This window comes from Bradyrhizobium sp. 157, from assembly GCF_023073815.1.
In the GTDB taxonomy this organism is placed as follows: Bacteria; Pseudomonadota; Alphaproteobacteria; order Rhizobiales; family Xanthobacteraceae; genus Bradyrhizobium.
Map to the genome: position 1 here is coordinate 1 of NZ_JADPKF010000065.1, position 57,127 is coordinate 57,127.

A 57,127-nucleotide genomic window follows, 5' to 3' on the forward strand; every position below is an offset into this window, starting at 1 on the left:
TGCAGATAGTTGCGTTCAATCGTCCGGTCGTAGCTGTTATCGCGCATTGGATCGTCCTCCAGTGGAGCGATCCAATCAGCGAATTAGTGAACATGCACAGCAATGACGGAGAGTGCGGAAGCCCCTCACCCCTTCGCCGGCAGCCTGTGCGCAAAGCTCCAGGAATGGCCGAACGGGTCCATGATGCGAGCATAGCGGTCACCCCAGAACGAATCCCATGGCTCCAGCGTCACGGTGGCGCCGGCGTCACGGGCACGCTTCACCGCCGCATCGCAGTTCTCGACTTCGAGATGCATGGTGACTGAGGTGCCCTTGATCTGATCCGGCGGAAATACCGCGTCGACGCCATGGGAGCCGCGGTGCTCGGGAAAGTCGTCCATGACGAAGATACGCGCGCCGTTGATGCGAATTTCCGAATGCATCAACCGCTTGCCGTCCTCGGCCGGCATCCGCAGGGTTTCGGTGGCGCCGAGCGCCTTCTTGTAGAATTCAAGCGCGGCGTTGGCGTCGCGGACAACGAGATGAGGGGTGACGATCTGGACGGGCTCGGTCATTTCTGGGCTCCTGATTTTGGACACGTCACGAGGACGAATGAGGACGCCGAAAACCGACACGGGCAGCAAAAAGATCTCGTCCTGCTTTCGCCGGAACGACCGAAAGCTATTTCGCCGCCCCGCACATCACGTCGATCGCGCCGTTGACAATTGCCTCCAGTTCCTTACGCGGCACCTGAGCGCGGGCGCGGATGGCGATGGTGTGAATGGTGGCGGAGGCAAGTTGCGCCAGCACGGTCGCGTCGGCGCTCGCCGGTAGCTCGCCCTTCTCTTGGGCGAGCCGGAAACAGGCCGCAAAAGCCTTGTCGAGCTCGGCAAAGCCTTCCAGCACCATCGCGCGGATATCGGGGTCATGCACCGCCTCGGAAGCCGCGGTCATCACCGTGAAGCAGCCGCGCGGGCCGGATTCGCCGGACAGATAGATGTCGAGCGCCACCGCATAGATCCGTTCCAGGCGCTTTCGGATCGGCAGTTCGTTCCTGAAGATGTCCCCCATCGCGGCCCGCGCGTCGTCGCGATAGCGCCGGTAGCTCTTGATGAAGAGTTCGCGCTTGTCGCCGAACGCGCCATAGAGGCTCGGCCGGTTCATGCCGGTGGCGGCGGAGAGATCGTCGAGCGAGGTCGCCGCAAAGCCATCCTTGCGAAACAGATCGAGCGCCTTGCCGAGCGCCACGCCCGGCTCATAGGCGCGCGGGCGGCCCCGCCGCTTGGGCGGGATCGGGGTATCGATCTGGGGGATCGGAGGCTTCTTCCCTTTTTGTACCATTTCGCAAACAATTCCTTGACCGGATCCATATTATGCGGAACAGTATAAAAATCAATCCTGCCCGCTTTGAACGCCGGCCGATTGATCAACCGCCAAGGAGGCAAATCATGGACCTGTATTTCTCGCCGCTCGCCTGCTCGCTGGCGACCCGGATTGCGCTGTACGAAGCCGGCGCTGACGCCAACTATCTCGAGGTCGATCCCAAGACCAAAGTGGTGCAGAAGGACGGCTCGGATTTCCGCGCTGTCAATCCGCTCGGGCTGGTGCCGACGCTGCGTACCGACGACGGGACGGTGCTGACGGAGAACGCGGCGATCCTGCAATATGTCGCCGATCACTTTCCGGGCGCTGGCATCTCGGCCAACTCGGCTGAGGAGCGCAGCCGTCTGCATCAATGGCTGTGCTTCATCGGCACCGAACTGCACAAGGCGCTGTTCGTGCCGCTGCTAGACAAGACGGCGCCGCAGGACGCAAAGACTTATGCGCTGAACAAGAATCTGTCGCGTCTCGACTATCTCGAGAACTACCTGAAGGGCCGCGAATTCCTGCTCGATCACTTCAGCGTCGCGGATGCCTATCTCGTCACCATCATCAACTGGACGATGGCGACGCCGCCGATCGAACTGGCGAAGTGGCCTAACGTGAAGGCCTATCACGAGCGGCTGCGCGCACGCCGCAGCATTGCGAAAGCGGTCGCCGAGGAGTTCGAACTCTACAAGGCCGAACTGGCGCGGCATAAGGCGGCGGCGTAACGAAGACTCGTGTCCCGGACGCGGTGCAGCACCTCTTCGGTGATGCACCGCAGAGCCGGGATCCATTTCGCGGCGTGCAGTGGACCCCGGAATAGCCGCGCACCGCTTACGCGCTGCGCAGCATCCGGGGAACGCAAGTCGTCACTCCGCTGCCAACAAGCGCTTCGTCAGGTCCGTCAACGCCCGTCGAAAGATCGCGGCGTCGTCCCGCGCCCGTGCCAGCACCAGCGCGCCCTGAATGGTAAGTAGCGCGTCTTCGGCGCGCCGCTGCGCTTGGCTGTTCGTCAACCCGGATCGCCGCAACAGCGCGGCGAGCGCTGTCTGCCAGCGCGCGAAATAGCCATCGACCGCTTCGGCAAAACTGTCGCGCGCCGAGCCGAGTGCCACCATGCCGACCAGGCAGACGCGATCGCCCGAGTGGAAATATTGATCGACGCCCGCGATCATCGCAGCGATGGCGCGCGCGGGATCATCGGCGCTGCGCAAGGGCGCGAAGATATGGAGTTCGAACCAGCCGTCGATCTCGGCCAGCACCTCGGCGGCCATCTGCTCCTTGCCGCCGGGGAACAGATGATAGAGGCTGCCCTTGCCGAGCCCGGTGGCCTCCGTGATCAGCGTCAGCGAGGCGCCCTCGTAGCCATGGGCGCGAAACACCTCGCCGAGCGCGCGCAGTACCTCTCCCCGTTCGACGCCTCTTTTCAGCATCCGATCACAGTGGATTTTCGCTCAGTCCCGCGACATCCGCGGGTCGCGGCCCCGGAGCCGGCCAGTGGAAGCGCCGCTCGCTCTCGTCGATCGCGATATCGTTGATGCTGGCCTCGCGCCGCCGCATCAGGCCGTGTTCGTCGAACTCCCACTGCTCGTTGCCGTAGGAGCGATGCCACTGCCCGGAACCGTCGTGCCACTCATACTGAAAGCGCACCGCGATGCGGTTCTGATCGAACGCCCAGAGATCCTTGATCAGCCGATAGTCGTGCTCCTTCGCCCATTTGCGGGTGAGGAATTCGACGATCGCCTCCCGTCCTTCAAAGAATTCCGAGCGGTTACGCCAGCGGCTGTCCTCGGTATAGGCCAGCGACACCCGGACCGGATCGCGCGAATTCCAGGCGTCCTCGGCCATGCGCGCCTTTTGGGCGGCAGTTTCGCGGGTGAACGGCGGCAGCGGTGGACGCGACATGAGGTTTCTCCGGAATGATTGCCGGAGGAGATTGTACCGATCGGTACAGAGAGTCAATCCGAAGATTTACTCGGGGCCAGATCGGCCTTCATCAACAGCCGCAGCGATTTCGGGATCGGCTGCGCCTTGCCCTCGCTGATGAAGGCGACGCGCACCTCGGCCTTGACCAGCACGTCACCGCCGCGCCGCACCTCCTGCGCCAGCATGATCGAGGCGCCCTTCACCGCGACCGGCCATGTCACGACGTCGAGCACGTCGTCCATCCGCGCCGGCCGCAGGAAGTCGAGCTGCATCGAGCGCACCACGAAGGCAAAGCCGGGCGTCTCCTCCTGCGCCTCTTCGAACAGCGCGTGCTGCGAGGCGCCCATCAGCCGCAGATGGTTGGTGCGCCCGCGCTCCATGAAGCGCAGATAATTGGCGTGGTAGACGATGCCGGAGAAATCGGTGTCCTCGTAATAGACACGGACCTGCATGTGATGGCGGCCGTCGCGGATCTCGCCATCGAGATTGGGTAATGCCACTTGCGGTTCCTGATCGCGCTGGAAAGCCCTGCTTTTGCGCAAAATCGGCGCGGCGCGCAAGCGCTGCGAGGAACGCTATGCCACCGCCGGCCTCGTCGCCCCAACCGTTACCAGCACGATCTCCGGCGGCACCCCGAGACGGAACGGCATGATGCTGCAGCCGAGGCCGCCGGAAACGACGACATCGCAATTCATGCGGACGTGGCCGTAGGCGAGCTGCTGTCCGGACGGCGAGATCGGCGACCACCCCAGCATCCGGACCTGGCCGCCATGGGTGTGCCCGGAGAGCTGCAGCGCGACGCGCGAGGGCACGCGGCGCGCGACGTCGGGCTCATGCGCCATCAGAATTACGGGCGCATCGTCGGTGATCTTCGCCAGCGTCGCGCCGAGATCGTCGACGCCGATCCGCTTGAGCGGCCTGAAGCGGCGGGCCGGCACATAGGCGAGTTGGTCACCAAGACCCGCGAGCCAGAACGAATGACCATTCTTGCTGAGCTTCTTCGCATCATTTTCGTACACGGGGATGCCGGCGGCCTCCAGCGCACGGCCCGCGCTCGGCAGTCCCTGCCCTTCGCGTTGCACTTCCTTGTCTTCCCACCAGTCGTGATTGCCGAGCACCGCATGCACGCCGAGCGGCGCCTTCAATCCGGCCAACGCTCCCGCCCATTCGGCATCGGGAATGAAGCGCGTCACCTTGCGATGCCCGGCCACGTAGTCGCCGAGCATGACGACGATGTCAGGCTTGAGCGCATTCGTGCGTTCGACGATCTCACCGATATGATCGAGCGACATCCAGGGATCGCAGGCGTGGAGGTCGGCGATGGCGGCGATTCTGAGCTTGAGACCAGCCGGCCATTGCGGCGGTGAAAGGTTGTACCGCACGACGCGAAGCCGGACGACCGGCGCGCTGAACCCGTAAGCGGTGGTCGAGACGCCCAACGCCCCCAGGCCACCCATGGACTTCAAGAAATGACGGCGTGTTAACATGTGATCCAATCGTGATGCAGCGCTAACATGGTAGCGGATTGAGCCCGAATTGGGGTACGTTTGTGCAGAACGTCAGCAGTCCTCCAGCAGCTTGTCACCAGCAGGCGCGCCGACCATTTTTGCCCTTAGTGCACCGCTGGAAGGATCGGGTTCGAACGCTCAGTCGTCGCTATCGCCGTTGCCAAACAAGCCGAACTGCGCGGGATCGCGGGCGGGCTCGGCAAGCCCGAGGTGGCGGAAGGCGTGCGAGGTGAGCAGCCTCCCGCGCGGGGTGCGCTGCAAATAGCCGCACTGGATAAGATACGGCTCGATGATGTCCTCGATGGCGTCGCGCGGCTCCGATAACGCCGCCGCCATGGTCTCGACGCCGACCGGGCCGCCGCCATAATTCATCGCGATCGTGGTGAGATAGCGGCGGTCCATCGCGTCCAGGCCGGCGGCATCGACTTCCAGCGCGCTCAGCGCGTGGTCAGCGATGGCGCGATCGACCGAGCTGGCGTCGGCCGCGGAAGCAAAATCGCGTACGCGGCGCAACAGGCGCCCGGCGATGCGCGGCGTGCCACGGGCGCGGCGCGCGATTTCGTTGGCGCCGTCAGGCGTCATGCCGATATTGAGCACGCGGGCGCCGCGGCTGACGATCTTCTCCAGCTCTTCTTCGGTGTAGAAGTTAAGCCGGATCGGAATGCCGAAACGGTCGCGCAGCGGATTGGTCAACAGCCCTGCGCGCGTCGTGGCGCCCACGAGCGTAAATTTTGCAAGATCGATCTTGACCGAGCGCGCCGCCGGCCCCTCGCCGATGATGAGGTCGAGCTGAAAATCCTCCATCGCGGGGTAGAGCACTTCCTCGACCGCGGGGCTGAGGCGATGGATTTCGTCGATGAAGAGCACGTCGCGCTCTTCGAGATTGGTCAATAGCGCCGCGAGATCGCCGGCCTTGGCGATGACGGGACCGGAAGTGGCGCGAAAGCCGACGCCGAGTTCACGCGCCACGATCTGCGCCAGCGTGGTCTTGCCGAGGCCGGGAGGACCGACGAACAGCACGTGGTCCAGCGCCTCGCCGCGCTTGCGCGCGGCCTCGATGAAGATCGAGAGATTCTTGCGCGCCTGCGCCTGGCCGACGAACTCGGCCAGTAGTTGCGGGCGCAGCGCGGTGTCGCCGACATCGTCGGAACGGCGCTCGGGGGTAACGATGCGGGAGGGGGTGTTCACCCGTTGCCCCTCCGGTACTTGTTCGGCAAAAGCTCGCCGATGGTGACGACCTTCGGCTCGCGGCCATTGTCGGGAACGATGACCCGCGCCTTTGCATCGTAATCGTGGATCAGCTCGCGACAGATGCCGCAGGGCGATACCACGGCGATACTGCCGGGCTCGTCCGGCTTGGGATGGCGCACGGCGACGATGGTCTCAATGCCGCGATCGCCGGTTTCGGTGATGGCGCGCCCAATGGCGATCGCCTCCGCGCAGACGGCGATCCGGCCGATATAGGCATCGATATTCACGCCAGTGACGATGCGGCCGTCGCGGGTGCGCATCGCAGCGCCGACCTCCTGCCACTTGTTGCGATAACGCGGCCTGATCGCGTCAATCGCGGCGGCAATTAGTTCCTGGTCTTTCTCGCTCAACATGGCAGCAACGCGTTCCTTCGACAGTCAGTGGCGAACATAGTCTATTTCGCCAGTTCCTTCAGGCCCAGCCGGATCAATTGCGCGGTCTCGGCTTTCTCGCCGGCGCTGCGCGAGGCGGCGGCGATCGCGGCAGCCGCCTGCGGCTGGCCGTAACCAAGATTGACCAGCGCGGAAATCGCGTCGGTGACCGGGCGCGGCGCGCGGTCGCTGTCGATGGCGCCGGCTAGATGCACCACGGCAGGATCGACATTAGCGAACGCCGGCGCCTTGTCCTTCAATTCAGAGACGATGCGCTCGGCGACCTTTGGCCCGACACCGGGCGTGCGCGATACTGCGGCCTTGTCGCGCAGCGCGATGGCGTTGGCGAGTTCGGCGGGCGGCAGCGTGGAGAGCACCGCCAGCGCGACTTTGGCGCCGACGCCCTGCACGGTCTGCAGCAGACGAAACCACTCGCGCTCGGTGTCGGTGCGGAAGCCGAACAGCTTTATCTGGTCTTCACGGACATAGGTCTCGATCGACAACACCGCGGCCTCGCCGGGCGACGGCAGCGCCTGCAGCGTCCGCGACGAGCAATGCACCTGATAGCCGACGCCGCCAACGTCGAGGATCACGTAATCCTCACCGTAGGAATCGATCAGACCTTTGAGCTTGCCGATCATTGGGACGTCCCGGCTCCGACGCCAATGTCCCCTTCGACGTCTTCATAAGTCAGGGACGCACCAGCGGACGGGTTCCCTCCCCCCTTGCGGGGGAGGGTTAGGGAGAGGGGTGCCGCTCGTTCGATCGCCTGACGTAAAGCAAGGACACGGCTCGCGTCCTCATCCATTTTCTCTTTGATACGTTGTCCCCGCATTTCTTCGATCGGAGCCCGGGGCTTACCCCTCTCCCCGACCCTCCCCCGCAAGGGGGGAGGGAGCCCGACCAGCGTGCTCTCCTCACTTGGCATTACGCGGCGGCAGTTCATCATGCGCTCGCCACTTTCAGCCGCAGCGCCGCACCCTGACGATGGTGGGCATGGGTAATCGCAATCGCCAGCGCGTCGGCGGCGTCGGCGGATTTGGGCTCGGCCTTCGGCAGCAATATTTTCAGCATCACCGCGATCTGGTTCTTATCGGCGTGGCCGGCGCCGACCACGGTCTTCTTCACTTGATTGGGCGCGTATTCCGCAACCGATATGCCGAACATGGCGGGCGCCAGCATGGCAACGCCGCGGGCCTGGCCGAGCTTCAGCGTCGCGACGCCGTCCTTGTTCACAAAAGTCTGCTCCACCGCGGCTTCCGCCGGCCTGAAATCGCCGAGCACGGCGGCGAGCCCCTCATGGATCGCGAGCAGGCGGCTCGCTATGGGCAGATCGTCCGGCGGCTCCACCGAGCCGCAGCCGATGAACACGAGGCGGTTACCCTCGGTCTCGATCACGCCCCAGCCGGTACGGCGCAGGCCGGGGTCGATGCCGATAATCCGGACGGGATGGCGAATCGGTGGGGATGTCATGGCGTAGTGATAACGCCAGAGCCGGATGAACGAAACATAAAGAGAACGGAAATCCCCGCGAATGCGGTTGGTGCGTGCCCCGGACGCGGCGCACCGCGAAGTGGTGCGCCGCAGAGCCGGGGCCCATCGGTCGGTTAGGTATTTGCTGAGACATGAGTCCCGGCTCTGCAGAGCAGCGCTCACGCGCTGCACTGCGTCCGGGAAACGGAAGCCGCTACCCGCCCATCTTGGCGACCAGCGCGTCGGAGACCTCGAAATTGGCGTAGACGTTCTGCACGTCGTCGTGCTCGTTCAACAGGTCCATTAGCTTCAACAGCTTCTCGCCGGTCTCGTCGTCGACCGCGACCGTGTTTTGCGGCTTCCAGGTCAGCGCTGCCTTGCGGGCTTCGCCGAACTTGGCTTCCAGGGCTTTCGCAACCTCGCGGAAGGTTTCCTGCGAGGCGTAGATCTCGTGGCCGCTTTCGCTTGAGACCACGTCGTCGGCGCCGGCCTCGATCGCGGCTTCCAGCATCGCGTCGTCGGAGGCCTTGCTGGCGTCATATTCGATGATGCCGGTGCGGTCGAACATGAAGGCGACCGAGCCGGTTTCGCCGAGATTGCCACCTGATTTGGTGAAGTAGGAGCGGATGTCGGAGGCGGCGCGGTTGCGGTTGTCGGTCAGCGCCTCGACGATAATGGCGACGCCGCCGGGGCCGTAGCCCTCGTAGCGGATCTCGTCATAACTCTCGCTCTCGCCGCCGATCGCCTTCTTGATGGCGCGCTCGATATTGTCCTTCGGCATGTTCTCCTGGCGCGCCGCGATCACCGCCGCGCGCAGCCGGGGGTTCATGGCGGGGTCCGGGGTTCCCAACTTGGCGGCAACGGTGATTTCGCGCGCCAGCTTGCTGAACAGCTTGGACTTCTGGGCATCCTGCCGGCCCTTGCGGTGCATGATGTTCTTGAATTGGGAATGGCCGGCCATGCGAGGTCTCTTGGATTCGTCCCGGGGATGTAGGGGTGAAGCGCGGCCTTATAGGCCGGCAATCGGCTGAAATCAAAGATTTACGGCCGATTCGCCCACTAAAGTAGGGCGCGCCTACGGGAAAAACAGGCAGTTGTTAACCATGACTTCATGCTCGGATGAGAGGATTTCGCAACCGTCCTCAACTTTTGAGAGACTTCATGGCCTTCGGTTTGTTCAAAAAGCAGGTGGCGGAACCGGCTTTGCCTGCCGTCCAGCCCGAGGTTCAAACGGCGGCTCAAACGGCGGTTCAGCCGGCCGCCGCCGTGGCCGAGGCCGCTTCGGGCGATGGCGAGTCGGCCAAGGCCATTCTCGAACTTCTGGAACTCGAACTCGGCGCGATGATCCGCCAGCTCGAGCGCGCGGCCAATTCGGTCGCCGGCGGCGCCGAAGCGACCGCTGCGACGCTCTCCACCATTCGCCAGCGCACCGACGCCCTGACGAGCCGCACCAGCGCTGCACAGGCCACCGCGACGACATTTTCATACGCCGCCGACAAGTTCACCCAATCTGCCCAAGGGATCGGCTCCCAGGTGCGCGACGCCGGCAAGCTCGCCGACCAGGCCAGTGAGGCCGCCCGCGAAGCCAGCGTCAATGTCGACCGCCTGAGGGAATCGTCGGCCGCGATCGGTAACGTCGTCAACCTGATCGCGCAGATCGCGCGGCAGACCACGCTCTTGGCGCTCAATTCCACCATCGAGGCCGCACGCGCCGGCGAGGCCGGGCGCGGTTTTGCCGTCGTCGCCACGGAAGTGAAGGCGCTCGCGGTCCAGACCCAGAACGCGACAGAGGAAATCACCAAGAAGATCGAGGCGCTGCAGCGGGATGCTGCGGGCTCGGTCGACGCCGTGCATCGCATCACCCAGGCGATCGAGGCGATCCGCCCGGTGTTCGAGAACGTCAACGGCGCGGTCGCCGAGCAGAACGCAACCACCGGCGAGATGGCCGACAATGCGGCCTCCGCTTCGAGCTTCATCGCTTCCGTCGGCGCCAGCGCCGCCGAAATCGACAGCGCGACCAAGGAGGCCGAGGTCCATGGCGAAAGCGTCGCCAAGGCCGGACGGGCCGTCACCGCGTTTGCGCAGAAGCTCAAGGCGCGTTGCGCGGTGCTGTTGCGGCAAGGAGAAAAGGAAGGCGAGCGCACGGGGCGCCGCGAACAGCAAAAGCTGCCCTGCAGCCTCAAGATCGAAATCCAGACGCCGCGCGGCGTGATTTCGGCACCGGTCTATGAGATTTCGATCGACGGCATCCTGGTCAGCGGCCCAGACGCCGAAAGGCTCGCGCAGGGCCAGAGTTTTGAGGCGACGCTGCAGGACATCGGCGCCTGCCGCATTCGCATCGGCGAGCGCTCGAAGGCCGGCACGCAGGCCCGATTCGAGCGGACGAATGCCGCGCTGACCGAGAAGATCGAAGACAAGCTGTGGTCGATCCAGGACGACAACACCGAGGCGGTCACCCGGGCGATGGAAGCCGGCGCGGCGCTGAAGAAGATTTTCGAGAACGGAATCGATAGCGGCGCCATATCGATGGAAGAGATGTTCGATACCAATTATGTCGAGATAGCCGGCACCAACCCGGTGCAATATCGCACCAAGATCCTGGATTGGGCCGATCGAGCGTTGCCGGCGTTCCAGGAAGCGTTCCTCGCCAAGGATCCGCGGATGGCGTTCTGCGCCATGATCGACACCAACGGCTATTTGCCGGTCCATAACAAAATCTATTCGCACCCGCAGCGGCCGGGAGACGTCACCTGGAACACTGCCAACAGCCGCAACCGCCGCATCTTCAATGATCCGGCCGGACTTGCCGCAGGGCGCAACCAGCGCGCCTATCTGATCCAGAGCTATGCCCGCGACATGGGCAACGGCAAAATGGTGATGATGCGCGAGATCGACGTGCCGATCCGCGTCAAAGGCCGCCACTGGGGCGGCTTCCGCACGGCCTACCGGCTGTAACCACAGCCGCCCTGATCGGCGCACATCGCATCAAATTGCGCGCGTCTTTTCGCGTGATTGCGCGGATGGCTGCCCGAAAGTCGTGCCGTGGAGCGGGTGCGCCTATCCCGCTTTCGCCCTGAACCTTCCTTGTTCGAACTCGTTATAGGCAGGCTTGGAACCGCGGCTGACGGGCTCCCTCAGCGCGCCAAATCAAGCAGGCTGGATCATCCCCGCGCAGCATCCTCGCGCACCAGCCAAAGGCAGGCGGAGATCAGCAGGCGGAGGTCAAAATGGCCCGATCTGGCACAGCAAAGCGTGCGGCGCGGACGGTCACCGTGCCGGACAAAATTCCGATCAGGCTGACCGTCAACGGCAACCGTATGGAACTGACGGTCGCCCCGTGGACGACGTTACTCGACGCGCTACGCGATCATCTCGACCTGACGGGCACCAAGAAGGGCTGCGACCACGGACAATGCGGCGCGTGCACCGTTCTGGTCGACGGGCGGCGGATCAACTCCTGCCTGACGCTGGCGGTGATGCAACAAGGCGCCGAAATCATCACCATCGAGGGCCTTGCGCGCGACGGTGAGCTGCATCCGCTGCAGCAGGCCTTCATCGATCACGATGCATTTCAGTGCGGCTACTGCACGTCGGGCCAGATCTGCTCCGCCACCGGGCTGATCGCCGAGGGCAAGGCAAAAACGGCCGACGAGATTCGCGAACTCATGAGCGGCAATATCTGCCGTTGCGGCGCCTATCCGAACATCGTGGCGGCGATCCAGCAGGCGATGGAGCGATCATGACCCCCTTCCAATATGCGCGCGCCAACGACGTCGCCGATGCCATCAAGCAGATCGCGACGGACCCTTCGGCAAAATTCATCGCGGGCGGCACCAATCTGATCGACCTGATCAAATATGACGTCGAGGGGCCGAGCCGGCTGATCGATATTTCGCACCTGCCGCTCAGGAGCGTTGAGCCAACGTCCGCCGGCGGCGTTCTGATCGGCGCGATGGTGCCGAACACCGACCTCGCCTACCATCCGATGATCGAAGAGCGCTATCCACTGCTCTCGCGCGCGATACTATCAGGCGCGTCGCAGCAATTGCGCAACATGGCCTCGACCGGCGGCAACCTTTTGCAGCGGACGCGCTGCTTCTATTTCTACGACACAGCGACGCCGTGCAACAAACGCGAGCCAGGCAGCGGCTGCTCGGCGATCGATGGCGTCAACCGCATCAATGCAATCCTCGGCACGAGCGAAGCCTGCATCGCGACGCATCCGTCCGACATGTGCGTAGCGCTCGCAGCGCTTGAAGCTATCGTGCATGTCGTAGGCCCGGCCGGACCGCGCACCATCGCATTTGCGGATTTCCATCGCCTGCCCGGCAACACGCCGCAGCGCGATACCAATCTGGAGCCCGACGAGATCATCACGGCGATCGAACTGCCGCCGAAGGGCTTTAGCGCGAACTATTCCTATCTGAAGATCCGCGATCGCCTCTCCTATGCGTTCGCCCTGGTATCGGTGGCGGCGGCGCTCGAACTCGACGGCGACACGATCAAGGAGGCGCGCCTGGCGCTTGGCGGCGTTGCGCACAAACCGTGGCGCAATTCGGCGGCCGAAGCGGCTTTGCTCGGACAACGCGCCGACGCGGCTGCATTCACGAAGGCCGCGGATTGGCTGCTGCACGGCGCTAGGGGCTACGGGCACAACGATTTCAAGATTGGCTTGGCACGACGCGCCATCGTGCGGACACTCAGTCAGGCCGCGCGAGGCACGCCGCAATCGGTCTCCGACAAGAAAATACGGTGAACGCCATGGCAAGCTATATCGGAACCGCGACATCCCGCGTCGACGGCAAGGCCAAGGTTACCGGCGAAGCCAGATATGCCGGCGATTTCAACGTCCCCGGCCTGGTCCATGGCTATGTCATCGAGTCGACGATACCGAAGGGGCGGATCGTGCGCATCGACACCAGCGGGGCATTGGGCGTTGATGGCGTGATCGACGTGCTCACGCATCAGAACCGGCCTCCAATGGCCGACAAGGATGACGCCTACAAGGACGAAGTCGCGCCGGAGGAAGGCTCGCCCTATCGCCCGCTCTACGACGAAAAGGTTCATTTCACCGGACAACCGCTGGCGCTTGTGCTGGCGGAGGATTGGGAAGCGGCGCGCGTCGCCGCCTCGCAGGTCAGGATCGAATTCCAGAAGGAGCCGCACGTCACCGATCTGCACGCGGAGCGCGCCCGCGCCTTTGCGATCAACAGTCCGGAGAGGTCGCGCGGTGATGCCGGAAAGGCGTTTGCGTCCGCCGCTGTGCGCCATGCGGCAGAATATTTCATTCCGACCGAGCACCACAATCCAATGGAATTGTTTGCCTCGACCGCGATTTGGGAAGACGGTCGGCTCACCGTCTACGACAAGACGCAAGGCGTGCAGAACGTGCAAAAGTATCTTTGCGGCGTGTTCAAGATGAAGCCGGACGAAGTGCGCGTGATGTCGCCCTATATGGGCGGCGGCTTCGGCGCGGGCCTGCGCCCGCAATATCAGGTCGTACTGGCGGTGCTGGGAGCGCAGGCACTCAAACGCCCGGTTCGTGTCATGCTGACGAGAGCACAGATGTATGCACTCGGCTACCGGCCGGCGAGCATCGAACGGCTTGCACTTGGCGCCAACAGTGAGGGCACGCTGGAATCAATGCAACATGAAGCCATCGCCGTGACCTCGCGGTTCGAGGAATTCGCGCGCAACGACACCGGCTGGGGCAATCTGCTTTACAAGAGTCCGAATGCAGAATTCGAGCACAGACTGGTGAAGCTTGATCTGCCGACCTCCTGTGACATGCGGGCGCCGGGCGCTGCGACTGGTGTCTATGCGCTGGAGTGCGCGATGGACGAACTCGCCATCGCCCTCAAGACCGATCCGGTGCAACTGCGGCTGCAATGCTATTCCGATCGCCATCAGGGCGAGGACCTTCCCTATACCAGCAAGCAATTGCGTGAGTGCTACCGGCAGGGTGCCGAGGCGTTCGGCTGGAACAAGCGCAACGCGGAGCCGCGCTCGATGCGGGACGGCAACGAACTCGTCGGCTGGGGCATGGCGTCCGGCGTATGGGAAGCTTTGCAGATGCCCGCCACGGTCCGTATCGTGCTGACGGCGAACGGCCATGCGGAAGTGGCGACCGCAGCCTCCGATATCGGCACAGGCACCTACACGATCATGGCGCAGGTCGCGGCCGACACGCTCGGCCTGCCGATCGATAATATCACCGTCAAGCTCGGCGATTCCACGCTGCCGCAATGTCCGCTGGAAGGCGGATCGTGGATCGCGGCCTCAGTGTGCAACGCGATTGCCAATACCGCCCGCGCGGTTCGCGGCGACTTGGTGAAGCTTGCGGTCCGGACGAAGGATTCGCCGCTGGCAGGCGCCGGCGTGGACGACGTCGCGCTGATCGATGGCAAGATCGTCAGCAAGCGGGATGCGACCCGTGCGGTCTCGATTGCCAGTGCGATGCAGTCCGGCAAGGCCGAGCGCATCACGCGCGAGGAAACCAACAAGGTGGACGAAGACAAGTCTCACGCACGCAATGTCCATTCCGCGAGCTTCGCGGAGGTCAAGATCGACGAAGAACTGGGCGTTGTCCGCGTAACCCGCGTGGTCAATGCCGTCGCCGCCGGCCGCATCCTCAACCCGAAGACCGCCCACAGCCAGGTCATGGGTGGCGTGGTCTGGGGGATCGGCATGGCGCTGCACGAGGAAACGCTGTTCGACCATCGTTTCGGACGCGTCATGAACGCCAATATCGCCGAATACCATGTGCCCGTGAATGCCGACGTGCACGACATCAAGGTGATCTTCGTCGACGAGCCGGACCAGATCGTCAACCCGCTCGGCATCAAGGGCCTCGGCGAAATCGGTATCGTCGGCGTGGCGGCGGCGATCGCCAACGCGGTTTATCATGCGACGGGAAAGCGCGTGCGCGACCTGCCGATCACGCTCGACAAGGTGGTCCAGTTCAATTGAATCCCGCGCGGGCTCACGCCCAAAACGCCGGCACGGCCGGCTCAAGCCTGCCGCCGGCCCGCACCGGCGCAACACGCAGCGCGAGGCCGGTTAAATCATCGGTCTCGACCGCGACACCGCTGAGTGTCGCCACCCCTGCGGCCGGTTCGAAACGGGCCGACGGGATACCCGTCGTGAATCGCCGCAGCGGCTCTTCCTTCTGCATGCCGATGATAGAATCATAGTCGCCGGTCATGCCGGCGTCTGTCATGTAGGCGGTGCCGCCGGCGAGGATCTGATGATCGGCAGTCGGCACATGGGTGTGCGTGCCGACGACGAGGCTGGCGCGGCCGTCGCAGAAATAGCCGATGCCTTGTTTCTCGCTCGTCGCCTCGCCATGGAAATCGACCACGATCGCATCCGCCGCCTCGCGCAGCGGACAGGCTTCGAGCTCCTGATTAAGCACCGCGAAGGGATCGTCGAACGGCGTCATGAAGACGCGGCCGATCGCGTTGATAACGAGCGCGCGCTTGCCGTTCTTGGTATCGACCAGTGCCGCGCCCCGGCCCGGCGTACCCTTTGGGTAGTTCGCAGGCCGGATCAGTTTCGGCGCGCGCTCGATGAACACCAGCGCCTCGCGCTGATCCCAGGCGTGATTGCCGAGCGTGATGGCATCCGCTCCGGCGTCGAGCAGTTCCTGATAGATCACCTCGGTGATGCCGAACCCCCCGGCGGAATTCTCGCCATTGACGACGACGAGGTCGAGCGCCCAGTCCCTGATCATGCCGGGCAGATGTTCCGCGACTGCGGCGCGCCCTGCTCGGCCGACCACGTCACCAACGAAGAGAATACGCAAAGTTCAGCTCCGGAAATCGAACACTTTCTTTTCCGTTAGCACATAATCCAGCGCCACGTCGTGCGGCAGCGCGGGAACGGCTTTTATTTCCTGCACGGAAAAGGCGGTGCCGACAGCCGTAATGGTCTTTGCCTTGCGCAAGTGGGCGAGCGTGAAGTCGTAATGCCCAGCGCCATAGCCGATGCGGTGGCCGGCACGATCGAACGCCGCCAGCGGCACCAGCATGATATCGGGCACGAGTTCGGCCGCCGCCGGCGATGGTTCGAGAATGCCGAGCGGCCCCATCATCAGCCTATCATCAGGCGACCACGCGCGAAACGCGAGCGATTTGCCACGCGACAGCACCGCCGGCAGCGCGAGCCTTGCGCCCTGCTCGGCGAGCTTGCGCATCAAGGGCGCGGGATCGATCTCGCTGCGGATCGGCGAGTATCCGGAGACGACCATGCCGGGCAGAATCGCAAACGGCACGCCTTGCCTTGCCATGGCTAGCGCCGCGGCGGCGCGTTGTTCGTCGCTCAACGCATCGCGTTTCGCCAACGCGGCGGTGCGGAACTCGGCTTTCGACAGGGTTGCCGTCATGCAGGGGCTCGTTCCGTCATCATCCGCGCAGGCGGATGATCCAGTATCCAGAGACGCTGGTGCTCAACTGCAGGGCCGCGGCGTACTGGATACCCCGCATGCGCGGGGTATGACGAACGTGCGCGGGATGACAAACATGCACGCAACGAACAAAACAAAAGTGCGAGGCCGCGAACGCCGTTGAAGCACTCGATCCCGGAGTTCCCTACGAAAGTAGGTGGGCACCATATGTCCGGATCCACGGACCCGGCCAGGGACAGTTCCCTAAAGGATCGATAAGGCCCCGGGGATATATGGCTCCTGACGCACGACGCAGCCTCGCAGGATGCAATGTAAGCGTTACCGACCGAATCCGCCAGCGGTTAGCTTTCCTTTATCCCTCCCCAAGGCGTGAGAGCGGGCCAGTCAACCAACGGCGACTTTCGAGGTGGCTTGTTGCACTCGCGCTAAGATTGCGCTCCAATTAACCCTCCCCTGGAGGGAGGGTCGTTCGTACCGGGCGATACGCAGCATCGTCCGATGCGAACGGGGTGGGGTGATCTATCCGCGAGCGAGGACCGATATGGTTCAACAGCAATCCGCCGCGCAGCAGCGAAGAAACTGCGGGCGAATACCACGCCGCATGAGCGGCTCCTCTGGCGTGCTTTGAAAGAGCTGCCGATGGAAGGCACACATTTCCGGCGTCAGGCGCCGATCGGTTCTTACGTCGTGGACTTTTTCTGTCCGGCAAGGCGTCTCATCATTGAACTTGATGGCGGACATCACAACGAGGACACGACCGCCGAGCAAGACAACAAGAGGCAGGCTTGGCTGGAGCAGGAAGGTTATCGCGTTATCCGCTTCTGGAATTCGGACGTTACTAGTGATCTCAACGCGGTCATGGAGAAGATTTACGTGGAGGTGTATGGGTCGCGTGAGGCAGAGGCGTTTCAACTGAAGCACCGCCGACGGCGATAGTCTGTCACCCCGCCCCGCCGCTGCGCGGCGACCCAAGAGCGAGCTTCGCTCGTCTCGACCCCTCCAGGGGAGGGTAAGAAGCACGTCACCCGATCGCGACGCCGCTGCCGATGGTGCGGTTGATGACCTGCGTGGTTTTTTCGATGCGGTCGGCGGCGGCGTTGAGCGCATTGGCGACGGCGACCTGGGTAGCCTTGGCGCGGTCGGCGGCGGCGGTGCGAACGTTGCGCAGGGTTTCGAGTTCGCCCTCCAGCGCGCGGATGCGCGCGTTGGCATCCAGCAGTTCGTCGCATACGGTGAGCGCGGCCATCACGGTGAGGCGCGCGTCGCCGATCTCGCCGAACTTGCCGCGCAGCTCTCCGACCCGCGATTCGAGGCTCTCGGCGAGCTTGAGCAGCCGCACCTCCTGCCCTTCCTCGCAGGCCATGCGGTACTGCCGGCCATTGATGGTGACGTTGATGTGACTCATTCACTCTCCCCGGCGTCGGCATCGAGCACCGCACGGATGGTGCCGATTGCGGCATCCAGCTTTTCTGATACCTCGCGGTTGGTGCGCTCCAGCCGCCGCGTCTTCACCAGCGAGCCGTCGAGTTCGTCGGCAAGGCGCGAGCGATCGGCGCCGAGCGCCTGGATCCGGCTCGCCAACTCGTTCTCGTCGCGGTCGGCGTCGCGCCGCCGTTCGGCCGCGGCCTCGAGCGCATCGAGCGCCATCATCAAGCGCCGCGTGGCGGCGTCGATGTCGGCATAGACCGGCTCGGCATTGCCGGTCCCGTTGGTGTGACGATCGCTCATGAGAGGCAGCGCGCACCTTCGCGGTAGGCCCGCCGCACAGCAGCAAAATCCGCGGTTCGGCAAGCGGTTAGAGCACGAAATTTACGTGGCAAGCGAGCCAAGCGCAACGCCCGCGCGAAGCTATGCACTGCTAAGCAACTTTTAGCATGGCAAGCGCGTTTCCACGCCTTGGACTCCCGGGGATTGAGGTGCTATCCAGCCCGCACTTTCCCTCAAACACGCCCGTATTGCGGCCTTCGCCCGGTACATACCCCTAACCAAGCACCTCATTTCAGGCGGATTTCACATGACGCAGGTCGATCATACCCGTATGGCCAATGCGATTCGCGGGCTTGCCATGGATGCCGTCGAAAAGGCGAAATCCGGCCATCCCGGCTTGCCGATGGGCACCGCCGACATCGCGACCGTGCTGTTCACGCAGTTCCTCAAATTCGATGCGGCGGCTCCGACCTGGCCCGACCGCGACCGCTTTGTGCTCTCGGCCGGACACGGCTCGATGCTGCTCTATGCACTGCTGTACCTCACCGGCAACAAGGACATGACGCTCGATCAGATCCGGAATTTCCGTCAGCTCGGCTCCAAGACGCCGGGGCACCCGGAGAATTTCGAGACCAGCGGCGTCGAGACCACCACCGGCCCGCTCGGCCAGGGCATCGCCACCTCGGTCGGCATGGCGCTGGCGGAAAAGATGCTGGCTGCAGAGTTCGGTAAGAAGGTCGTCAGCCACCACACCTACGTGCTCGCTTCCGACGGCGACCTGATGGAAGGCGTGTCGCAGGAAGCGATCGCGATGGCCGGGCACTGGAAGCTGAACAAGCTGATCGTGCTGTATGACAGCAACGGCATCTCGATCGACGGCCCGACCTCGCTCGCCGATTCGGTCGACCAGGTGAAGCGCTTCAAGTCCGCGGGCTGGGCGGCGGAATTGATCGACGGCCATGACCCGAAAGCGATTGCCGCCGCGATCACCCGCGCGCAAAAATCCAACAAGCCGTCGCTGATCGCCTGCAAGACCACGATCGGTTACGGCGCGCCGACGCGGGCCGGCACGGCGAAGGTCCATGGTGAGGCGCTCGGCGCCGACGAGCTGAAGGGCGCCAAGGAAAAGCTCGGCATTTCGCTCGACGCCTTCTCGGTGCCTGATGATGTGCTGAAGGCATGGCGTGCCGCCGGCAGCCGCGGCGCTGCCGCGCGCGAGGAATGGGAAAGCGTTTTCGCCGAGCTCGGCCCCCGCAAGCGCGCCGAGTTCGAGCGGCGGATGCGGCACGAGCGGCCGGCCGCGCTGTCGAAGGCGCTGCGCGCGCACAAGAAGGCGCTGCTGGAATCGCCGCAGAATGTCGCGACGCGGAAATCCTCTGAATCTGCGATCGAGGCGATCGCCGCCGCGATGCCGATGGAATTTTTGGCGGGCTCCGCCGACCTCACCGGCTCCAACAACAACAAGGCGAAGTCGGCGGTGGCGTTCTCGGCCAAGACGCCGAAGGGCCGCTTCATCCATTACGGCATCCGCGAGCACGGCATGGCCGCGGCGATGAACGGCATCTTCCTGCATGGCGGCTTCGCGCCAAACGGCGCGACCTTCCTGGTGTTCACGGACTACGCCCGACCCGCGATGCGGATCGCCGCGCTGATGGGCGCAGGCGTCGTCTACGTGATGACCCATGATTCGATCGGGCTGGGTGAGGACGGGCCGACGCATCAGCCGGTCGAGCATCTCGCGGCGCTTCGCGCGATTCCCAACATGCGCGTGTTCCGGCCCTGCGATGCCGTCGAGGTCGCGGAGTGCTGGGAACTGGCGCTCAACCGGGTCGACGGCCCGACGGTGCTGGCGCTGACCCGCCAGAATCTGCCGCAACTCCGCACCAATGCGCCGAACGATAATCCTTGCGCGCATGGCGCTTATGAACTGGTCGCTGCGCAGGGCGACGCCAAGGTGTCGCTGTTCGCCTCCGGCTCCGAGGTCGAGATCGCGGTGGCCGCCCAGAAGCAACTGACGGAACGTGGCATCCGGTCGCGGGTGGTCTCGGTGCCCTCGCTCGAGCTCCTGCTGGCACAGCCAGCGGACCGAAAGGCAGCCATTATTGGCAATGCGCCGGTCAAGGTCGCCATCGAGGCGGCGGTACGCTGGGGTTGGGACGCCGTGATCGGCCAGGATGGTGAATTCATCGGCATGCACGGTTTCGGTGCAAGCGCCCCCGCCAAGGACCTTTTCAAGCACTTCGGAATTACCGCCGAGGCCGTCGTTAACGCTGCCGTGAAGCGCTTGGGCTGACGGTTGAGCTCTCGGGGAAAAAGGACTACCTAGACCCCATCTTGACCGTTCCCGCCCGGCCGAACCGGGCGTTCCGCCGTAAGCACCTCCGTGGAACGTCTCCGCGGGGCTGGCAGCGGCTATCAGAGGAGAAACCAGCATGGCAGTCCGCGTCGCGATCAACGGATTTGGCCGCATTGGCCGCAACGTGTTGCGGGCGATTGCGGAATCCGGCCGCAAGGATATCGAAGTGGTCGGCATCAACGATCTCGGCCCGGTCGAGACCAACGCCCACCTGCTGCGCTTCGATTCCGTGCATGGCCGTTTCCCCGGCACCGTGACTATCGACGGCGACTCGATCAGCCTCGGCAATGGTAAGATCAAGGTTTCCGCCGAGCGCGATCCGGCGAAGCTGCCGTGGAAGGCGCTCGGCGTCGACATTGCGCTGGAATGCACCGGCATCTTCACGGCCAAGGACAAGGCCTCCGCGCATCTGACCGCCGGCGCCAAGCGCGTGCTGGTCTCGGCGCCCGCCGACAATGCCGACGCCACCATCGTCTACGGCGTCAACCATGACACCCTGACCAAGGATCATTTGGTCGTCTCCAACGGCTCCTGCACCACCAACTGCCTGGCGCCACTCGCCAAGGTCTTGAACGACACCGTCGGCATCGAGACCGGCTTCATGACCACGATCCACGCCTACACCGGCGACCAGCCGACGCTCGACACCCTGCATAAGGATCTCTATCGCGGCCGTGCGGCGGCGATGTCGATGATTCCGACCTCGACCGGCGCGGCGAAGGCAATCGGCCTCGTGCTCCCCGAGCTGAAGGGCAAGCTTGACGGCGTCGCGATCCGCGTGCCGACGCCGAACGTTTCGGTGGTCGACCTGAAGATCGTCGCCAAGCGCGCCACCGACATCAAGGAAATCAACGCGGCGATGAAGCGCGCCTCCGAGCAGCAGCTCAAGGGCATCCTCGGCTACACCACCGCGCCGAATGTCTCGATCGACTTCAACCACGATCCCCACTCGTCGACGTTCCACGAGGACCAGACCAAGGTGCAGAACGGCACGCTGGTGCGCGTAATGTCCTGGTACGACAATGAATGGGGTTTCTCCAACCGCATGGCGGACACCGCCGTGGCGATGGGGAAGTTGCTGTAAGTTTGAGTCTCGTGTCCCGGACGCGACGCGGCACGAAGTGACGCGACGCAGAGCCGGGACCCATTCCAGCGTAGGTCCCTTCGGGATCATTCCAGCGTAGGTCCCGGTTCTGCACAGCGGCACTTCGCGCCGCAGTGCGCCCGGGACAAGAGAAGCGCCCATGCCAAAGACATTCCGAACCCTCGATGACGTCGACGTGAAGGGCAAGCGCGTGCTGCTGCGCGTCGACCTTAACGTGCCCATGGAGAACGGCCGCGTCACCGACGCGACAAGGCTCGAGCGTGTCGCACCGACCATTACCGAGATCGCGGACAAGGGCGGCAAGGTCATCCTGCTTGCCCATTTCGGCCGCCCAAAGGGGCGCGACGTCAAGGATTCGCTGAAGCCCGTCGCGGCGGCGCTCGGCCACGTCATCAAGAAGCCGGTTGCGTTTGCCGACGATTGCATCGGCGAGACCGCGGCCAAGGCCGTCGCTGCGATGAAGGATGGCGGTATCCTCTGCCTGGAAAACACCCGTTTCCATAAAGAGGAGGAGAAAAATGATCCGACGTTCGTAGCCGAACTGGCAAAGCTCGGAGACATCTGGGTCAACGACGCCTTTTCGGCTGCGCACCGTGCGCACGCTACGACCGAAGGTCTTGGCCACAAGCTGCCCGCCTATGCCGGCCGCACCATGCAGGCCGAACTCGACGCGCTTGGCAAGGCGCTGGAAGCGCCGACCAAGCCCGTGATCGCGATCATTGGCGGCGCAAAAGTCTCCACCAAGATCGATCTGCTCCAAAACCTGGTAACGAAAGTCGATGCGCTGGTGATCGGCGGCGGCATGGCCAACACCTTCCTGCACGCGCAGGGCGTCGGCGTCGGCAAGTCTCTGGCGGAAAAAGACCTCGCCGCGACCGCGCTGCGCATCCTGGAAAAGGCTAGCGCCGCGAACTGCGCCATCATTCTCCCGGTCGATGCCGTGGTCGCCTATCATTTCGCGGCCAACTCGCCCTCGCACGCTTATGGGCTCGATGCGATCCCGGCCGACGGCATGATCCTCGACGTCGGCCCGCAATCGATCGTGCGGATTCACGCCGCGATCGACGACGCCGCGACGCTGGTCTGGAACGGCCCGCTCGGCGCGTTCGAAATGACGCCGTTCGACCGCGGCACCGTCGTTGCGGCCAAGCACGCAGCGGCGCGCACCAAAGCGAAGAAGCTGATCTCGGTTGCCGGCGGCGGCGATACGGTCGCGGCGCTGAACCAGGCCGGCGTAGCCGACGATTTTTCCTACGTATCGACAGCCGGCGGCGCGTTTCTCGAATGGATGGAAGGCAAACCCCTGCCCGGTGTCGAAGTTCTCAAACTGCGTTAGACCAGGACTTAATGAAGCGCCGAAGGCGCGGCAAATACAGGAGAATTTGAATGGCTCGCATTACCTTGCGTCAACTGCTCGATCATGCGGCAGAGCACGATTACGGGGTGCCGGCGTTCAACATCAACAACATGGAGCAGGCGCTCGCCATCATGGAGGCCGCCTCCGCGGTCGACGCGCCCGTCATCATCCAGGCTTCGCGCGGCGCGCGCTCCTATGCCAACGACGTGATGCTCAAGCACATGATGGACGCCGTCACTGAAATCTATCCGCAGATCCCGGTCTGCGTGCATCTCGATCACGGTAACGAGCCCGCGACCTGCATGACCGCGATCCAGGCCGGCTTCACCTCCGTCATGATGGACGGATCGCTGAAAACCGACGGCAAGACCCCCGGCGACTGGGACTACAATGTCGGCGTGACCAAGACGGTCACCGACATGGCCCATCTCGGCGGCATCTCGGTGGAAGGCGAGCTCGGCGTGCTCGGCTCGCTAGAGACCGGCATGGGCGACAAGGAAGACGGTCACGGCGCCGAAGGCAAGCTCTCGCACGACCAGTTGCTCACCAACCCGGATGAAGCCGTGAAATTCGTCAAGGAGACCAAGGTCGACGCGCTGGCGATCGCGATGGGCACCTCGCACGGCGCCTACAAGTTCACCCGCAAGCCGGACGGCGACATCCTTGCCATGAACGTGATTGAGGAAATCCATCGCAAGCTGCCGAACACGCATCTGGTGATGCACGGCTCGTCCTCGGTGCCGCAGGACCTGCAGGAAATCATCAATGCCAATGGCGGCAAAATGAAGCCGACCTGGGGTGTGCCGGTTTCGGAAATTCAGCGCGGCATCAAGAATGGCGTGCGCAAGATCAATATCGATACCGACAACCGCATGGCGATGACCGGGCAAATCCGCAAAGTGCTGAAGGACAATCCGGAAGAGTTCGACCCGCGCAAATACCTCAAGCCCGCGATGGAAGCCATGGCCAAGCTGTGCAAGCAGCGGCTGCAGGAATTCAATACCGCAGGGCAGGCCAGCAAGATCAAGAAGGTGCTGACGACAGCCGAAATGGCCAAGCGGTACAGCAAGGGTGAGCTTGACCCCCGGGTTGCATGAGTCGGCGCCCGCCTCGCAAACACTCCCGGTGCGACGAACGTTTTCTAGGCAATTGCCCGAGAACCGCCTATTTTGGTGCGCAAGGGCATGATGTTTTCGGAGAACGTTCCCATGAATCTTGCTGACCTCAACAAGGTTGCCCTCGCCATGGTCACCCCAGGCAAGGGCATTCTCGCCGCCGACGAATCCTCGGGCACGATCAAGAAGCGTTTTGACGCCATCAAGGTCGAATCCACGGAGGAGAATCGCCGCGACTACCGTGAAATGCTGTTCCGCTCCACCGAGGCTATGAGCAAGTACGTCTCCGGCGTCATCCTCTACGACGAAACCATCTGGCAGAACGCCAAGGACGGCACGCCGCTGGTCAAGCTGATCGAGCAGTCCGGCGCCATCCCCGGCATCAAGGTCGATGAAGGAACGCAAGCGCTGCCGCAGTGTCCGGGCGAACTGGTGACCGTCGGCCTCGACAAGCTCGCCGAGCGGCTGAAAAAATATTACGAGCGCGGCGCGCGCTTCGCGAAGTGGCGTGCGGTGATCGATATCGGCAGCGGCATTCCGACGATGACTGCGATCAACGTCAATGCCCATGCGCTGGCGCGCTACGCCGCGCTGTGCCAGGCGGCGCAGATCGTGCCGATCGTCGAACCGGAAGTGCTGATGGACGGCGATCACGATATCGACCGCTGCTACGATGTGACCCAACGTGTGCTGAACATGACATTCCAGGAATTGCGCATCCAGCGTGTCGAGCTTGAGGGCATGGTGCTGAAGCCCAACATGGCCATTTCAGGCAAGAAGTGCCCGAAGCAGGCTTCCGTCGAGGAAGTTGCGGAGAAAACCGTCCGTCTCCTGAAGGCGTGCGTTCCGGCGGCCGTGCCGGGCATCGCCTTCCTTTCCGGCGGACAATCCGATGAGGAAGCGACCGCGCATCTGAATGCCATGAACCGGATCGGCAACTTGCCGTGGAAACTCACCTTCTCCTATGGCCGGGCGCTGCAGGCGGCGCCGCAGAAGGCATGGTCCGGTAAGGCCGAGAACATCGCCGCAGGCCAGCGCGCGTTCACGCACCGTGCGCGGATGAACGCGCTGGCGAGCAAGGGCGAGTGGGACACCGGCCTGGAAAAGAAGGTCGCCTAGACTTGTCCAATAAACCCGTTCCGCCGCGCCCGGCGCCGCGCCTCTATCTCGCGACGCCCGAGGTGGACGATCCATCGCAGCTCGCAAAGCAGCTTCCGGAGCTGCTGGCCGCGGCCGACGTTGCAGCGGTGCTGTTGCGGCTGAAGCAGACCGATCAGCGCACCATGATCTCGCGCGTGAAAGCACTTGCGCCCGCGATCCAGAACGGCGGCGCGGCGCTGCTGCTCGACGGCCATGTCGAACTGGTGGCGCGTGCCGGCGCCGACGGCGCGCATCTGACCGGCCTCGCCGCGCTGGAAGACGCCTTGCCGTCGCTGAAGCCGGACCGCATCGCCGGCATCGGCGGTCTTGCTACGCGGCACGACTCGATGGCCGCGGGCGAAGCGGGTGCTGACTACGTGCTGTTTGGCGAACCCGATGCCGAGGGCCAGCGGCCATCGACTGAAGCGATCGCCGAGCGCCTGCAATGGTGGGATGAACTGTTCGAGCCGCCCTGCGTCGGCTTTGCTACGTCGCGCGCGGAGGCTTCCGAATTTGCGGCTTCCGGCGCCGATTTCGTGCTGGTCGGCGATTTCATCTGGGCTGATCCGCGTGGCGCCAAGGCGGCGCTGATCGATGCCGCGCAGGCAATCGCACAAGCGTACGAAGCAGCGTTCGGAAAAGCCAAAACTGGTACCGATAGGTCTGGCACGGACAAGGCCGGGCACGGATAACGCCGGACAATGAAACTCCTGCGTCCCATATCGCTGCTTGCGGGTCTCTTGATGACGGTGGCCGGCGCCTCCGCGCAGATCTCGCTGACGCCGCCCGCCGCGCAACCGCCCGCCAGCCCGCCGCCGGCGAAAAAGGAAGCGCCGCCCAAGCCAAAAGCTCCGCCCGCAGCGAAGCAGCCTGCCGCGCCGCCGAAGCCGGCGGCAGCGCCCAAACCGGCGGCGACACCCACGCCCGCGCCCTCGCCGACAGCCGCCTTCGAGGATCCCAACGTCGATCTCGTCTACGGCGCCTATCAGCGCGGCATGTACAAGACGGCGTTCGACCTCGCGACGACGCGCGCGCAGTATAACGGCGATCCAAAGGCGATGACGATGCTGGGCGAGCTCTACGCCAACGGGCTCGGCATCAAGCGCGACTATGCGAAGGCCGCCGATTGGTACCAGCGTGCAGCTGATGCCGGCGACCGCGAGGGCATGTTCGCACTCGCCATGATGCGGCTGTCCGGTCGCGGCGGGCCGACCAATCGGGAACAGGCCGTCAAGCTCCTGGCCTCCGCGGCCAAGCTCGGCAACCCGAAGGCGGCCTACAATCTGGCGCTGCTCTATCTCGACGGCAACACGCTCCCGCAGGATGTCCGGCGCGCTGCCGAACTGCTGCGCGTCGCAGCCGACGCAGGCAATCCAGAAGCGCAATACGCGTTGGCTACCTTCTACAAGGAAGGCACCGGCGTGCCGAAGGACATCGACAAGGCGGTGCGGCTGTTGCAGGCGGCGTCGCTGGCCGACAATGTCGACGCCGAGGTCGAATATGCGATTGCGCTGTTCAACGGCACAGGCACGCCTAAGAACCAGCCGGCCGCGGTCGCGCTCTTGCGCAAGGCCGCCCGGCAAAACAGCCCGGTCGCGCAAAACCGGCTGGCCTGGCTGCTGATCTACGGTGCGGGCACACCCGTGGACAAAATCGAGGGCTTCAAGTGGCATCTCATCGCCAAGACCGCCGGCAAGGGCGACCCTAAGCTGGACGAAATGCTTGCGGAGCTCAGCCCCGAGGATCGCACCAAGGTGCAGGAGGCGGCGCGCAAATGGACCGGCACCGCCGACAAATCACGCCTTGACGGCGGCACATCAGCAGGGCACCCAGTCCCTAAACCCTGACGGCATTGCACCGTTCCCTCTCACACCATAAGCGCTCACATCATGCTGTATTCAGCCATTATCAACGTCATGGTGAAAGCCGCGCGCCGCGCCGGCCGCAGCCTCAAGCGCGACCTCGGCGAGATCGAACATCTGCAGGTGTCGCTGAAGGGGCCGGCGAACTTCGTCACCAAGGCCGACAAGCGCGCCGAGGAAATGCTGTACGAGGACCTCGCCAAGGCACGTCCCGGCTACGGCTTCATCGGCGAGGAAGGCGGCACGCGCGAAGGCGCCGACAAGACCCACACCTGGATCGTCGATCCCTTGGACGGCACCACCAACTTCCTGCATGGCATTCCGCAATTCGCGATCTCGATCGGGCTGGCGCGCGAGGGCACCATCATTGCCGGCGTGATCTACAATCCAGCCAATGAAGAGTTGTACATTGCGGAGCGCGGCAAGGGCGCGTTCCTCAACGACCAGCGGCTGCGCGTCGCCGGCCGCCGCCAGCTCAACGAATGCGTGGTCGCTTGTGGCCTGCCGCATATCGGCCGCGGCGACCATGAGCTGGCGAACCGCGAGATGGCCGCGCTGCAGAACAAGGTCGCCGGCTTCCGCCGCTTCGGCGCCGCCTCGCTCGACCTCGCCTTTGTCGCCGCCGGCCGCCTCGACGGCTACTGGGAACGCAACCTGTCGCCGTGGGATATCGCAGCGGGGCAGATCATGGTGCGCGAGGCCGGCGGAATGATCTCAGACATCGGCGGCAATGACGATGCGCTGAAGACCGGGCACGTGGTCTGCGGCAACGAGTTCGTGCACGGGGAGCTAGTGAAGATATTGGGGCCGCTTGGCAAGTAGAGCGACGGTTCCAAGCCGCGCGCCGTCATCATCCGGGATCGGCGATGCAGTCGCCCAGAGACGGCGGAAGGACACGGAGGAGCCTCGGCGCTCCCAGCCAAAACATTGAAAACAACCCCATGCACAGTAGCCGGCACTCATCGAGTGCCAAAATCGACATTTGACACGTCGGGAAAATCAGCGAGACAAGACCATCATCCCCCGAAGGTAGCGATTGTAACAAGTCGTGCGGGGACATAGGTCGCGGGCAGGTCGCGCCATGGCGCACCTGAACGCAGGACCCAAACGATGCCATCGAGCACGCGGTGGTCATCTACTCGCCGAACGCCGCGCGGCTTGTTCGGCAACCTCGGCTTAATGGCGGTCCACTCATGTTCGCTCAATTCGCAGCGCATGATTCGAGGCTCCGGTTTCGAAGCTTGAATGACATCCAGGCTAGCGCCATCAATCCGCACCGGCCTCTAGCGAAGCCGCTAATGCTCTGAATTTCCTTCCGCTTTCGGAGGCATAGCCGGCATGGCCAGACTTGCCGCTGGGTCGCCCGTGTAACGATTGGACCCGTTGCGGACCGCCAGAGATCGGAAAATTTCCGCTTTGCGCCGAAAGGGGCGGCACGAGACCGTGCATCGGAGCTACACGGTTAGCACATCTTCAATCCGGATCGGCAGCGTGCGCACGCGCTTGCCCGTTGCGTGAAAGACGGCGTTGGCAATGGCCGGGGCCATGCCGACGAGCGCGATCTCGCCGAGGCCTTTGACGCCAAGGGCATTGACGTGTGGATCCACCTCCTCGACGAAGTGCGCTTCGAGTTGGGGAATGTCGAGATTTACAGGCAGCAGGTAATCGGCCATATGGGCGTTGACCGGGCGGCCGTCGCGCGGATCGAGGACCGTGCGTTCCATCAGCGCCATGCCCATTCCGCCGATCATGCCGCCAATGCATTGGCTCCTCGCAAGTCGCGGATTGATGACGCGGCCGATGCCATAGGCGCCCACGGCGCGGCGCAGCCGGATCGTGCCGACATCGGGATCGACGGCCACCTCGGCAAATACGGCTCCAAAGGAGTGCATCGAAAATCGGGCCGCGACATCGGGATCGCGCTGAGCCGAAGCCGTAGCCTCGATGGGTCGGCCGTCCCGCGGGCGCTTTGCGGCTTCCTCCTGCACGGCAATGCAGGCGGCGCGGATCGCAGAGCCGACCGAGGCCATCGTCCATGAGCCGCCATGGGATGGAGCCGGCGGATAGTCAGAGCGGCCAAGGCTGAATCGCACACGTTCAACAGGCAGCCCCAGCGTCTCTGCGGCAACCTGCGTCATGGACGTGTAGGTGCCGGGACCCATGTCGCTTGCCGCGACTTCAACTTCAGCGGTGCCGTCCGGGAGCAGTCGCGCGCGCGCATTCGCCGGCGCATGGAAGGCTGGATAGCTCGCCGATGCCACGCCCATGCCGACCAGCAGCCGGCCATCGCGCATCGAACGAGGTTCGGGTGACCGCCGCGACCAACCGAAACGTTCGGCGGCGAGATCATGGCATTTCATCAGCGACCGGCTGGAGAAAGGCTTATTCTCGCCCTCATCGATCGCCGGCTCGTTGCGACGCCGCAGATCGATCGGATCGATTCCGAGCTTGTACGACAGTTCATCCACGGCACATTCGAGCGCAAAGACACCGCTTGCCTCGCCGGGACCGCGCATATGGTTCGGGGTGCCGATATCGAGTGGCAGCAGCCGGTAGCGGGTCCGCACGTTCGGCGTGGAGTACAGGAAGCTCGTGACCGAGGTCAGGGCCTCCATAAACTCTTCGTAGCGACTCGTCTCGCCGCTGCCTTCGTGCACAATGCTGGTGAGCTTGCCGTCCGCCGTGGCCCCGAGAGCCATCCGCTGCAGGGTGCGGGGCCGGTGGCCCGTCATGAAGAACATCTGCTTGCGCGTGAGAACGAGCTTGACGGGACGTCCTACTTGTCGCGCCGCCAAGGCCGCAAGCGTCACATGCGGCCACGTCCTGAGCGACGTGCCGAAGGCACCGCCGATAAACGGACAGATCACCTGCACGTTTTCGGGCGGCAGGCCGAACACGGCTGCGATCTCGGCCTGTTCGTTGACGACGAACTGGCTCTTGCTCCACAGCGTCAGCCGATTGCCATTCCAGGCCGCGACGGTGGCGTGCGGCTCCATCGGATTGTGGTTCTCGCGCGCGATTTCATAGATCTCGTCGACCTTCACCGGCGCGTCCGCGAGCGCGCTGTCGGCATTGCCGCGCGCGGTGTCGGCCGGCAGCCTCGCATCCGGCTGCTTCCCGGCTTCCGGAACGACAGGTCGGGCTTTGGGGTCGGCAGGATCAACGAGCGGCCGCTCGGCCGTATAGGCGATGCGCAGCGCCGCAGCCGCGCGCTCCGCCTGATCGAGCGTATCGGCGACGACGATCGCTACCGGTTGCCCGTAGAAGCGCACCTGGTCGTCCTGCAGCACATGCAGCCGCTCGCCTGTTGCCGGATCGATATAGCTCTTGTGCGGCGCGTATGGCAGGCGTGGCCCATTACGATGCGTGATGACGGCCACGACGCCCGGCATCTTCTCAACCGGCGCGGTCTCGATACCGGTCACGCGGCCGAGCCCCACCGTCGCACCGACGATCACCGCATAGGCCTGGCCGCCCTGGTTGAAATCGGCCGCATAGCGCGCCGCGCCCGTGACCTTGGCACGACCATCCACGCGCGGCAGCGAGGTTCCGATCACGTTCGTCGTCATGAGGCTTCTCCCGTCATTTCAAGAGCGCGGACGATCGTCCGGGGCAGGAGTTCGAGCTTGTAGTGATTGCCTGACAACGGACGGGCTCCTTCGAGTGCCAGCCGGGCGGCGGTTTCGAAGATTTTGCGATCCGGTGCCTTGCCGATCAGCGCTGTCTCCACCATGCGCAGGCGCCATGGCCGAGTGCCGACGCCGCCGACAGCGAGCCGCGCCTGACGGATCACGCCATCCTCGACATCGAGTGCGGCGGCGGCGGATACGAGCGCGAACTCGTAAGAAGCGCGGTCGCGCACCTTGAGATAGCGCGCCCGCCGGCTGTACGGACCGCCGGGGACCCGTACCGCGAGGATGAGCTCGCCAGGCAGCAGCGTGTGTTCGAGATGCGGCGTTTCGCCCGGCAAGCGAAACAGTGCCTCGACCGGAAAGCTGCGCTCGCCCCGCAGCCCCCTCACCTGCATCGTGGCATCGAGCGCGACCAGCGCGACGGCAACGTCCGAAGGATGCGTGGCCACGCAATGATTGCTCGTGCCCAGAATGGCGTGGCCGGCATTGAGGCCATCGATGGCAGCGCAGCCGGAGTTCGGGGTGCGCTTGTTGCAGGGCGCGTCGTGCATCCGGAAATAGGGGCAGCGCACGCGCTGGAGCAGGTTGCCGCCGATGGAGGCCATGTTGCGCAACTGCGGCGAGGCGCCCTCGATCAGGCTTTCGGCAACGAGCGGGTGCAGGCGCTGCACGCCCGCGTGGGCGGCAACATCGGCCATGCGGGCGAGCGCGCCTATCACGAGATCGGAACCCTCGATGCGGATTTCGGAAAGCGGGAGCGTATTGATGTCGACAAGATGCGCCGGCTGCTCCACCTCCTCGCGCATGAGGTCGATCAACGTCGTGCCGCCGGCGATGAAACGTCGGCCGGACGATGCGGCGGCGATGGCGGCCTGGACAGAGGTCACCTTCTCGAGCGTGAACGGAAGCATGGTCAGGCCCGCTTGGCAGCGTCGGCAACCGCGGCGACGATTCCCGGATAGGCGCCGCAACGGCAGATATTGCCGCTCATCCAAAACCTGATTTCATCCGGCGAACCTGTATGGCCTTCCGCGATGCAGCCTATTCCCGACATGATCTGTCCGGGGGTGCAGAAGCCGCACTGCAAGCCGTCGTGCTCGACGAACGCAGCCTGGAGCGGATGAAGCTCGCCATTCGTTTCAAGGCCCTCGATCGTCTTGATCTCAGCCCCCTCGTGCATCGCAGCCAGCGTCAGGCAAGAGACGATACGCCTGCCGTTGACAAGGACGGTGCAAGCACCACACGCGCCCTGATTGCAGCCCTTCTTCGTACCGGTGAGATCGAGCGCCTCGCGCAGCACGTCGAGCAGTGAGCGGCGGGGATCGAGGTCAAGCTCATGCTGCCTGCCGTTGACTACCAGGCGGACCCGTCCTGTGGATGCGGTGGGAGGCCGTTCGGATATGGGTTGCGCGGCAACTTCCGAGACGGCCGCGAGAGTGGCCACTCCCCCGACCGTAAGCAGGATCGAACGGCGCGATAATCCGCCACGCCGTTCTTCGGTCTCATCGTTCTTCATGGTCTCTGCTCGCTTGCTGATGATCGTTCGCTGACTGCTGAAGGAGAAGAGATTGACCGAGCCGAACAACGCCGCAGCCAAGCCATCGCCTCAGATGACAGCGCGAACTAAGCATGAACCCGATGGGGCGCACCGTTCGGATATTGCGGCGGCTATCGCAGTGTTGCGATGAATTGCCGCCGGCGCCTACAGTGCGCGTCGGAACGCCGATGGGGTCACTCCGACAATCGTACGGAAAGCCGCCGTGAAGGCTGATGGCGTCTCGTAACCGACTGCAAGCGCGACCTCTGTGACACTCAGGCCTGAATGGGTGAGAAGCTCGCGGGCGCGGCGCATGCGTTGCGCGGTCAACCATGCATGCGGGGTATGGCCGGTCGACTGCCGAAAAGCCGTGCAGAAGTGGAAGCGGCTCAGGCCGACAAGGGCCGCGAGCTCATTGAGCCCGATATGCTGTTCGAGATTCTCGCGCATGAACGCCGTGACACGCCGCACCTGCCAGTCAGCAAGGCCGCCCTTCCTGACGGGAGCAGGCAAGCTGCCAAATGATGAATGCTCCCGGATCAGCCGCGAGCAGAGAAGGTCGATCGCCTGCTCCACGAACAGACGGGACGATGCACTGTCCCGCGTCGCCTCGTGACTCAGAATTTCAAGCAGCCCCGCCGCCGCTGGATCGGCGAAAGCCACGCGCGGAAGAATCTCGACACGTCTTCCACCCGCAATCTCGTCGGCGCATGTCTGGAGGCGTTCCTGAGTGAGGTAGACATGCGAAACGACAACCGGGCCAGCAATGTTCCAGTGGCCGTCAACGCCTTTCGGAATGAGGGTGAAGGCTTTCGAGTTGGTCCTGGAAGTCAGGCGCTTGTTCTCAATCCGCCAGGATATCTCGTGCTGTCCTTCGTAGCAGCCCACGGCGACGTGCCCAGCAACGCCCCGCATGTAATCCTCTTGCAACCCGCCATGCGCCCACTTCCGAGTCAGGCGCGTGTCACCATGCAAAACCTCAGGCACCAGTACCGGCGGCTCGTCCAGGATGCGGGCCATCTCAATGGCAGCATCAGGAGTTGAGTGGTCCGCTGCAGATCGGCGCAGGCCGCGTGGATTCGGCGCAGCCCTGCTTCGGGAACGGAACAGCCGCTGGTCCAAACTGTCGCCCTCCTCGAGCTGCTAAATATTTGCAATGATTGAGATTGAGCCTCAATTATACGAAAGGGCCCGCAGGGCGATACGAAAGTTTGCAGTGTCTTGAGCCTGGGATGCGCGCCGTCGATACCAATATGCAAAAAGACCCGGCCGTGCGTAGAAAAGCATCCACGACACTCGTGGGTGCCGTCCGTCGTCTGCCCATTGGTCAGCGCATTGTTGATGGTAGCGTGGCTCGGGCGAGGCCCTAGGGCCCCGTGGCGACGTGGTAGCTCCTGGGTAGTAGATTCATACGGTCGAGCCCCTTTCACGTCCTGAGCTAGATCCGGGCGTCTCGCTTCAACCAGCAATAGCGAATTCGCTTCGGTGATCCGGCCCACGCGAAGGCTACCAACTCCATCTCTCGCGCCGCACTTCGCCTGCGAATTAAGGTACTGCCCCCGACTATCTTGCACGCCGATGCCGCTCGCGTCCAACACATCCCGCTGGATTTGTTACTCGATGGTGCATGCAGGTGCGTTCCAGCTTCGGTCTCAACCGCGTCGCGGTGGGCCGGTTGCACGGCCCCTGTCCACTGATGGCGAGCCGATTGGCGAAGGCGACAAAGCGCTGGAACTGGCCCTTTTCCCCTTGCCGATGACCTCGCTTGGCGGATGGAAGCCGCCACGCGCTTCGGCAGCACAAGCCAACGCCGTGTTCATGAGACGGCTGCGTCTGGCGTATCCCTCGCTCGGAGCGCAGGGGTGGGGCTCCGACCACTTTGCGAACGAATGCTCGTGCTTCCCGAAGCAATAAATCAAAAGCGAGCCCGCTCATCGGGTCCGCTTTCGTCAAATAGCTACCGCTCCTAGCAAGACTGCTCCTGGCACATAGCGTCGTTTCGCTGCTATGCAGCTGCATGTCGGCTATCGGGGCATAGCGGACTCTGGTGCGGCGTCAGCCCGGCAAATTTATGGGTTCATGGACTGGATGCATCGGCCGCCGCCTGCGCCAAGGCTTCTCGGCGGCCCAAGGCCGCAAGTCCCGGCGAAGCCCTGGCGTCGCGGGGTCACGGAGCATGACAGCGTCTATGACTTCACCGGCGCCGGCGGGCCAGCCACCCCGGCTCCCGCCACCTCCTCCTCCACTTTCTCACGGTCCCCCGCCAGCACGCGCTGCACGCTGACGAAGAACACCGGCACCATCAACAGCGCCAGAATCACCACCGCGATCATGCCGCCCATCACGCTGGTGCCGAGCGCCTGCTGGCTGGCGCCGCCGGCTCCCGTCGCAATCGCCATAGGCAGCACGCCGCAAACGAAGGCCAGGCCCGTCATCAGAATCGGCCGGAAGCGCAACGAACAGGCTTCCACCGTGGCCTCAACCAGCGGCTTGCCTTGCGCGCGCAGATCCTTGGCGAATTCGATGATGAGGATGGCGTCTTTCGCCGCCAAGCCAATGATGGTGATCAGGCCGACGGTGAAGTAGACGTCGTTCGGCAAGCCGCGCATCGTCGCGGCAATCACCGCGCCGCAGATGCCGAGCGGCACCGTCAGCAAAACCGCGAGCGGAATGGTCCAGCTTTCGTACAGCGCAGCAAGCAGCAGGAACACCACCAGCACCGAGAGGCCGAGCAGGAACGGCGCCTGCGAGCCCGACAGCTTTTCCTGCAGCGATTGGCCGGTCCATTCGAAACCGAAGCCGCGCGGCAGCTTGTTGGCCAGCCGCTCCATCTCGGCGATGGCATCGCCGGAGGTGAAGCCAGGCTTGGCTTCGCCTGAGATGCGGACGGCGGGATAGTAGTTGAAGCCCGCGATCTGGGTCGGCCCCTTCGACCACTGGACCGTGGCGAAAGCGGAGAACGGCACCAACTGACCGCGGCTGTTCTTGACGTTGTAATTGAGGATGTCGTCGGCGTTCATGCGGCTGACGCGGTCGGCCTGCACGATCACGCGCTGCATCCTGCCGCGGTTCGGAAAGTCGTTGATATAGTTCGAGCCGAGATTGGTCGAAATCGTCTGGTTGATGTCCTCGAAGGTGACGCCGAACGCGCCGGCTTTTTCGCGGTCGATCATAAGATTGACCTGCGGCGCCGGCGGCAGGCCCTCGACATAGACCTTCTGCAGGATAGGGCTGGCGTTGGCTTCCGCGATCAGCCGGTCGGATGCGGCAACCAGCGCCGGATAGCCCTTCTGGCCGCGGTCCTGCAGGCGGAACGAGAAGCCGGAGGAATTGCCGAGATTGTCGATCGGCGGCGGCTGCAGCGCCGAGATCCTCGCGTCGCGGATCGAAGAGAGCTCGCGGTTGATGTCGGCGACGATCGCAGCGGCGGAATCCTTTTTGCCCCGTTCCGACCAGTCCTTCAACGTGATGAAGGCCTGCGCGGTGTTCATGCCCTGGCCGAGGAAGCTGAAGCCAGTGAGGAACGTGACGTCCTCGACGCCGGCGCGATTGAGCAGATACTTCTCCACGGCCTCGACCGCCGCTTCGGTGCGGGCGTAGGAGGAGTCGGACGGCGTCTGCACGTCTGTCGTGATGAAGCCCTGGTCGTCGACCGGCAGGAAGCCGCCGGGCAGCCGAACGAAGGCCCAGCCGAGGCCGATAAGCAGCGCGGCGTAGATCAGCATCAAACGCCCGGTGCGCTTCAGCGAGCCCTGCACGGTGCGCGAATAGCCGCCACGGCTCGTCTCGAGCACGCGGTTGAACCAGCCGAACACGCCCTTGCGCGCGTGGCCGTGGCCGGCCTCGACCGGCTTCAACAGCGTCGCGCACAGCGCCGGCGTCAGCGAAAGCGCCAACAGCGCGGAGAAGGCGATGGCCGAGATCATGGTGACCGAGAACTGGCGATAGATGATGCCGACCGATCCCGGGAAGAACGCCATCGGCACGAACACGGCCATCAGCACCAGCGTGATGCCGATGATAGCGCTGGTGATCTGCGACATCGCCTTGCGGGTCGCTTCCTTCGGCGGCAGGCCCTCTTCCGCCATGATCCGCTCGACGTTCTCCACCACGACGATGGCGTCGTCGACGAGAATGCCGACCGCCAGCACCATGCCGAACATGGTCAGCATGTTGATGGAATAGCCGGCCGCCATCAGCATCGCACAGGTGCCGAGTAGCGCGACCGGCACCACAATGGTCGGGATGATGGTGTAGCGGATGTTCTGCAGGAACAGGAACATCACGATGAAGACCAGCACCACCGCTTCCACCAGCGTCATCAACACCTTGTTGATCGAAGCCTTGACGACGGGCGTGATGTTGTAGGGGATTTCGTAGCCGATATTGGCCGGAAAGAACTTTGATAGTTCTTTCATCTTGGCTTCGACGGCGCTGGCGGTGGCAAGCGCATTGCCGGTCGGCGACAGCAGCACCGAAAGGCCCGCCGTCGGTTTGCCGTTGAGCCTAGTGTTGAACTGATAGCTCAAGCCGCCGATCTCGATGCGGGCGACGTCACGCAGCCGCACCGTCGATCCATCCGGATTGGCGCGCAGCGTGATCGCGCCGAACTCGTCAGGCGAGGAGAGCTGGCCCTTGACCAGCACCAGCGCTGAAATTCTCTGTTCAGCTGTGCTGGGTTCGGCGCCGACGCTGCCCGAGGCCACCTGTGCGTTCTGCGCCGAGATCGCCTTGTTGACGTCATCGGCGGTGAGGCCGTAGCCGACGAGTTTTGCGGGATCGATCCAGATCCGCAAAGAGCGTTCCGTCGAATAGAGCGTGGCGCGGCCGACACCGGGAATGCGCCTGATTTCGCCGAGCACGTTGCGGATCATGAAATCGCCGAGGCCGATTTCGTCGAGCGAGCCGTCGGTAGAGTTCAGCGTGATGATCTGCAGCACCGCCGAGGAGGCTTCCTCGACCAGGATGCCCTGCTGGATTACCGCGCGCGGCAGCCGCGCCTCGACGCGCTTGAGGCGGTTCTGTACTTCGACCGACGCCGCACCCGTCTCCGTGCCGGGCACGAAGTTGGCGATGATTTCGACCTGCCCCAGCGAGTCAGAGGTAGATTCGAAATTGAGGATGCCGGAGGCGCCGTTGAGCTCCTCCTCGATCAGCCGCGTGACGCTGTTGTAGAGGTTCTCCGGCGACGCGCCGGGATAGCTAGTCGAGATCGAGATCGAGGGCGGTGCGATGATAGGATATTGCGCGACCGCCAGCAACGGGATCGAGATCGCGCCGATCAGGCAGATGAAAAGCGCGACCACCCAGGCGAAGATCGGCCTGTCAATGAAGAAGCTGGGCATATCCCGGTCTCAGCGGGACGCTTGTGCTGCCGGTGCTCCCGGTATCGTACCAACCGAGGCATCCGCATCGATCCACGCCTTCGCCTTGACCTTGTCGCCGGGAACAAACTTCTGGAACCCGTCGACGATGATGCGGTCGCCCTCCTTCAGGCCCTCACTGATCAACCAGAGACCGTCCTGCATCGGGCCGGTGCGGACCGGCTGCGTCGCGACGCGGCCATCGTCCTTGACCACGAAGACTTCGCTGCCGCCACCGGCATCGCGCTGGATCGCCTGTTGCGGTACGGCGATGGCATCGGAATCGATGCCCTGCTCGATCAGAACGCGGACATACATGCCCGGCAGCAGTTCGCGATTCGGATTCGGAAACTGTCCGCGCAGCGTGACCTGCCCGGTATAGGCGTCGACCTTGGCATCGGAAAACAGAAGCTTGCCGGAAATCGGATAAACTGTGCCATCGTCGAGCACGAGGCGGACCTTGGCCGCGTCGGGCGCGATCCGGTCGAGGTCGCCGCTTTCGAGCGCACGGCGCAGCTTGTTCATTTCCGAGATCGATTGCGTGAAGTCGGCGTAGATCGGGTCGAGCTGCTGGATCGTGGCGAGGCTGGTGGTCTCGTTCTGCACCACCAGCGCGCCTTCGCTCACCAGCGCGGCGCCGACGACGCCGCTGATTGGCGCACGGATCGTCGCATAATCGAGATTGAGTTTCGCGCGGGCGACATCGGCCCTGCGGCTGCCAACTTCGGCCTCAGCCTGGCGTTGGGCTCCGATGGCCTTTTCGTTCTCTGCCTCGGGCGCGGCGCGCTGGCTGGTCAGCGTCGCAATGCGCCGAGCGTGCTGGCTGGCGAGATCGAGCGCGGCTTCCGCCTTGTCCAGCGCGGCTTCACTCGCCTGCAGTTCCACCTCGAACGGTTTGGGGTCGATCCGGTACAGGGGATCGCCGGCCTTCACCTCGGTGCCCTGCTGGAACAGGCGCTCGACGACGATGCCTGAAACCCGCGCACGGACTTCCGAGACCCGGGTGGGTGCGATTCGGCCGGGCAATTCACGAACGATGGCGCGGGCCTGAGATCTGATAGTGAAGGTGCCTACTTCAGGCTCGGGCGGCTTTGCCGCTGCGGTTGCGGCGATGGGTTCATTGCAGCCAGCCAAAAGCGGCGCCATCGCAGTCAACATCACAACGATGCATGCCGATTGCGTTCGTAGTCCGGACATTGAAAGCATTGCCCCAGTTCAAGTTGGAGAGCGCGAATTGAGCATCCGCGACGTTGTCGTAAGCGGTATCGGGAACTCACGGTTGATGGCAGATAGGATAGGGGGAGTTTACTGCGATGCAATATGGTTCCGCGGCGGCCCAATGTCACACAAGGCCTATCACCCTGAACTGCCGCCGATTTTTCCGGACTCACTTGATCGTGAGCCGGTTCCACTAGAGCTTTTTGCGTTTAGATGGGAAACAGACGGTCGGGAACATGCTGTTTCGCTGCATAAGATTGCAGCAGATGGCCGCGCGGGGGCATCCGGCACGAATCGGTTAACGCCGGCCTAAGCCGCCGCCTTGAGCCGGTAATGGCTGACGCCCCACTCGCTGCCACCGGCGTAACCGAACAGGCCTGCGGTGGCGAGCAGGAACCAGCGCCAGCGCCGCATCCATAACGCGGTCTCGCCGCCATAGACTTTGCGGAGCACGCGCTCGATTTCGTCGCGATGTTGGTCGAAATTCGCCAGCCAGTCCTGCGCGGTGCGCTGATAATGCATGCCGCTCCAGCGCCATTCCTTTTCGACCTCGAACAGATCGGCATATTGCCGGATCAGGTGATGGCTCGGCATCACGCCGCCGGTGAAGAAATGCTGCGCAATCCAGTCCTCGCCATCGGCGCGATCGAACAGATGGGCCCCGGAGCGGTGGGTGAAGATCTGCAGGAAGAAGCGGCCGTCGGGCTTCAGCCATCCGCGCAGACGCGTCATCAGTTCGCGCCAGTTCATCATATGTTCGAAGATCTCGATCGCGAGGATGCGGTCGTACCGCGCTTCCGGTGCGAACAGGTTCACGTCTGACGTAATAATGCGCAGATTGGCCAGGCCACGCTTTGCGGCTTCGCCCTCAATATATTGGCGTTGCGCGTTCGAGTTGGAGACTGCGGTAACTTGCGAATGCGGGAACTGTCGTGCCGTCCACAGCGACAGCGAACCCCAGCCGCAGCCGAGTTCCAGGATCGACTGCCCGTCGGCCAGATCGGCGTGCTCCACCGTCTGGCGTAGCGCCTCTTCCTCGGCCTCCTGCAGGGTCGATGCCGCTTCGCGGTAGAAGCAACAGGAATATTTCCGGTTAGGACCGAGCACGCGGGCAAAGAAAGCGGCCGGCACCTCGTAATGCTGGATATCGAGCGCGTCGGCATACTCAATGGCCCGTGCCGCCATTTCGTCGGCGAGCCAGGCATCGCTTTCTGCATTTCCGGTGGCGAGCTTCGCGGCGGTGCGAGAGCAGAGCTGGTGGATGGCGGCCCGGACAATGATGTCGGGCAGCGGCACCCGCTCCGCGGTGCCCATGATCGTGGAGACGAAGCTCATGTCCACTCCCTCCCTTCTTGGCACGATCCTTTTCAAAAGCCGGCCCGCCGCTGTGGGCTAACGCGACTCTCCCGGTCGGATGTTGCCGGCGGCGGCCGCGAGAGAACGGGCTGGTGCGCAACCGGCAGTCGCGATAGCGCCACTGCTGCTGCACCATCCAGGCGCCCGGCATCAGAACCGAGAGAGACGCGGCAATGGCCCGCCTCGGGATAATAAGAGCGTCATGAAAAATCCCGGTTGGACATCGAACCGTTCCAAAATACGCTGATGTCAAAGTCGGGTTTCGGGAAGAGGTTCCACCACCGTTAGCCCGAATTCGCGGCTTGCCAGCTTTTTTCTCCAGCCCGCTGTGCCATATTGGCCGCCAGCGCGGCTTTTCGTAACGGATGACACCCCGCAAATGCCTTCAGGCCCCTCCTCCCGCTCCGAAATGGAGATCGAACTGAGCAAACTATCCTCACCTCGGATTTTCCTGGTGCGGATGCTCGTGTTCCTGGTGCTGTGCGCGCTGGTCACGATCGTGCTCTACAAGCAGATCATCGTCGCGTTCTTTGCCAATCCTGGTCTTAACGCGCTGATCGGCGGGGTGCTCCTGATCGGCATCATCCTGTCGTTCCGGCAGGTGGTTCGGCTCTATCCGGAGGTGGCCTGGGTCAACAGTTTCCGCATCGCCGATCCGGGGCTCGCGATCGACCGGCGCCCGACCCTGCTGGCGCCGATGGCGGCAATCCTCGGCGGCGAGCGTACCGGACGGATGACGATATCGCAGCAGACCATGCGGCACTTGCTGGATTCGATCGCGACCCGGCTGGACGAAGCCCGCGATATTTCACGGTACATGACGGGCTTGCTGGTCTTCCTCGGCCTGCTCGGCACCTTCTGGGGTCTGATCGAAACCGTCGGTTCCGTCGGCAAGGTGATCGACGGCTTGAAGGTCGGCGGCGATGCCGGTTCGCTGTTCGACACCCTGAAGGAGGGGCTGGCCGCGCCGCTCGGCGGCATGGGCATTTCCTTCTCGTCCTCGCTGTTCGGCCTCGCGGGCTCCCTGATCCTGGGCTTTCTCGACCTGCAGTCGAGCCAGGCGCAGAACCGCTTCTATACCGACCTTGAGGACTGGCTGGCCTCCACAGTGCGCGAATATGGCGATGGCACTTCCGCGATCGGCGGTGAACTGCAGCATGCGATGGAACGTATCCGCGCAGTGGTGGAAGAGAGCGGCGGCAGCCGCAACACCACGGCGGCGATGGCCAATCTGGCCGAGGCGATCCAGGGCCTGGTCGCGCATATGCGCACCGAACAGCAGATGATCCGCGAATGGGCCGACGGCCAGGGCGAACAAAACCGCGAGATCAAGAAGCTCCTGGAGCGGATCGCCAGGCAGCCCGAGAAGAGCTAGAGGCAAAGTAAGTGTTCGTGTCCCGGACGCGGCGCAGCACGCAAGTGATGCGACGCAGAGCCGGGACCCATCGCGAGTAGGTCCCGGCTCTGCGGAGCGGCGTTGCACGCCGCACCGCGTCCGGGACACGAGATTGTCGGAGAATTGAAAATGGCCCTCGCCCGTGCTCGCCGCAGCGAATCAGGTTTCAACTATTGGCCGGGTTTCGTCGACGCGCTGTCGACGCTGGTGCTGTCGATCGTGTTCCTGTTGTCGGTGTTTTTGGTGGTGCAATTCTTTCTGTCGCAGGAGGTCACCGGCAAGGACAAGGCGCTCGAACAACTGAACGCCAAGATCGCGCAGCTCAACGACCTGCTGTCGCTGGAAAAGCTCGGCAAGATCACGCTCGACGACCAGCTCGCGCAATTGCGCGCCGGCCTCGCCGCCGCGGAAGGCGAACGCGACCGCATCAAGGGCCTTTACGATGGGTTGAGCGGTGCCGGCGACGCCCAGGGCCGCGCCAACGAGCTCAACAAGGCGCTCGAATCCGAAAAGGCGGTGACCTCGCGCGCGCTCGCCCAGATCGAGGTGCTGAACCAGCAGATCAGCGCGCTGCGCCGTCAGCTTGCGGCGCTCGAGGAGGCGCTGGAAGCCTCCGAAAAGCGCGACAAGGAATCGCAGGGACGGATTGCCGATCTCGGCCAGCGCCTGAACGTCGCGCTGGCGCAACGCGTGCAGGAACTGTCGCGCTACCGTTCGGAATTTTTCGGCCGCCTGCGCGCCATTCTGGGCAATCGCCCCGATATCCGCATCGTCGGCGACCGCTTCGTATTCCAGTCGGAAGTGTTCTTCGATACCGGCCAGGCGGTGCTGCTCCCCGAGGGCCGCTCCGAACTCGAGAAGCTCGCCACTGCGCTGATCGATCTGGACAAGCAGATACCGAGCGAAATCGGCTGGGTGCTGCGGGTCGACGGCCACACCGACATGCGGCCGATCAACTCGCCGCTGTTCAAGTCGAACTGGGAATTGTCGTCGGCGCGGGCCATCTCCGTGGTGCAATATCTGGTCTTCCTCGGCGTTCCCGCGCAGCGGCTGGTGGCCGCCGGTTTTGCCGAATTCCAGCCGCTCGACTCAGCGGCCAACGAAGACGCCTACAAGCGCAACCGCCGCATCGAACTGAAGTTGACGGAACGGTAGTGGCGTATTGCACTCGCTTGTATCGAGCAGAGGATGAAGCAGCCGCAATCGAGCTGTGGCATCGCACTTGGCAAGAGGCCTATCCTGATATCGACTTCGCCTCACGGCTGGAATGGTGGCGCGAGCGCTGGCGCAGGGATCTCGTACCGAAGGCCGAGATTATGGTCGCGGAACAAGGTGGCACGCTGGTCGGCTTTGTCACCGTCGATCGCGAAGGCTACCTCGACCAGCTTGTGGTTGCGCCAGAGCACTGGGGCTCTGGGGTCGCTTACCTGTTGGTCGAAGAGGCCAAGCGCATCTCTCCGAAGGGCGTCACGCTACTCGTCAACAAGGACAACCCGCGCGCCATTCGCTTCTATGAGCGCAATGGCTTCGTCCATGCCGGCGAGGATGTGAACCCGACGTCTGGGCGGCCGGTGCTGAAGATGGAATGGAAGGCATAACACGTCACCCAGCCCGACAGTGTCATACCGCGCATGCGGGTATCCAGTACGCCGCGGCTTCTCGGTTCAGTTGCTGGTGTCTCTGGAATACTGGGTCACCCGCTTTCGCGGGTGACGACACTCGCGTGGGCGACAACTACACGCCCCGGATCAAAACTCCCGCCGTCAGCAGCACATAAGCAATGGCCAGCGCATCGAACGCGCGCGATGGGCTGATGATCGGTATCGACACATGGGCGTAACGAACGAGCAGCGCGCAAACCGCAAGTATGAGCGAAATCAGGAAGATCGCGACCGAGGGCGGCGTCAGGGCAAAACCACTGCGGCGAAAGGGCATGACTATCTCCTGTTGAATCAGCCGGGCAAGAAAGCACGGCGTTGCAACAGCGAGACGACACTTTAGGTTCCAGCGGTTGTTACACGCCCTTGAACTGCAGCCGGGCCAATCGCGCGTACAGCCCGTTCGCCGCGACCAGTTCGGCATGCGTGCCCTGTTCGACGATCCTGCCCTGGTCCATCACCATGATGCGGTCGCAAGACAATACCGTCGCCAGACGATGGGCAATCACGAGCGTGGTGCGATGGCGCATCAGCTCTTCCAGCGCGGTCTGCACCAGCGTCTCGCTTTCGGCATCGAGCGCTGACGTCGCTTCGTCGAGCAGCAATAGCGGCGCGTCACGCAGGATCGCGCGGGCGATCGCGATGCGCTGGCGCTGGCCGCCGGACAGCGTCACGCCGCGCTCGCCGAGTTGCGCCTCGAAGCCGCCGGGCAGCTTGCGCAGGAATTCGGTGGCGTGCGCGAGATCGGCGGCGCGCTCGACCTCGGCGTCGGTGGCATCGGGCCGACCGAAGCGGATGTTTTCGCGCGCGGAAGCCGCGAATACCACCGAGTCCTGCGGCACCAGCGCAATCCGCGACCGGACGTCAAGCGGATCCGCCGATTTGATCGGCACTCCGTCGAGCGAGATCGTGCCCTTGGCCGGATCGTAGAACCGCAGCAGAAGATGAAAAAGCGTGCTCTTGCCTGCACCCGAGGGACCCACGATCGCGACCTTCTCGCCCGCCTTGACCGATAGCGAAACATTGTCGACCGCGAGCACATCCGGCCGCGCCGGATAGGCAAAGCTGACGTTCTCGAACCCGACGTCGCCGCGCGCAGGCTGCGGCAGCGCAACGGGCTGCGGCGGCGCCGTGATCTGCGACTTCACCCGAAGAATCTCGAACAGCCGCTCCGCCGCACCTGATGCGGCCGAGACTTCGCCCCAGACCTCGCTGAGTTGGCCGAGACCGGCCGCGGCGAACGCGGCATACAGCACGAACTGACCGAGCCGGCCCGGGGTGATCTGGCCGGTCAGCACGTCGTGCGAACCGACCCAGAGGATCGCCACCACGCTGGAGAACACGATGAAGATGATGATCAGCGTCAGCACCGCGCGCGCCCGCGTCGAGCTGCGCGCCGCCTCATAGGCCTGCTCGACTTCGCCGCCGAAGCGGGCGGTGGCCATCCGCTCGCTGGTACAGGCCTGCACGGTCCTGATCGCGCCGACCAGTTCGGAAGCATACGCGCTGGCGTCCGCCAGCGTATCCTGGGCGTTGCGCGACAGCCGCCGCACCCAGCGGCCGAAGGCGACCAGCGGGATCACGATCACGGGGATCGCCAGCAGCACGAAGCCTGAAAGTTTCGGGCTCGTGATCACCATCATGGTGGCGGCGCCGATGAACAGCATCATGTTGCGCAGCGCGATCGACACCGAGGCGCCGACCGCCGATTTGATCTGGGTGGTGTCAGCGGTGAGCCGTGACACCAACTCGCCCGAACGCGCGGAGTCGAAGAAGGCCGGCGACAGCGAGACCAGATGCGCGAACACGTCACGCCTGAGATCGGCGACGATGCGCTCGCCGATCGTCATGACGAGGTAGTAGCGAGACGCGCTGGCCGCGGCCAGTACCGCGACGATGGCGATCATGACGCTGAAATAGCTGTTGATCAGCGCGATGCCTTCGGGAGTGAAGCCGAAATCGATCATGCGCCGGACCGCGATCGGCACGACCAGCGTGGTGATCGCCGCGATCGTCAACGAAATCAAGGCGAGCGCCGCGCGCCCGCGGTAGCGCGCGACATAGGGCGCAAGCGCCAGCAGCGGGCGCAGCCTGGCGCCGGTCCTGGCCGGCGATTGCGTCAACTGGCTCTCGATGAAGGCCTCTTCCTCGAGCAGGGCGTCACGCGGCGGCGTGCCGCGGGAGGCTTCAATGTGTTCCACTGCGCTCATGAAATCCGACCCGTTTTTCTGCCCCCAGATAGGCCTCCGCGGCCCCCTCTGGCAAATCCGGGAGATTCCCAATCAGGACATATACGTAGCTTGTTTTGACAGGCTTCCTGAGCTATAGAGCCGCCAAATCCCGTATCCCCTGACTTTTTGAGACGGGCGCCGGCGCGCCGAAGGATATGCCATGAAAGCCGAAATTCACCCGAATTATCATACGATTACGGTCGTGATGACCGACGGGACAGAGTACCAGACCCGCTCCACCTGGGGCAAGGAAGGCGACAAGCTGAACCTCGATATCGACCCCAAATCGCATCCGGCCTGGACCGGCGGCTCGCAGCAGATCCTCGACCGCGGCGGCCGAGTGTCGCGCTTCCAGAAGAAGTTTTCGGGTTTCCTCAAGAAGGATTGAGGCCGTCCGGTCCTGCTTTCTTGGGTTCAGAATGCGAAACGCCCCGGGTAGCCCGGGGCGTTTTTGTTTTGGCGCTGCGGCCTATCCTCGTCATTTGCGAGGAGCAAAGCGACGAAGCAATCCATCGCTCCACATGCGCTGAGAGATGGATTGCTTCGCGGAGCCTGTCATCGGGCGCGCATCGCGCGACCCGTTGGCTCGCAATGACGGCGGAGAGAGTTTGCGGGGCTTACTGCTCGAACGCCGCTTTCAACCTGTTGAGCTGCGGCACCAGCGGATTGCCGATCGGCGCACGTTCCGCGGGCGCGGCGTGGATCGAGATGTCGAGCCGACGGACCCGCGTCTGCAGGCTCATCGATCGCGCAATCAGATCCTGCAATTGCTGCGGGAGCTTCTCGATCATGTCCTCCGGCCCGGGATCGGCGGCCGTGAGCTTGACCTTGGTCTTTTCCCGATTGGCCTGGGTCAGCGTCATCTCGCCTTCCTTGACTGCGCGATGCAGCAACAGCCACGACGCAAGCTGCATCAGGCGGGTGGTCAGGCGCATGCTTTCGGTTGCGTAAGTAAGGCTGACGGAACGTTCGAGCGCCTTGGCTTCGGTGCGGCCGTCGCCGTCGAGATAGGCGGCGGTTTCCTCGACGAGATCCATGCCTTCCCGGAAGAGAGTTCCGAACGCCGCCGAATTAGTCAGCCGCTCGCTGAACAGAACGAGCGCGGATTCGCTTTGCGAACGGTCCGCCATGGTTAACGCCCTCACGCCACTATTTCCCCAACCGGCTGTGAACCACCGGCTTATGATGAACAAATCATTGCTCGGGCGACGTCGAGAGTCCAGCGGCAACCGGATTTATGGTTTCCAGCTCGTGGGGGCACAAAATAGCCGCGGTGAGCACAAAAAAGAGCCGCCGTTTCCGGCGGCTTTTGAAGTTGATAACAGGGAGGCGTCAAACAGAGTGGACAGGAGCCACTCGGTGTCCAAACGAGGACGATGCCAGTCATAATCGAGAAAGCTTAACGGACCGTAAACGAACGAATTTCTTTAGGGATTGTTTGCCATGTCGGCCATTGGCCGAGTTTGTGATTGACCTGCTTGCGAGCGATTGTAGCCCGGATGGAGCGCAGTGAAATCCGGGGCCAGCGCAACCAGATCGAGCGTTCCCGGATTGCGCGGAGCCTGTCATCGGGCCCGCATTCGCGCGACCCGTTGGCTCCATCCGGGCTACATGCCAGCGCGCGCGCTGGGACCCAAAGCCACCGGCGGATGAAATTGAGGGAAAGTCGGCCAGCGGCCTGCCACAAGCCGGGCTGTGGCGCATGGGTCGCGGATCGCGTTCGCTGCGCTCACTTGTCCGGGACGACGGCGAGAGGAGGTCGCGGCTTGAATTCTACGACTTGAAAATACTGTTCGCGGCATCCTTTGACGCGCGCTTTTTGGTGACGGCCTCTTGCAGCCGCGCGATTTCCGAATTCAAGAGCGCAATCCGCTCCGTCAGTTCCTCGACCGACAGCAGCGACAGGTCCTGGCCGATCTCATGGCTGATTTTCTTCCGCGGCTTGTCGTCGTCTTCGATGGCCATGCATTTCCTCCTTTCGGCATTCCCTTCAGGTCTGGCCGTCCCTTCACGCGGTTGCCAGCCGCAGCCGGGCTGGCTAATCAGGGGCCGCCCTCAATCCTCAGCCTTTCGCAAGGACAAATCATGGAAAAGCTGCCCGCGCAAATGACCGTCATCGGCATCAGCAAGCCCGGCGGCCCCGAGGTGTTGCTGCCCGAAACCCGCAGCGTTCCAACGCCCGGCCCAGGCGAAATCCTGGTCAAGGTGATGGCGGCGGGTGTCAACCGCCCCGACGTTGCGCAGCGCTCCGGCGCTTACCCGCCGCCGCCCGGCGCCAGCGACCTGCCCGGCCTTGAAATCGCGGGCGAAGTGGTGGCGCTCGGCGAAGGCGCCAAAAAGCACAAGCTCGGCGACAAGGTGATGTCGCTGGTCGCGGGCGGTGGCTACGCCCAATATTGCATTGCGCAAGACGCGCAGGCGATGGCGGTGCCGCCGTCGCTGTCGATCCAGGAAGCCGGCGCGATTCCGGAAACGCTGATGACCGTCTGGCACAATGTGTTCGAGCGCGGCGGGCTCAAGCCCGGCGAAACACTTCTGATCCACGGCGGCTCGTCCGGCATCGGCACCATGGCGATCCAGCTTGCGAAAGCGTTCGGCTCCAAAGTGATCGTGACCGTCGGCTCGCAAGACAAGGCCGACGCATGCCTCAAGCTCGGCGCCGACCGCGCGATCAATTACAAGACCGAAGACTTCGTCACCGTGGTCAAGGCGGAGACCAACAATGTGGGCGCCAACCTGATCCTCGACATGGTCGCCGGCGACTATGTCGATCGCAACTATGACGCTGCCGCAGTCGACGGCCGTATTGTGCAGATCGCGACGCTCAACGGCGCCAAGGTTACCGTCAACATTGCCAAGGTGATGGTGAAGCGACTGACCCATACCGGCTCCACGCTGCGCCCCCGTACTAATGCGGATAAGGCAGCGATGGTCGCCGCGATCGAGGCCAAGGTGATGCCGCTATTGCGCGAAGGACGTGTAAAACCGCTGATGGACAGCTCATTCCCGCTGGAAAAAGCGGCTGACGCGCACCGGCGAATGGAGACGTCAGCACATATTGGCAAAATTGTGTTGGTGGTCTAGCGGATCGCCCGGCGGAGCACGGGTGGAAACCCTTTGATTTGCTTCGCTTTCATGTCATTTATCGCTGGCAACGCCGACCCGTTCGCTGGGCCGGGAGGATCGTTGGTCGCGGAGTACTCACATTGCGTCTGATCAGGTGCCTTGCGCTGCTTGCGCTGGGCCTCATGATTGTTGCGGCCGCGCCGGCGGCGCACGCCATCGACGCGGTCAGCGTCCGCAGCGACGCGCCTGCCATTGATCTCACCGCGGTGCTCGACCACCAGCGCAGCGAAACCGACCGCATCCAGGTTTCGACCGCGCCGGGAACCGACGGCATCGTCCGCCGCATCGAGGTCCGCGCCCGCGAAGGCGGACAGAACTGGGTGGTGTTCGCGCTGGCCAACAATACCGACGACCAGCTCGACCGCCTGATCGTCGCGCCGCACTATCGCATCGTGTCATCCGGCCTGTTGTGGCCCGACCTCGGCCTGTCGCGCATTGCAACCATCACGCCCTCGACCGGCGATCGCCCCGAGCGCCAGGAAAGCGCAACCGCCGACATCTTCCGCATCACGCTCGACCCCGGCGCCGTCATCACCTTCGTGGCGGAGCTTCGCACCGACAAGCTGCCGCAGCTCTATCTCTGGGAACCTGACTCCTACAAGGACAAGGTCAACTCGTTCACGCTCTACCAGGGCATCGTGATCGGCATCTCCGGCCTGCTGGCGCTCGTGCTGACGATCCTGTTCGTGGTCAAGGGCAGCATCATGTTCCCAGCCGCCGCCGCGCTGGCCTGGGCGGTGCTGGTCTATATCGGCGTCGATTTCGGCTTCTGGGGCAAGGTGCTCGACATGTCGAACAACGCCGAGCGCGTCTGGCGCGCGGCCGGCGAAGCGATCCTCGCGGCGACGCTGCTGGTGTTCCTGTTCGCCTATCTCAACTTAAGCCGCTGGCACGTGCGTTATTCCCACATCACTGTCGGCTGGCTGGCCTTCCTTGGCTCGCTGGTGGCGCTGGCGCTGTTCGATCCTGCGGTCGCTTCCGGCATCGCGCGCATCTCGCTGGTGCTGATCGCCTTCGCGGGCTTCGCGCTGATCGTCTATCTTTCGACGCATGGTTTCGACCGCGCGGTGTTGTTGATCCCGACCTGGTTCCTGCTGGTGGTCTGGGTGATCGCCGCCGGCATGACGGTGGCGGGAAGCGTCACCAACGACATCGTAGGTCCGGCGCTGCTCGGCGGCCTCGTGCTGATCGTGATGCTGATCGGATTTACGGTGATGCAGCATGCGTTCGCCGGCGGCGGCGCGACTACCGGCATCGTCTCCGACATCGAGCGCCGCGCGCTGGCGCTGACCGGCTCGGGCGACCTGATCTGGGACTGGGACGTTTCCGCCGACAAGGTGTTCACCAGCCCGGAGACCGAAAGCCTGCTCGGGCTGAAGCGCGGTACGCTGGAAGGCCCGGCCGCAAAATGGCTGGAGGTGCTGCACCCGCTTGATCAGGACCGCTTCCGCGCCGCGCTGGACAGCGTGCTCGACCAGCGCCGCGGCCGGCTGGTGCAGGATTTCCGCCTGCGCACGCCTGACGGCCACTTCATGTGGTTCGCGCTGAAGGCGCGCCCGGTGGTCGGCTCCGACGGTGAAGTCTCGCGCGTGGTTGGGACGCTGACCGACGTCACCGAAATCAAGAACGCCGAAGAGCGCATGCTGCACGATTCCGTGCATGACAATCTCACCGGCCTGCCCAACCGCAAACTGTTCATGGATCGCCTCGGCGCGGTGGCGAATTTCGCCAAGAGCATGCCGAACCTGCGGCCGACGCTGATGGTGATCGACCTCGATCGCTTCAAGCAGGTCAATGATTCCGTCGGCATTGCGGTCGGCGACTCCATCCTGCTGACGCTGGCGCGTCGGCTGACGCGCATCCTGAAACCGCAGGATACGCTGGCGCGGCTGGCCGGCGACCAGTTCGGCCTGATCCTGATGTCGGAGCAGGACCCGGCGCGCATCACCGCCTTCGCGGAAACCATCCGCAAGACCATCCGCGCGCCGATCGCCTTCAACGACCGCGAGATTTTCCTGACCGCTTCGATCGGGCTCGCGCTGTCGGATCCGCAGACGCAATTGTCCGACGAGATCATCAAGGACGCCGAGCTTGCGATGTATCACTCCAAGCGGATCGGCGGCGACCGCATCGACGTCTACAAGCCGGCGATGCGCGCGAGAAAGACCGACCGCCTGACGCTGGAAAGCGAATTGCGCCGGGCCATCGAGCGGCAGGAAATCACCATCCTGTACCAGCCGATCGTGCGGCTGGAAGATCGCTCGATCGCCGGCTTCGAGGCGCTGGCGCGCTGGGATCATCCCAAGCTCGGCCGGATGTCGCCGTCGGAATTCATCACGATTGCCGAAGAAATCGGCCTGATCGTCGATCTCGGCATGTTCGTACTGGACCAGACCGCGCGGCAGCTCTCGGTATGGCAACGCGCGATGCGCTCGCGCGAGCCGATCTTTGCCTCCGTCAACGTTTCCTCGCGGCAGTTGCTGCGCCATGACTTGATCCACGATATCCGCACCGTGCTGTCGCGCTCATCGGTGGCGCGCGGCACGCTTAAGCTGGAGCTCACTGAGTCGCTCGTGATGGAGAATCCGGAGCATGCCGCGCAGATGCTGGCACGCATTCGCGAACTCGGCACCGGACTGTCGCTCGACGATTTCGGCACCGGCCATTCCTCGCTGGCCTACCTGCAGCGCTTTCCCTTCGACACTATCAAGATCGACCAGTCCTTCGTGCGCACCACCAGCCGCGGCACCCGGCCGGTGATCCTCAAATCGATCATTGCGCTGGCGCACGACCTCGGCATGGATGTGGTGGCGGAAGGCGCGGAGACGGATTCGGATGCGGTCGAGCTCTATCAGCTCGGCTGCGAATATGCGCAAGGCTTTGCCTTCGGCGAGCCGATGGATGCCGACGCCGCGATGCGGCTGTTAACGGAAGAACGGCTGGAAGCGGCGAGCTAAGCGGCCTCGGCGAAGGCGGCGATCCCATACGCCGCGGTTTGTTTGTACGGCGACCGAGCCATTGCCTTTGCAACAACGACGCCCTGTGGCTATGGGCTCTGCCTTCCCTACGCGCGGCGTGCCGCGTCTTACCACCAGCCCGGGAGCGCCGGACGATAGTACTGGCCGCCGCGCCGGCGCGTGTTGCCGGTTTGGGGAGCCGGATCGCGCGGGAAATTGAAGAAGCCGAAGCCGTCGTCGCCCTGGAAGTCGTCGCTCGCAACGCGGACATCGGCCGTAGGCCGGCGCGTCACGAAGCCGCCCTGCGGCTCGGTGCTCAGCACCGCGACGAACTCTGTGCGATAGTTGGTCTCGCTGCTCAGCGGCTCGTCCGAGACGACGATTGAAGATCGCGGCAATGCGGTGGGCGCGATGCGGTCGAGCACCTCCTGCGGGATGGTGATGCGGTCGAGCGCGGCCTTGGCGTTGTCGCCGTTGTCGATCGTGACCGCGGTCCAGCGCAGGGCCGCCTCGTTGCGCGCCACCGCCGTGAACACATGCGTGCCGATCGGTCTGTCGGGATTGCGGATCGTGACAGGAACCTCAATCGTCGCATCGAACACGATGCCGCCGCCGTCAGGTGCCGGCTTATGCGTAGGGCGCCGCACGTAAAGCTTCTGCGTCGCGCGGCTGATGTAGATCGAGACCGGCTCGAGCGCGAGCTTCGCCTCGCTCGCCGCCTTGGCGGTGTCGGCCTTCCTGGTCCCGGCCGCCTTGGCGGCGTCCTTTGCGGTTGCCGCGGCGTCGAGCTTGGATTTCGCGTCGGCATTGGCAGTGTCGAGCTGTGTTCCCAGTTCCGCGGCCTTCGCGGCGGCCTTTTGCTTGAAGTCCTCGGCCCGCGTCTTGGCCTCGTCCGTCTTGGCGACGGCGAGCACCTTGTCGGCGTAGGCGAGCTCAGCGTCGGCGCGGGTCTTGAGCCCCTTCAGCTTGCGCAGCGACGCCGTGAACGATGCTGTCTCGCGCGCCGCCATCGCGGCGGCCTTCTTCGTCTCGTCGGCCGTCCTGGCGGCCTCCGCGGCCTCGCGGGCGAGCGTCTCGGCGCGAGCCGGAGCCGCCGCAATGGCCTGCGGGCTCGGCACGAATAGCGCTGGGTGGGAGAACTCGACCGGCTCGGCGTCATCAGGCGAGACGATTACCCGCATCCCGATCCGCGTCCTGTCGAACAACTTTTCGGCAAAGCCAAAGGGCATCCGGACGCAGCCGTGCGAGGCCGCATATCCGGGCAGCGGCCCGCCGTGCAGCGCGATGCCATTCCAGGTGATGCGCTGCATGTTCGGCATCTCGGCATCATCATAGAGGCTCGAGCGGTGATCCTTGTTCTTCTCGAGGATGGCGAACACGCCGGCGGGCGTCTCGCGTCCCGTGGTGCCGGTTGAAACCGGCGCGCGCAGGATCCAGCCGTCGGCGTCGTAGATGGTGACTTGCTGGGTCTTGATCGACACGATCGCCATGATCGGCTCGCCTGCATCGCGCGGCGCTGTCGCCTCGGTGGGGGGCTTGGGGCGCGCCTGTCTCGCCGTGGCGTCGGCGGTCAGCGTCATCAGTGCGGCCATTACCGCGAGCGTCACAATGGCGGGAGGACCCCAACGCCGCATCACCACGGTGGATCGCGCCGTCGTAACTCGATTCACCATGCCACGCCCCGGTTGAAATGCCTGTCCGCGCTTGCGTCGATCAAGTGTCAGATCGCGACTTTTGGATTTAACTAACCGCCGCCACCATCCGCGCCGCCAATTCGCTCCTGGTACTATCGTAGGTCCCGTTGGCAATTCTCTCATACACGACAGCCCGCGCAGCAGGAAGGGCGGCTCGCGGCTGAAATTGGCACTTTTTTGGACATGCAGCGTGTAGCGAGACGACGTCTACCCTAGAGGTGGATTAACGCAGGCAGCCAGCACCATCATCCGCTAATCCTTGGCTCGCAATATGCTGATCCGCGTTTCATCGACGAAACTCTTGATGTCCTGATCGGGCCGGCGGAACAGATTACGTTCGACAATGAGTGAACGGCCGCTGATCGTCTTGGTGCAGCGTTCCTTCAGGTAGACACCACCCACTGGCTGGTCCCCTGCACCCGGCTGGCCCTCGGTGCATGCCCAGCCGTCGGAGCCGTAGCGCGATCTGGCCTGTAGCCCCAGGAGAAACGCCTTCTTGCGGAGATAGAGACGCGCCTTTGGATCGGTCTCGATCTGCAAACCGGCAACGTGCCCCGAATCGTCGATCAGCAAGGTCAGGATCGCCGGATGACCCGCCACCTTGGTTCCGTCCCGGCTGGTCGACGGATCGTAACCAAATCGGATCGCCCGTGTCCCACTCGCGTCGGCAGGACAGTCACGCCAGTTCGTCCAGCCAGCCAATGTGCGCTTCGGATCCGCCGCGCAGTAGAAGTCGACGTAACCGGGCTCCGCCAACTCGGCCGCAGCCATTCCGACGCGAATGTCACGCAGATCGTTGCCGCTGAATTCTTCCGTCCGTGCCGGAGAGCTCGCAAGCGCGACCGCCTGCCAGGCAAGCAGGCCCGCAGCTAGAACTCCCGGCGGATTCAGTCTGCGCATCACTGGCCCTTTCCCATGCTGGCGCTCGCATCATCTGGCTTCTGCGCCTGCGTCTTGTAGACGTCGCATACCCGCGACGTGCTTGAGAAGAACGCGACGCATTCCGCGTAAGTAGGTTCGCCGGCTCCCTTGATGTGGGCGATCACGTAGTCGGCGACGGCTTCGATATCCTTCGGCCGCAGAAACGTTCCGCCCTCGGGCGGCATCTGTGCCCCCGCGTCCTGGCGGTTCATGCCGTGGCATTTCACCTCATCGTAGGCGCCGCGTATAAAGAACGGCATCCCCGTGCCCGGCCGCCCGCAGCCGACGGCTTCAATGATCTGATCCCGCGTCAGCTCTGTCTTGCGCAGCGACAGCGCATCGCCGCCGTAGCCGCCGCCGCCATTGCCGTGCCATTTGTGGCAGCCGATGCAATTGGCCTTGCTGAACACTTTCTTGCCGGCATCGGTCGGATCCGAAGCTGGCGCTTGCGCCGACTGACCGTAAGCAGCGGCTGGCATCGAAAAATTCAGGGCGACGACGCTCACGAGCAGCATGCTTGCCGCCGCCGGGAATCTGTTGAAGATCATAATTGCGTCTCTTGTCGAAGCAGCGGGAGGGCCCGCGGTTGCGGACCCTCCGTTTTTGAGATGTCAGAGTGCGAATACGTAGAGCATCGATCCCGGCTGAATCTTCTTCAGTTCGGGCGTCGAATCGATGAACCACTTGTCCCAGGCGCCGCCCAGGCCGACCAGAATGGCGACGTACTGTTTGCCATCGACCGTAAAGGTCATCGGCGGTGCGTTGACGCCGCCGCCCGTGTTGAACTCCCAGAGCTTCTGCAATGACTTGGCGTCAAGCGCCATCACTTCGCCGGATGGCTGACCGGTGAAGACGAGGTCGGGGGTCGCAAGCATGCCGCCCAAATTTGGGAACGGCGTTTCCATTTTGACGGCGATCTTGCCGGTAGTCACATCGATCGCAGTCACGCTGCCGGTGATCCTGAATGGCTGGCTCGGGCCGCCGCCGGTCCAGAACTCCCGCGGTTTCAGTTTTTCCGGCGTCATCACCTCAACCTTGATGCGATTGCAGCTCTCGATCAGCGGGATGTACCAGAGCTTCAGATCCGGATTGTAGGCCGTCGGCGGCCAGTTCTTGCCGCCCATGTTGCCGGGGCAGATGTCGGTTTCCAAGTTGGTGCGGCTTGGCGTCACCGCCGCGATATAGGTCTGCACGGACTTGTTCGGGTCATACTCGATCGGCTTGCCGGTCTCCGGGTCGAGCCCTTTGGTCCATGTGACTTTCTTGACGAACGGGAGACCCCAGACGAACTTGCCTGTGGTGCGATCGATCGCATAGGCGAAGCCGTTGCGGTCCGCTTCGAGCGCGAGCTTCTGCGGACCACTGGGTCCGGGGATATCGACCAGCACGTTTTCCGCCACGCTGTCATAGTCGTAGGGGTCGTTTGGCGTGTGCTGATAGTACCACTTGATCTTGCCGGTGTTGGCGTCAAGGGCCAGCGAGCTGTCGGTATAGAGGTTGTCGCCCGGCCGATAGGCGCTATCCCAGTCCGGTCCGGGATTGCCGATACCCCAGATGATGGTGTCGGTTTCGGGATCGTAGGTGCCGGTTACCCAGGTCGAACCGCCGCCCGAGGCCGCCGCGTTGTTGCTGTCTTTCCAGGTCTCGCTGCCGGGCTCGCCCTTGCCCGGGATTGTATAAGTGCGCCAGACCTCCTTCTGGGTCGTGAGGTCGGTAGCGGCGAGCCAGCCACGGATGCCGTACTCTGCGCCGGCCACGCCAGTGATCGCCATGTTCCTGACGATCAACGGCGCGCCGGTGATCGTCTCGCCCTTGTCCGGATCGGCGACAGTACGCTGCCAGGCGACCTGGCCGGTTTCCTTGTTGGTCGCGATCAGCCGGCCATCAAGCGTATGGGAAATGACGAGATCACCCCACAATGCGACGCCGCGGTTGTCGACGCCGCAGCACGCCACAGCACCAGCCCAGTCACGGTCCGTCTTGGGATCCATCTTCCAGACCAGCACGCCGCGGCCACCATGCGCATCGATCTTGTAAACCGAACCCCATCCATCGGTGACATACAGGAAGCCATTTTCAGCAATCGGCGTGCCTTCGAGCCCGCCGTGGGTCCAGATGCCGCCCCCTTCGACGCCGCCGAGGTGCATGGTCCAGGCGACCTTTAGGTTCTTCACGTTATCGCGGTTGATCTCCTTCAGCGTGGAGAACCGGTGAGCCGAGTAATTCTGATGATGATGAAGCCAGTTGCCCGGCTCCTTGTCGACGTTGAGCAGCCGTTCCTGATTGACCGGGTCTGCAGCGGAGACAGGCAGTGCTCCCATCACGCTTGCGGCAGCAACCGCTACGGCAAGCAGACGGGCTCGCGTCAACATTTTTGGGTGACCTGAAGATCGCTCCATGAGTTATGCCCTCCCTTGTTGGCAAGTTCTTGTGGCAGTTCATGTTGGATTGAACGTCCGGCATATCCGGGCGTTTCGCTGACGGGCCCCATTCAGCGGGCTTCACCAGTCCGCTGTCGCGATCACGGCGTTCGTGAAACCTGCACCTCCGTTTCTTTGGTTCCGGCTTTCTGGAAAACGACGGTGCATGTAAACGTCTCGCCGTCGACGAGCTTCTGCCGCGTCTGCAGCAGCATTACGTGATATCCGTCGTGCTTGAGTTCGATCGTCTTGCTCTCCGGGATCGGAATGGACTTGATCTCGCGCATGGCTGGCGCGCCTTCGCCGCGATCGACGGTGTGCTTTACGGCGAAATTCGCAAATGGACACCGGACGCGCAGTATCGCGTCGGCTTCGGCCGCATCGTTTCTGATCGTCATCAGTAGCGGGAGATCGATACCAATCTCGTCGGAGGCGGGCACGTGGGCGCTCGTCACCTGCAGTGCGTCGCCTGCAGCAGCGACGCCGGGCGCCAGCCCAAGACCAGCAACAAGTCCGAGCGCTAGAAAGCGGGATCCGCCGGACAGTGCAGCCCACCCTGCCCGATCAAGAGCACCATCAAGACTCGATGTCGCTACGGTGGTCATCGGCTATCGCCGCGGCCATCAGAGATTTACAGGCGTGGGACGCCCAAACGACCATGTCGTCTGATTCATCGGCGCCATCCTCCCACGATCGATT

The 57,127-nt window shown here is 63.7% G+C and carries 51 protein-coding genes, 1 other RNA gene and 1 pseudogene; 20 read left to right on the forward strand and 33 right to left on the reverse strand.

Annotated elements, in window-relative coordinates; genetic code table 11:
* Positions 1–125: 125 nt before the first annotated feature.
* Both IVA95_RS13640 and IVA95_RS13645 read right to left on the reverse strand, forming a co-directional pair.
* Positions 126–554, reverse strand: a complete 429-nt coding sequence (locus tag IVA95_RS13640; protein WP_247510954.1) for a VOC family protein — start codon at positions 552–554, stop codon at positions 126–128.
* Positions 555–660: 106 nt separating this feature from the next.
* Complete coding sequence (locus tag IVA95_RS13645) at positions 661–1,320, reverse strand: TetR/AcrR family transcriptional regulator (protein WP_247510955.1); 660 nt, start codon at positions 1,318–1,320, stop codon at positions 661–663.
* A 107-nt stretch (positions 1,321–1,427) separates the two neighbouring features.
* Here IVA95_RS13645 and IVA95_RS13650 point away from each other — a divergent pair, with 107 nt between their 5' ends.
* Positions 1,428–2,072 (forward strand): glutathione binding-like protein, encoded by a 645-nt coding sequence (locus tag IVA95_RS13650; protein ID WP_247510956.1) that lies wholly within the window; start codon positions 1,428–1,430, stop codon positions 2,070–2,072.
* Between the two features lie 141 nt (positions 2,073–2,213).
* On the opposite strand, the gene IVA95_RS13655 is transcribed toward IVA95_RS13650, so the two are convergent.
* The 9 genes from IVA95_RS13655 to IVA95_RS13695 form a co-directional block, all read right to left on the reverse strand.
* Positions 2,214–2,777 (reverse strand): TetR/AcrR family transcriptional regulator, encoded by a 564-nt coding sequence (locus tag IVA95_RS13655; RefSeq protein WP_247510957.1) that lies wholly within the window; start codon positions 2,775–2,777, stop codon positions 2,214–2,216.
* 4 nt (positions 2,778–2,781) lie between these two features.
* Entirely contained in the window at positions 2,782–3,249 is a 468-nt protein-coding gene (locus tag IVA95_RS13660; protein ID WP_247510958.1) for a nuclear transport factor 2 family protein, read from the reverse strand.
* A gap of 53 nt (positions 3,250–3,302) precedes the next feature.
* Positions 3,303–3,770 (reverse strand): tol-pal system-associated acyl-CoA thioesterase, encoded by a 468-nt coding sequence (ybgC, locus tag IVA95_RS13665; protein WP_247510959.1) that lies wholly within the window; start codon positions 3,768–3,770, stop codon positions 3,303–3,305.
* 75 nt (positions 3,771–3,845) lie between these two features.
* Complete coding sequence (locus IVA95_RS13670) at positions 3,846–4,757, reverse strand: metallophosphoesterase (protein ID WP_247510960.1); 912 nt, start codon at positions 4,755–4,757, stop codon at positions 3,846–3,848.
* 159 nt (positions 4,758–4,916) lie between these two features.
* Positions 4,917–5,966, reverse strand: coding sequence for a Holliday junction branch migration DNA helicase RuvB (ruvB, locus tag IVA95_RS13675; protein ID WP_065752077.1), 1,050 nt, complete (start codon positions 5,964–5,966; stop codon positions 4,917–4,919).
* A complete protein-coding gene (locus IVA95_RS13680) occupies positions 5,963–6,382 on the reverse strand; it encodes a cytidine deaminase (RefSeq protein WP_065726757.1) in 420 nt (139 codons plus the stop codon). The genes ruvB and IVA95_RS13680 overlap by 4 nt, the downstream gene beginning before the upstream one ends.
* 41 nt (positions 6,383–6,423) lie before the next feature.
* The gene (gene ruvA, locus IVA95_RS13685; protein ID WP_247510961.1) at positions 6,424–7,041 is read right to left on the reverse strand and encodes a Holliday junction branch migration protein RuvA; all 618 of its coding nucleotides are present in this window, start codon (positions 7,039–7,041) and stop codon (positions 6,424–6,426) included.
* A gap of 304 nt (positions 7,042–7,345) precedes the next feature.
* Positions 7,346–7,873, reverse strand: a complete 528-nt coding sequence (ruvC, locus tag IVA95_RS13690; RefSeq protein WP_247510962.1) for a crossover junction endodeoxyribonuclease RuvC — start codon at positions 7,871–7,873, stop codon at positions 7,346–7,348.
* 214 nt (positions 7,874–8,087) lie between these two features.
* Complete coding sequence (locus tag IVA95_RS13695; protein ID WP_065743088.1) at positions 8,088–8,834, reverse strand: YebC/PmpR family DNA-binding transcriptional regulator; 747 nt, start codon at positions 8,832–8,834, stop codon at positions 8,088–8,090.
* A gap of 200 nt (positions 8,835–9,034) precedes the next feature.
* Here IVA95_RS13695 and IVA95_RS13700 point away from each other — a divergent pair, with 200 nt between their 5' ends.
* The 4 genes from IVA95_RS13700 to IVA95_RS13715 all read left to right on the forward strand — a co-directional run bounded on the left by IVA95_RS13700 (position 9,035) and on the right by IVA95_RS13715 (position 14,842).
* Entirely contained in the window at positions 9,035–10,828 is a 1,794-nt protein-coding gene (locus tag IVA95_RS13700; protein ID WP_247510963.1) for a methyl-accepting chemotaxis protein, read from the forward strand.
* 272 nt (positions 10,829–11,100) lie between these two features.
* Positions 11,101–11,616, forward strand: coding sequence for a (2Fe-2S)-binding protein (locus IVA95_RS13705; RefSeq protein ID WP_247510964.1), 516 nt, complete (start codon positions 11,101–11,103; stop codon positions 11,614–11,616).
* Positions 11,613–12,629: a xanthine dehydrogenase family protein subunit M gene (locus tag IVA95_RS13710; RefSeq protein ID WP_247510965.1), complete on the forward strand. Its 1,017-nt coding sequence runs from the start codon at positions 11,613–11,615 to the stop codon at positions 12,627–12,629. Before IVA95_RS13705 ends, IVA95_RS13710 begins: the two co-directional genes overlap by 4 nt.
* Before the next feature lie 5 nt (positions 12,630–12,634).
* Complete coding sequence (locus IVA95_RS13715) at positions 12,635–14,842, forward strand: xanthine dehydrogenase family protein molybdopterin-binding subunit (RefSeq protein WP_247510966.1); 2,208 nt, start codon at positions 12,635–12,637, stop codon at positions 14,840–14,842.
* Between the two features lie 13 nt (positions 14,843–14,855).
* Here the strand turns inward: IVA95_RS13715 and IVA95_RS13720 are convergent, their stop codons facing one another.
* From IVA95_RS13720 to ssrS, 3 genes are all read right to left on the reverse strand, one after another.
* Positions 14,856–15,677 (reverse strand): TIGR00282 family metallophosphoesterase, encoded by an 822-nt coding sequence (locus IVA95_RS13720; protein WP_247510967.1) that lies wholly within the window; start codon positions 15,675–15,677, stop codon positions 14,856–14,858.
* Between the two features lie 3 nt (positions 15,678–15,680).
* Entirely contained in the window at positions 15,681–16,256 is a 576-nt protein-coding gene (locus tag IVA95_RS13725) for a 5-formyltetrahydrofolate cyclo-ligase (protein WP_247510968.1), read from the reverse strand.
* Between the two features lie 161 nt (positions 16,257–16,417).
* Positions 16,418–16,578, reverse strand: a non-coding RNA gene (gene ssrS / locus IVA95_RS13730) — 6S RNA.
* A gap of 197 nt (positions 16,579–16,775) precedes the next feature.
* Between ssrS and IVA95_RS13735 the strand changes: the two genes are divergently transcribed.
* Positions 16,776–17,213 carry an endonuclease domain-containing protein gene (locus IVA95_RS13735; RefSeq protein WP_247510969.1) on the forward strand — a complete coding sequence of 146 codons (438 nt, stop codon included), beginning with the start codon at positions 16,776–16,778 and terminating at the stop codon, positions 17,211–17,213.
* Between the two features lie 85 nt (positions 17,214–17,298).
* Here the strand turns inward: IVA95_RS13735 and IVA95_RS13740 are convergent, their stop codons facing one another.
* Entirely contained in the window at positions 17,299–17,682 is a 384-nt protein-coding gene (locus IVA95_RS13740) for a cell division protein ZapA (RefSeq protein ID WP_028349229.1), read from the reverse strand.
* The gene (locus IVA95_RS13745) at positions 17,679–18,005 is read right to left on the reverse strand and encodes a DUF4164 domain-containing protein (RefSeq protein ID WP_213254056.1); all 327 of its coding nucleotides are present in this window, start codon (positions 18,003–18,005) and stop codon (positions 17,679–17,681) included. The genes IVA95_RS13740 and IVA95_RS13745 overlap by 4 nt, the downstream gene beginning before the upstream one ends.
* A 286-nt stretch (positions 18,006–18,291) precedes the next feature.
* Between IVA95_RS13745 and tkt the strand changes: the two genes are divergently transcribed.
* The 8 genes from tkt (at position 18,292) to IVA95_RS13785 (ending at position 27,741) form a co-directional block, all read left to right on the forward strand.
* On the forward strand, positions 18,292–20,277 hold the full coding sequence (gene tkt, locus IVA95_RS13750) for a transketolase (protein ID WP_247510970.1): 1,986 nt from the start codon (positions 18,292–18,294) through the stop codon (positions 20,275–20,277).
* 139 nt (positions 20,278–20,416) lie between these two features.
* Positions 20,417–21,424 (forward strand): type I glyceraldehyde-3-phosphate dehydrogenase, encoded by a 1,008-nt coding sequence (gap, locus tag IVA95_RS13755; RefSeq protein WP_247510971.1) that lies wholly within the window; start codon positions 20,417–20,419, stop codon positions 21,422–21,424.
* 160 nt (positions 21,425–21,584) lie between these two features.
* Entirely contained in the window at positions 21,585–22,781 is a 1,197-nt protein-coding gene (locus tag IVA95_RS13760) for a phosphoglycerate kinase (protein WP_247510972.1), read from the forward strand.
* 50 nt (positions 22,782–22,831) lie between these two features.
* On the forward strand, positions 22,832–23,899 hold the full coding sequence (gene fba / locus IVA95_RS13765) for a class II fructose-bisphosphate aldolase (RefSeq protein WP_247510973.1): 1,068 nt from the start codon (positions 22,832–22,834) through the stop codon (positions 23,897–23,899).
* Between the two features lie 111 nt (positions 23,900–24,010).
* Entirely contained in the window at positions 24,011–25,036 is a 1,026-nt protein-coding gene (locus IVA95_RS13770) for a class I fructose-bisphosphate aldolase (RefSeq protein ID WP_247510974.1), read from the forward strand.
* A 2-nt stretch (positions 25,037–25,038) separates the two neighbouring features.
* A complete protein-coding gene (locus IVA95_RS13775; RefSeq protein WP_247510975.1) occupies positions 25,039–25,749 on the forward strand; it encodes a thiamine phosphate synthase in 711 nt (236 codons plus the stop codon).
* Between the two features lie 9 nt (positions 25,750–25,758).
* On the forward strand, positions 25,759–26,904 hold the full coding sequence (locus IVA95_RS13780) for a tetratricopeptide repeat protein (RefSeq protein ID WP_213254063.1): 1,146 nt from the start codon (positions 25,759–25,761) through the stop codon (positions 26,902–26,904).
* A gap of 42 nt (positions 26,905–26,946) precedes the next feature.
* Positions 26,947–27,741 carry an inositol monophosphatase family protein gene (locus IVA95_RS13785; RefSeq protein ID WP_247510976.1) on the forward strand — a complete coding sequence of 265 codons (795 nt, stop codon included), beginning with the start codon at positions 26,947–26,949 and terminating at the stop codon, positions 27,739–27,741.
* A 201-nt stretch (positions 27,742–27,942) separates the two neighbouring features.
* Here IVA95_RS13785 and IVA95_RS13790 read toward each other — a convergent pair.
* The 8 genes and pseudogenes from IVA95_RS13790 to IVA95_RS13825 form a co-directional block, all read right to left on the reverse strand.
* Positions 27,943–28,136, reverse strand: a pseudogene (locus tag IVA95_RS13790) (transposase); the annotation flags it as partial.
* Positions 28,137–28,373: 237 nt separating this feature from the next.
* A complete protein-coding gene (locus tag IVA95_RS13795; RefSeq protein WP_247510977.1) occupies positions 28,374–30,488 on the reverse strand; it encodes a xanthine dehydrogenase family protein molybdopterin-binding subunit in 2,115 nt (704 codons plus the stop codon).
* Positions 30,485–31,462 carry a xanthine dehydrogenase family protein subunit M gene (locus tag IVA95_RS13800; protein ID WP_247510978.1) on the reverse strand — a complete coding sequence of 326 codons (978 nt, stop codon included), beginning with the start codon at positions 31,460–31,462 and terminating at the stop codon, positions 30,485–30,487. Before IVA95_RS13800 ends, IVA95_RS13795 begins: the two co-directional genes overlap by 4 nt.
* A gap of 2 nt (positions 31,463–31,464) precedes the next feature.
* Entirely contained in the window at positions 31,465–32,067 is a 603-nt protein-coding gene (locus tag IVA95_RS13805; protein WP_247510979.1) for a (2Fe-2S)-binding protein, read from the reverse strand.
* A gap of 186 nt (positions 32,068–32,253) precedes the next feature.
* Entirely contained in the window at positions 32,254–33,210 is a 957-nt protein-coding gene (locus IVA95_RS13810; RefSeq protein WP_247510980.1) for an AraC family transcriptional regulator, read from the reverse strand.
* A gap of 1,064 nt (positions 33,211–34,274) precedes the next feature.
* Positions 34,275–37,433, reverse strand: coding sequence for a multidrug efflux RND transporter permease subunit (locus IVA95_RS13815; RefSeq protein WP_247510981.1), 3,159 nt, complete (start codon positions 37,431–37,433; stop codon positions 34,275–34,277).
* A 9-nt stretch (positions 37,434–37,442) separates the two neighbouring features.
* The gene (locus IVA95_RS13820; protein WP_247510982.1) at positions 37,443–38,648 is read right to left on the reverse strand and encodes an efflux RND transporter periplasmic adaptor subunit; all 1,206 of its coding nucleotides are present in this window, start codon (positions 38,646–38,648) and stop codon (positions 37,443–37,445) included.
* 330 nt (positions 38,649–38,978) lie between these two features.
* Positions 38,979–40,004 (reverse strand): cyclopropane-fatty-acyl-phospholipid synthase family protein, encoded by a 1,026-nt coding sequence (locus IVA95_RS13825; RefSeq protein WP_247510983.1) that lies wholly within the window; start codon positions 40,002–40,004, stop codon positions 38,979–38,981.
* A 400-nt stretch (positions 40,005–40,404) separates the two neighbouring features.
* Here IVA95_RS13825 and IVA95_RS13830 point away from each other — a divergent pair, with 400 nt between their 5' ends.
* The 3 genes from IVA95_RS13830 to IVA95_RS13840 all read left to right on the forward strand — a co-directional run bounded on the left by IVA95_RS13830 (position 40,405) and on the right by IVA95_RS13840 (position 43,019).
* The gene (locus IVA95_RS13830; protein ID WP_247510984.1) at positions 40,405–41,400 is read left to right on the forward strand and encodes a flagellar motor protein MotA; all 996 of its coding nucleotides are present in this window, start codon (positions 40,405–40,407) and stop codon (positions 41,398–41,400) included.
* A 150-nt stretch (positions 41,401–41,550) separates the two neighbouring features.
* Entirely contained in the window at positions 41,551–42,576 is a 1,026-nt protein-coding gene (locus IVA95_RS13835) for a peptidoglycan -binding protein (RefSeq protein WP_247510985.1), read from the forward strand.
* Between the two features lie 17 nt (positions 42,577–42,593).
* Positions 42,594–43,019: a GNAT family N-acetyltransferase gene (locus IVA95_RS13840; RefSeq protein ID WP_247510986.1), complete on the forward strand. Its 426-nt coding sequence runs from the start codon at positions 42,594–42,596 to the stop codon at positions 43,017–43,019.
* Between the two features lie 136 nt (positions 43,020–43,155).
* Here IVA95_RS13840 and IVA95_RS13845 read toward each other — a convergent pair whose 3' ends face one another.
* Positions 43,156–43,356, reverse strand: a complete 201-nt coding sequence (locus tag IVA95_RS13845; RefSeq protein WP_213248406.1) for a hypothetical protein — start codon at positions 43,354–43,356, stop codon at positions 43,156–43,158.
* 79 nt (positions 43,357–43,435) lie between these two features.
* Complete coding sequence (locus IVA95_RS13850) at positions 43,436–45,289, reverse strand: ABC transporter ATP-binding protein/permease (protein WP_247510987.1); 1,854 nt, start codon at positions 45,287–45,289, stop codon at positions 43,436–43,438.
* Positions 45,290–45,470: 181 nt separating this feature from the next.
* On the opposite strand from IVA95_RS13850, the gene rpmE reads away from it, so the two are divergent.
* Positions 45,471–45,698 (forward strand): 50S ribosomal protein L31, encoded by a 228-nt coding sequence (gene rpmE / locus IVA95_RS13855; RefSeq protein WP_057833964.1) that lies wholly within the window; start codon positions 45,471–45,473, stop codon positions 45,696–45,698.
* Between the two features lie 229 nt (positions 45,699–45,927).
* Here the strand turns inward: rpmE and IVA95_RS13860 are convergent, their stop codons facing one another.
* On the reverse strand, positions 45,928–46,440 hold the full coding sequence (locus IVA95_RS13860) for a DUF1465 family protein (protein ID WP_065747422.1): 513 nt from the start codon (positions 46,438–46,440) through the stop codon (positions 45,928–45,930).
* Positions 46,441–47,083: 643 nt separating this feature from the next.
* The gene (locus IVA95_RS13865; protein ID WP_213248408.1) at positions 47,084–47,275 is read right to left on the reverse strand and encodes a DUF1192 domain-containing protein; all 192 of its coding nucleotides are present in this window, start codon (positions 47,273–47,275) and stop codon (positions 47,084–47,086) included.
* Between the two features lie 120 nt (positions 47,276–47,395).
* Between IVA95_RS13865 and IVA95_RS13870 the strand changes: the two genes are divergently transcribed.
* Both IVA95_RS13870 and IVA95_RS13875 read left to right on the forward strand, forming a co-directional pair.
* Positions 47,396–48,394: an NAD(P)H-quinone oxidoreductase gene (locus IVA95_RS13870; RefSeq protein ID WP_247510988.1), complete on the forward strand. Its 999-nt coding sequence runs from the start codon at positions 47,396–47,398 to the stop codon at positions 48,392–48,394.
* 122 nt (positions 48,395–48,516) lie between these two features.
* A complete protein-coding gene (locus IVA95_RS13875) occupies positions 48,517–51,393 on the forward strand; it encodes an EAL domain-containing protein (protein ID WP_247510989.1) in 2,877 nt (958 codons plus the stop codon).
* A 128-nt stretch (positions 51,394–51,521) separates the two neighbouring features.
* Here IVA95_RS13875 and IVA95_RS13880 read toward each other — a convergent pair whose 3' ends face one another.
* From IVA95_RS13880 to IVA95_RS13900, 5 genes are all read right to left on the reverse strand, one after another.
* Complete coding sequence (locus IVA95_RS13880) at positions 51,522–53,066, reverse strand: L,D-transpeptidase (protein ID WP_247510990.1); 1,545 nt, start codon at positions 53,064–53,066, stop codon at positions 51,522–51,524.
* A gap of 273 nt (positions 53,067–53,339) precedes the next feature.
* Positions 53,340–53,987: a hypothetical protein gene (locus tag IVA95_RS13885; RefSeq protein ID WP_247510991.1), complete on the reverse strand. Its 648-nt coding sequence runs from the start codon at positions 53,985–53,987 to the stop codon at positions 53,340–53,342.
* Positions 53,987–54,487, reverse strand: a complete 501-nt coding sequence (locus IVA95_RS13890) for a c-type cytochrome (RefSeq protein WP_247511083.1) — start codon at positions 54,485–54,487, stop codon at positions 53,987–53,989. The genes IVA95_RS13885 and IVA95_RS13890 overlap by 1 nt, the downstream gene beginning before the upstream one ends.
* Before the next feature lie 132 nt (positions 54,488–54,619).
* Entirely contained in the window at positions 54,620–56,380 is a 1,761-nt protein-coding gene (locus IVA95_RS13895) for a PQQ-dependent dehydrogenase, methanol/ethanol family (protein WP_247510992.1), read from the reverse strand.
* 149 nt (positions 56,381–56,529) lie between these two features.
* Positions 56,530–57,033, reverse strand: coding sequence for a copper chaperone PCu(A)C (locus IVA95_RS13900; RefSeq protein WP_247510993.1), 504 nt, complete (start codon positions 57,031–57,033; stop codon positions 56,530–56,532).
* Positions 57,034–57,127 lie beyond the last annotated feature (94 nt).

Coding starts and splice junctions, on each gene's coding strand:
- IVA95_RS13640 (WP_247510954.1), bottom strand. CDS start 554: ATGACCGAGCCCGTCCAGATCGTCACCCCTCATCTCGTTGTCCGCGAC.
- IVA95_RS13645 (WP_247510955.1), bottom strand. CDS start 1,320: ATGGTACAAAAAGGGAAGAAGCCTCCGATCCCCCAGATCGATACCCCG.
- IVA95_RS13650 (WP_247510956.1), top strand. CDS start 1,428: ATGGACCTGTATTTCTCGCCGCTCGCCTGCTCGCTGGCGACCCGGATT.
- IVA95_RS13655 (WP_247510957.1), bottom strand. CDS start 2,777: ATGCTGAAAAGAGGCGTCGAACGGGGAGAGGTACTGCGCGCGCTCGGC.
- IVA95_RS13660 (WP_247510958.1), bottom strand. CDS start 3,249: ATGTCGCGTCCACCGCTGCCGCCGTTCACCCGCGAAACTGCCGCCCAA.
- IVA95_RS13670 (WP_247510960.1), bottom strand. CDS start 4,757: ATGTTAACACGCCGTCATTTCTTGAAGTCCATGGGTGGCCTGGGGGCG.
- IVA95_RS13680 (WP_065726757.1), bottom strand. CDS start 6,382: ATGTTGAGCGAGAAAGACCAGGAACTAATTGCCGCCGCGATTGACGCG.
- ruvA (WP_247510961.1), bottom strand. CDS start 7,041: ATGATCGGCAAGCTCAAAGGTCTGATCGATTCCTACGGTGAGGATTAC.
- ruvC (WP_247510962.1), bottom strand. CDS start 7,873: ATGACATCCCCACCGATTCGCCATCCCGTCCGGATTATCGGCATCGAC.
- IVA95_RS13695 (WP_065743088.1), bottom strand. CDS start 8,834: ATGGCCGGCCATTCCCAATTCAAGAACATCATGCACCGCAAGGGCCGG.
- IVA95_RS13700 (WP_247510963.1), top strand. CDS start 9,035: ATGGCCTTCGGTTTGTTCAAAAAGCAGGTGGCGGAACCGGCTTTGCCT.
- IVA95_RS13705 (WP_247510964.1), top strand. CDS start 11,101: ATGGCCCGATCTGGCACAGCAAAGCGTGCGGCGCGGACGGTCACCGTG.
- IVA95_RS13710 (WP_247510965.1), top strand. CDS start 11,613: ATGACCCCCTTCCAATATGCGCGCGCCAACGACGTCGCCGATGCCATC.
- IVA95_RS13715 (WP_247510966.1), top strand. CDS start 12,635: ATGGCAAGCTATATCGGAACCGCGACATCCCGCGTCGACGGCAAGGCC.
- IVA95_RS13725 (WP_247510968.1), bottom strand. CDS start 16,256: ATGACGGCAACCCTGTCGAAAGCCGAGTTCCGCACCGCCGCGTTGGCG.
- IVA95_RS13735 (WP_247510969.1), top strand. CDS start 16,776: ATGCGAACGGGGTGGGGTGATCTATCCGCGAGCGAGGACCGATATGGT.
- IVA95_RS13740 (WP_028349229.1), bottom strand. CDS start 17,682: ATGAGTCACATCAACGTCACCATCAATGGCCGGCAGTACCGCATGGCC.
- IVA95_RS13745 (WP_213254056.1), bottom strand. CDS start 18,005: ATGAGCGATCGTCACACCAACGGGACCGGCAATGCCGAGCCGGTCTAT.
- tkt (WP_247510970.1), top strand. CDS start 18,292: ATGACGCAGGTCGATCATACCCGTATGGCCAATGCGATTCGCGGGCTT.
- gap (WP_247510971.1), top strand. CDS start 20,417: ATGGCAGTCCGCGTCGCGATCAACGGATTTGGCCGCATTGGCCGCAAC.
- IVA95_RS13760 (WP_247510972.1), top strand. CDS start 21,585: ATGCCAAAGACATTCCGAACCCTCGATGACGTCGACGTGAAGGGCAAG.
- fba (WP_247510973.1), top strand. CDS start 22,832: ATGGCTCGCATTACCTTGCGTCAACTGCTCGATCATGCGGCAGAGCAC.
- IVA95_RS13770 (WP_247510974.1), top strand. CDS start 24,011: ATGAATCTTGCTGACCTCAACAAGGTTGCCCTCGCCATGGTCACCCCA.
- IVA95_RS13780 (WP_213254063.1), top strand. CDS start 25,759: ATGAAACTCCTGCGTCCCATATCGCTGCTTGCGGGTCTCTTGATGACG.
- IVA95_RS13785 (WP_247510976.1), top strand. CDS start 26,947: ATGCTGTATTCAGCCATTATCAACGTCATGGTGAAAGCCGCGCGCCGC.
- IVA95_RS13795 (WP_247510977.1), bottom strand. CDS start 30,488: ATGACGACGAACGTGATCGGAACCTCGCTGCCGCGCGTGGATGGTCGT.
- IVA95_RS13800 (WP_247510978.1), bottom strand. CDS start 31,462: ATGCTTCCGTTCACGCTCGAGAAGGTGACCTCTGTCCAGGCCGCCATC.
- IVA95_RS13805 (WP_247510979.1), bottom strand. CDS start 32,067: ATGAAGAACGATGAGACCGAAGAACGGCGTGGCGGATTATCGCGCCGT.
- IVA95_RS13815 (WP_247510981.1), bottom strand. CDS start 37,433: ATGCCCAGCTTCTTCATTGACAGGCCGATCTTCGCCTGGGTGGTCGCG.
- IVA95_RS13820 (WP_247510982.1), bottom strand. CDS start 38,648: ATGTCCGGACTACGAACGCAATCGGCATGCATCGTTGTGATGTTGACT.
- IVA95_RS13825 (WP_247510983.1), bottom strand. CDS start 40,004: ATGAGCTTCGTCTCCACGATCATGGGCACCGCGGAGCGGGTGCCGCTG.
- IVA95_RS13830 (WP_247510984.1), top strand. CDS start 40,405: ATGCCTTCAGGCCCCTCCTCCCGCTCCGAAATGGAGATCGAACTGAGC.
- IVA95_RS13835 (WP_247510985.1), top strand. CDS start 41,551: ATGGCCCTCGCCCGTGCTCGCCGCAGCGAATCAGGTTTCAACTATTGG.
- IVA95_RS13845 (WP_213248406.1), bottom strand. CDS start 43,356: ATGCCCTTTCGCCGCAGTGGTTTTGCCCTGACGCCGCCCTCGGTCGCG.
- IVA95_RS13850 (WP_247510987.1), bottom strand. CDS start 45,289: ATGAGCGCAGTGGAACACATTGAAGCCTCCCGCGGCACGCCGCCGCGT.
- rpmE (WP_057833964.1), top strand. CDS start 45,471: ATGAAAGCCGAAATTCACCCGAATTATCATACGATTACGGTCGTGATG.
- IVA95_RS13860 (WP_065747422.1), bottom strand. CDS start 46,440: ATGGCGGACCGTTCGCAAAGCGAATCCGCGCTCGTTCTGTTCAGCGAG.
- IVA95_RS13865 (WP_213248408.1), bottom strand. CDS start 47,275: ATGGCCATCGAAGACGACGACAAGCCGCGGAAGAAAATCAGCCATGAG.
- IVA95_RS13870 (WP_247510988.1), top strand. CDS start 47,396: ATGGAAAAGCTGCCCGCGCAAATGACCGTCATCGGCATCAGCAAGCCC.
- IVA95_RS13880 (WP_247510990.1), bottom strand. CDS start 53,066: ATGGTGAATCGAGTTACGACGGCGCGATCCACCGTGGTGATGCGGCGT.
- IVA95_RS13885 (WP_247510991.1), bottom strand. CDS start 53,987: ATGCGCAGACTGAATCCGCCGGGAGTTCTAGCTGCGGGCCTGCTTGCC.
- IVA95_RS13890 (WP_247511083.1), bottom strand. CDS start 54,487: ATGCCAGCCGCTGCTTACGGTCAGTCGGCGCAAGCGCCAGCTTCGGAT.
- IVA95_RS13895 (WP_247510992.1), bottom strand. CDS start 56,380: ATGTTGACGCGAGCCCGTCTGCTTGCCGTAGCGGTTGCTGCCGCAAGC.
- IVA95_RS13900 (WP_247510993.1), bottom strand. CDS start 57,033: ATGACCACCGTAGCGACATCGAGTCTTGATGGTGCTCTTGATCGGGCA.